Origin of the sequence: Allobosea sp. BK604 (assembly GCF_004341515.1) — a bacterium.
GTDB lineage: Bacteria > Pseudomonadota > Alphaproteobacteria > Rhizobiales > Beijerinckiaceae > Allobosea.
The window spans coordinates 897,133-950,563 of record NZ_SLZF01000001.1 but is presented as its reverse complement, the minus strand read 5'-3'; the positions used below and the strand labels follow the sequence as shown (position 1 = coordinate 950,563).

General features: G+C 65.1%; 65 protein-coding genes and 1 pseudogene (2 of these 66 running past the window's edge). 14 read left to right on the top strand and 52 right to left on the bottom strand.

The window, feature by feature from the left end; all coding sequences use genetic code 11:
• The 39 genes from EV560_RS04675 to EV560_RS04485 form a co-directional block, all read right to left on the bottom strand.
• On the bottom strand, window positions 1–1,437 hold the 5' portion of the coding sequence (locus tag EV560_RS04675; RefSeq protein WP_131854434.1) for a phage tail-collar fiber domain-containing protein. It extends 162 nt beyond the left edge of the window; only the first 1,437 of its 1,599 coding nucleotides appear in the window; it begins with the start codon at window positions 1,435–1,437; its stop codon lies beyond the left edge, outside the window.
• The gene (locus EV560_RS04670; protein WP_131854432.1) at window positions 1,434–2,051 is read right to left on the bottom strand and encodes a phage tail protein I; all 618 of its coding nucleotides are present in this window, start codon (window positions 2,049–2,051) and stop codon (window positions 1,434–1,436) included. The genes EV560_RS04675 and EV560_RS04670 overlap by 4 nt, the downstream gene beginning before the upstream one ends.
• Entirely contained in the window at window positions 2,048–3,118 is a 1,071-nt protein-coding gene (locus EV560_RS04665) for a baseplate assembly protein (RefSeq protein ID WP_131854430.1), read from the bottom strand. The genes EV560_RS04670 and EV560_RS04665 overlap by 4 nt, the downstream gene beginning before the upstream one ends.
• A complete protein-coding gene (locus EV560_RS04660; RefSeq protein WP_131854428.1) occupies window positions 3,115–3,507 on the bottom strand; it encodes a GPW/gp25 family protein in 393 nt (130 codons plus the stop codon). Before EV560_RS04660 ends, EV560_RS04665 begins: the two co-directional genes overlap by 4 nt.
• Before the next feature lie 4 nt (window positions 3,508–3,511).
• Entirely contained in the window at window positions 3,512–3,763 is a 252-nt protein-coding gene (locus EV560_RS04655; RefSeq protein ID WP_131854426.1) for a hypothetical protein, read from the bottom strand.
• Between the two features lie 27 nt (window positions 3,764–3,790).
• Entirely contained in the window at window positions 3,791–4,060 is a 270-nt protein-coding gene (locus EV560_RS04650; RefSeq protein WP_131854424.1) for a PAAR domain-containing protein, read from the bottom strand.
• Window positions 4,060–4,536 (bottom strand): hypothetical protein, encoded by a 477-nt coding sequence (locus EV560_RS04645; protein ID WP_131854423.1) that lies wholly within the window; start codon window positions 4,534–4,536, stop codon window positions 4,060–4,062. The genes EV560_RS04650 and EV560_RS04645 overlap by 1 nt, the downstream gene beginning before the upstream one ends.
• Window positions 4,533–5,120, bottom strand: coding sequence for a hypothetical protein (locus EV560_RS04640; protein ID WP_131854421.1), 588 nt, complete (start codon window positions 5,118–5,120; stop codon window positions 4,533–4,535). Before EV560_RS04640 ends, EV560_RS04645 begins: the two co-directional genes overlap by 4 nt.
• Complete coding sequence (locus EV560_RS04635) at window positions 5,117–5,599, bottom strand: phage virion morphogenesis protein (protein WP_131854419.1); 483 nt, start codon at window positions 5,597–5,599, stop codon at window positions 5,117–5,119. Before EV560_RS04635 ends, EV560_RS04640 begins: the two co-directional genes overlap by 4 nt.
• Window positions 5,596–6,024, bottom strand: coding sequence for a DUF1320 domain-containing protein (locus EV560_RS04630; protein WP_131854418.1), 429 nt, complete (start codon window positions 6,022–6,024; stop codon window positions 5,596–5,598). Before EV560_RS04630 ends, EV560_RS04635 begins: the two co-directional genes overlap by 4 nt.
• Window positions 6,025–6,190: 166 nt before the next feature.
• Window positions 6,191–6,475: a hypothetical protein gene (locus EV560_RS04625; RefSeq protein ID WP_131854416.1), complete on the bottom strand. Its 285-nt coding sequence runs from the start codon at window positions 6,473–6,475 to the stop codon at window positions 6,191–6,193.
• A 62-nt stretch (window positions 6,476–6,537) separates the two neighbouring features.
• Window positions 6,538–7,431, bottom strand: coding sequence for a Mu-like prophage major head subunit gpT family protein (locus EV560_RS04620; RefSeq protein WP_131854414.1), 894 nt, complete (start codon window positions 7,429–7,431; stop codon window positions 6,538–6,540).
• 93 nt (window positions 7,432–7,524) lie between these two features.
• On the bottom strand, window positions 7,525–7,929 hold the full coding sequence (locus EV560_RS04610; protein ID WP_131854412.1) for a hypothetical protein: 405 nt from the start codon (window positions 7,927–7,929) through the stop codon (window positions 7,525–7,527).
• A gap of 30 nt (window positions 7,930–7,959) precedes the next feature.
• A complete protein-coding gene (locus tag EV560_RS04605; protein ID WP_131854410.1) occupies window positions 7,960–8,943 on the bottom strand; it encodes a phage protease in 984 nt (327 codons plus the stop codon).
• A gap of 137 nt (window positions 8,944–9,080) precedes the next feature.
• Window positions 9,081–10,292 carry a phage head morphogenesis protein gene (locus EV560_RS04600; RefSeq protein WP_131854408.1) on the bottom strand — a complete coding sequence of 404 codons (1,212 nt, stop codon included), beginning with the start codon at window positions 10,290–10,292 and terminating at the stop codon, window positions 9,081–9,083.
• A 134-nt stretch (window positions 10,293–10,426) separates the two neighbouring features.
• A complete protein-coding gene (locus tag EV560_RS04595; RefSeq protein WP_131854406.1) occupies window positions 10,427–12,034 on the bottom strand; it encodes a DUF935 domain-containing protein in 1,608 nt (535 codons plus the stop codon).
• An 8-nt stretch (window positions 12,035–12,042) separates the two neighbouring features.
• Window positions 12,043–13,569: a hypothetical protein gene (locus EV560_RS04590; RefSeq protein WP_131854404.1), complete on the bottom strand. Its 1,527-nt coding sequence runs from the start codon at window positions 13,567–13,569 to the stop codon at window positions 12,043–12,045.
• 184 nt (window positions 13,570–13,753) lie between these two features.
• Window positions 13,754–14,317: a phage protein Gp27 family protein gene (locus EV560_RS04585; RefSeq protein ID WP_131854401.1), complete on the bottom strand. Its 564-nt coding sequence runs from the start codon at window positions 14,315–14,317 to the stop codon at window positions 13,754–13,756.
• A gap of 2 nt (window positions 14,318–14,319) precedes the next feature.
• Complete coding sequence (locus EV560_RS04580; RefSeq protein ID WP_131854399.1) at window positions 14,320–14,616, bottom strand: VpaChn25_0724 family phage protein; 297 nt, start codon at window positions 14,614–14,616, stop codon at window positions 14,320–14,322.
• Window positions 14,613–14,957: a DUF2730 family protein gene (locus EV560_RS04575; RefSeq protein ID WP_131854397.1), complete on the bottom strand. Its 345-nt coding sequence runs from the start codon at window positions 14,955–14,957 to the stop codon at window positions 14,613–14,615. Before EV560_RS04575 ends, EV560_RS04580 begins: the two co-directional genes overlap by 4 nt.
• Before the next feature lie 48 nt (window positions 14,958–15,005).
• The gene (locus tag EV560_RS04570; RefSeq protein ID WP_131854395.1) at window positions 15,006–15,485 is read right to left on the bottom strand and encodes a hypothetical protein; all 480 of its coding nucleotides are present in this window, start codon (window positions 15,483–15,485) and stop codon (window positions 15,006–15,008) included.
• A gap of 116 nt (window positions 15,486–15,601) precedes the next feature.
• Window positions 15,602–16,399: a peptidoglycan-binding protein gene (locus EV560_RS36160; RefSeq protein WP_131854393.1), complete on the bottom strand. Its 798-nt coding sequence runs from the start codon at window positions 16,397–16,399 to the stop codon at window positions 15,602–15,604.
• Between the two features lie 111 nt (window positions 16,400–16,510).
• Window positions 16,511–17,686 carry a hypothetical protein gene (locus tag EV560_RS04560; RefSeq protein ID WP_131854391.1) on the bottom strand — a complete coding sequence of 392 codons (1,176 nt, stop codon included), beginning with the start codon at window positions 17,684–17,686 and terminating at the stop codon, window positions 16,511–16,513.
• A 65-nt stretch (window positions 17,687–17,751) separates the two neighbouring features.
• Window positions 17,752–18,165, bottom strand: a complete 414-nt coding sequence (locus EV560_RS04555) for a helix-turn-helix domain-containing protein (protein ID WP_131854389.1) — start codon at window positions 18,163–18,165, stop codon at window positions 17,752–17,754.
• Complete coding sequence (locus tag EV560_RS04550; RefSeq protein WP_131854387.1) at window positions 18,162–18,557, bottom strand: regulatory protein GemA; 396 nt, start codon at window positions 18,555–18,557, stop codon at window positions 18,162–18,164. Before EV560_RS04550 ends, EV560_RS04555 begins: the two co-directional genes overlap by 4 nt.
• Window positions 18,554–18,778 (bottom strand): hypothetical protein, encoded by a 225-nt coding sequence (locus tag EV560_RS04545; protein ID WP_131854385.1) that lies wholly within the window; start codon window positions 18,776–18,778, stop codon window positions 18,554–18,556. Before EV560_RS04545 ends, EV560_RS04550 begins: the two co-directional genes overlap by 4 nt.
• Window positions 18,775–18,957 (bottom strand): hypothetical protein, encoded by a 183-nt coding sequence (locus EV560_RS35680; RefSeq protein ID WP_207907940.1) that lies wholly within the window; start codon window positions 18,955–18,957, stop codon window positions 18,775–18,777. Before EV560_RS35680 ends, EV560_RS04545 begins: the two co-directional genes overlap by 4 nt.
• 2 nt (window positions 18,958–18,959) lie before the next feature.
• On the bottom strand, window positions 18,960–19,187 hold the full coding sequence (locus EV560_RS04540) for a hypothetical protein (protein WP_131854383.1): 228 nt from the start codon (window positions 19,185–19,187) through the stop codon (window positions 18,960–18,962).
• Window positions 19,184–19,459 (bottom strand): hypothetical protein, encoded by a 276-nt coding sequence (locus tag EV560_RS04535; protein ID WP_131854381.1) that lies wholly within the window; start codon window positions 19,457–19,459, stop codon window positions 19,184–19,186. The genes EV560_RS04540 and EV560_RS04535 overlap by 4 nt, the downstream gene beginning before the upstream one ends.
• 8 nt (window positions 19,460–19,467) lie before the next feature.
• Window positions 19,468–20,178: a DUF3164 family protein gene (locus tag EV560_RS04530; RefSeq protein WP_465246971.1), complete on the bottom strand. Its 711-nt coding sequence runs from the start codon at window positions 20,176–20,178 to the stop codon at window positions 19,468–19,470.
• Between the two features lies 1 nt (window position 20,179).
• A complete protein-coding gene (locus EV560_RS04525; RefSeq protein WP_131854379.1) occupies window positions 20,180–20,464 on the bottom strand; it encodes a hypothetical protein in 285 nt (94 codons plus the stop codon).
• On the bottom strand, window positions 20,461–20,862 hold the full coding sequence (locus EV560_RS04520) for a hypothetical protein (protein ID WP_131854377.1): 402 nt from the start codon (window positions 20,860–20,862) through the stop codon (window positions 20,461–20,463). The genes EV560_RS04525 and EV560_RS04520 overlap by 4 nt, the downstream gene beginning before the upstream one ends.
• 2 nt (window positions 20,863–20,864) lie before the next feature.
• On the bottom strand, window positions 20,865–21,086 hold the full coding sequence (locus EV560_RS04515; protein WP_131854375.1) for a hypothetical protein: 222 nt from the start codon (window positions 21,084–21,086) through the stop codon (window positions 20,865–20,867).
• A complete protein-coding gene (locus EV560_RS04510) occupies window positions 21,086–21,484 on the bottom strand; it encodes a transcriptional regulator (RefSeq protein ID WP_131854373.1) in 399 nt (132 codons plus the stop codon). The genes EV560_RS04515 and EV560_RS04510 overlap by 1 nt, the downstream gene beginning before the upstream one ends.
• Window positions 21,481–22,083 (bottom strand): hypothetical protein, encoded by a 603-nt coding sequence (locus tag EV560_RS04505; protein ID WP_131854371.1) that lies wholly within the window; start codon window positions 22,081–22,083, stop codon window positions 21,481–21,483. Before EV560_RS04505 ends, EV560_RS04510 begins: the two co-directional genes overlap by 4 nt.
• Window positions 22,083–22,850 (bottom strand): AAA family ATPase, encoded by a 768-nt coding sequence (locus tag EV560_RS04500; RefSeq protein WP_131854369.1) that lies wholly within the window; start codon window positions 22,848–22,850, stop codon window positions 22,083–22,085. The genes EV560_RS04505 and EV560_RS04500 overlap by 1 nt, the downstream gene beginning before the upstream one ends.
• Window positions 22,851–22,906: 56 nt before the next feature.
• Window positions 22,907–25,090, bottom strand: coding sequence for a DNA-binding protein (locus EV560_RS04495; RefSeq protein WP_165923315.1), 2,184 nt, complete (start codon window positions 25,088–25,090; stop codon window positions 22,907–22,909).
• On the bottom strand, window positions 25,087–26,007 hold the full coding sequence (locus EV560_RS04490; protein ID WP_131854365.1) for a ParB/RepB/Spo0J family partition protein: 921 nt from the start codon (window positions 26,005–26,007) through the stop codon (window positions 25,087–25,089). The genes EV560_RS04495 and EV560_RS04490 overlap by 4 nt, the downstream gene beginning before the upstream one ends.
• Window positions 26,007–26,258: a helix-turn-helix domain-containing protein gene (locus EV560_RS04485; protein WP_131854363.1), complete on the bottom strand. Its 252-nt coding sequence runs from the start codon at window positions 26,256–26,258 to the stop codon at window positions 26,007–26,009. Before EV560_RS04485 ends, EV560_RS04490 begins: the two co-directional genes overlap by 1 nt.
• Window positions 26,259–26,352: 94 nt before the next feature.
• Here EV560_RS04485 and EV560_RS04480 point away from each other — a divergent pair, with 94 nt between their 5' ends.
• Complete coding sequence (locus tag EV560_RS04480; protein ID WP_131854361.1) at window positions 26,353–27,057, top strand: S24 family peptidase; 705 nt, start codon at window positions 26,353–26,355, stop codon at window positions 27,055–27,057.
• Window positions 27,054–27,419, top strand: coding sequence for a hypothetical protein (locus tag EV560_RS04475; protein ID WP_131854359.1), 366 nt, complete (start codon window positions 27,054–27,056; stop codon window positions 27,417–27,419). Before EV560_RS04480 ends, EV560_RS04475 begins: the two co-directional genes overlap by 4 nt.
• 26 nt (window positions 27,420–27,445) lie before the next feature.
• On the opposite strand, the gene EV560_RS04470 is transcribed toward EV560_RS04475, so the two are convergent.
• The gene (locus EV560_RS04470) at window positions 27,446–27,799 is read right to left on the bottom strand and encodes a hypothetical protein (protein ID WP_131854357.1); all 354 of its coding nucleotides are present in this window, start codon (window positions 27,797–27,799) and stop codon (window positions 27,446–27,448) included.
• Window positions 27,800–27,969: 170 nt separating this feature from the next.
• Here EV560_RS04470 and EV560_RS04465 point away from each other — a divergent pair, with 170 nt between their 5' ends.
• Window positions 27,970–28,332 carry a hypothetical protein gene (locus tag EV560_RS04465; RefSeq protein ID WP_131854355.1) on the top strand — a complete coding sequence of 121 codons (363 nt, stop codon included), beginning with the start codon at window positions 27,970–27,972 and terminating at the stop codon, window positions 28,330–28,332.
• A gap of 152 nt (window positions 28,333–28,484) precedes the next feature.
• Window positions 28,485–29,783 carry an urease accessory protein UreH domain-containing protein gene (locus tag EV560_RS04460; RefSeq protein ID WP_165923314.1) on the top strand — a complete coding sequence of 433 codons (1,299 nt, stop codon included), beginning with the start codon at window positions 28,485–28,487 and terminating at the stop codon, window positions 29,781–29,783.
• Here EV560_RS04460 and ligD read toward each other — a convergent pair.
• The gene (gene ligD, locus EV560_RS04455; RefSeq protein ID WP_465246970.1) at window positions 29,780–30,877 is read right to left on the bottom strand and encodes a non-homologous end-joining DNA ligase; all 1,098 of its coding nucleotides are present in this window, start codon (window positions 30,875–30,877) and stop codon (window positions 29,780–29,782) included. The genes EV560_RS04460 and ligD overlap by 4 nt on opposite strands.
• Window positions 30,878–31,001: 124 nt before the next feature.
• On the opposite strand from ligD, the gene EV560_RS04450 reads away from it, so the two are divergent.
• Together EV560_RS04450 and EV560_RS04445 are read left to right on the top strand one after the other, a co-directional pair.
• A complete protein-coding gene (locus EV560_RS04450) occupies window positions 31,002–31,208 on the top strand; it encodes a hypothetical protein (RefSeq protein ID WP_131854351.1) in 207 nt (68 codons plus the stop codon).
• A 147-nt stretch (window positions 31,209–31,355) separates the two neighbouring features.
• A complete protein-coding gene (locus tag EV560_RS04445) occupies window positions 31,356–31,703 on the top strand; it encodes a hypothetical protein (RefSeq protein ID WP_131854349.1) in 348 nt (115 codons plus the stop codon).
• Between the two features lie 2,105 nt (window positions 31,704–33,808).
• Here the strand turns inward: EV560_RS04445 and EV560_RS04440 are convergent.
• The 4 genes from EV560_RS04440 to EV560_RS36820 all read right to left on the bottom strand — a co-directional run bounded on the left by EV560_RS04440 (window position 33,809) and on the right by EV560_RS36820 (window position 36,031).
• Window positions 33,809–34,057: a hypothetical protein gene (locus tag EV560_RS04440; RefSeq protein ID WP_131854347.1), complete on the bottom strand. Its 249-nt coding sequence runs from the start codon at window positions 34,055–34,057 to the stop codon at window positions 33,809–33,811.
• 464 nt (window positions 34,058–34,521) lie between these two features.
• Entirely contained in the window at window positions 34,522–34,800 is a 279-nt protein-coding gene (locus tag EV560_RS04435) for a hypothetical protein (protein WP_131854345.1), read from the bottom strand.
• Window positions 34,801–35,052: 252 nt separating this feature from the next.
• Entirely contained in the window at window positions 35,053–35,676 is a 624-nt protein-coding gene (locus tag EV560_RS04430) for a TetR/AcrR family transcriptional regulator (RefSeq protein ID WP_131854343.1), read from the bottom strand.
• A 109-nt stretch (window positions 35,677–35,785) separates the two neighbouring features.
• Entirely contained in the window at window positions 35,786–36,031 is a 246-nt protein-coding gene (locus EV560_RS36820; protein WP_465246975.1) for a helix-turn-helix domain-containing protein, read from the bottom strand.
• Between the two features lie 408 nt (window positions 36,032–36,439).
• Here EV560_RS36820 and EV560_RS04420 point away from each other — a divergent pair, with 408 nt between their 5' ends.
• A complete protein-coding gene (locus EV560_RS04420) occupies window positions 36,440–37,747 on the top strand; it encodes a TAXI family TRAP transporter solute-binding subunit (protein WP_248311883.1) in 1,308 nt (435 codons plus the stop codon).
• Between the two features lie 20 nt (window positions 37,748–37,767).
• On the opposite strand, the gene EV560_RS04415 is transcribed toward EV560_RS04420, so the two are convergent.
• Window positions 37,768–38,658 carry a LysR substrate-binding domain-containing protein gene (locus tag EV560_RS04415; RefSeq protein ID WP_131854337.1) on the bottom strand — a complete coding sequence of 297 codons (891 nt, stop codon included), beginning with the start codon at window positions 38,656–38,658 and terminating at the stop codon, window positions 37,768–37,770.
• Window positions 38,659–38,752: 94 nt separating this feature from the next.
• Here EV560_RS04415 and EV560_RS04410 point away from each other — a divergent pair, with 94 nt between their 5' ends.
• The 5 genes from EV560_RS04410 (at window position 38,753) to EV560_RS04390 (ending at window position 45,695) form a co-directional block, all read left to right on the top strand.
• Window positions 38,753–39,718, top strand: a complete 966-nt coding sequence (locus tag EV560_RS04410; RefSeq protein ID WP_131854335.1) for an extracellular solute-binding protein — start codon at window positions 38,753–38,755, stop codon at window positions 39,716–39,718.
• A gap of 13 nt (window positions 39,719–39,731) precedes the next feature.
• Window positions 39,732–40,865: an ABC transporter ATP-binding protein gene (locus tag EV560_RS36775; RefSeq protein WP_348982186.1), complete on the top strand. Its 1,134-nt coding sequence runs from the start codon at window positions 39,732–39,734 to the stop codon at window positions 40,863–40,865.
• Window positions 40,862–42,979 (top strand): ABC transporter permease, encoded by a 2,118-nt coding sequence (locus EV560_RS04400; RefSeq protein ID WP_131854333.1) that lies wholly within the window; start codon window positions 40,862–40,864, stop codon window positions 42,977–42,979. Before EV560_RS36775 ends, EV560_RS04400 begins: the two co-directional genes overlap by 4 nt.
• A 7-nt stretch (window positions 42,980–42,986) precedes the next feature.
• Window positions 42,987–44,228, top strand: coding sequence for an aminotransferase class III-fold pyridoxal phosphate-dependent enzyme (locus tag EV560_RS04395; protein ID WP_131854331.1), 1,242 nt, complete (start codon window positions 42,987–42,989; stop codon window positions 44,226–44,228).
• A 186-nt stretch (window positions 44,229–44,414) separates the two neighbouring features.
• Window positions 44,415–45,695, top strand: a complete 1,281-nt coding sequence (locus tag EV560_RS04390) for an MFS transporter (protein WP_131854329.1) — start codon at window positions 44,415–44,417, stop codon at window positions 45,693–45,695.
• Between the two features lie 136 nt (window positions 45,696–45,831).
• On the opposite strand, the pseudogene EV560_RS04385 reads toward EV560_RS04390, so the two are convergent.
• Window positions 45,832–47,473: pseudogene (locus EV560_RS04385) on the bottom strand (MFS transporter).
• A 204-nt stretch (window positions 47,474–47,677) separates the two neighbouring features.
• On the opposite strand from EV560_RS04385, the gene EV560_RS35990 reads away from it, so the two are divergent.
• Window positions 47,678–47,875, top strand: coding sequence for a hypothetical protein (locus tag EV560_RS35990; RefSeq protein WP_207907939.1), 198 nt, complete (start codon window positions 47,678–47,680; stop codon window positions 47,873–47,875).
• Here EV560_RS35990 and EV560_RS04375 read toward each other — a convergent pair.
• The 5 genes from EV560_RS04375 to EV560_RS04355 are packed head-to-tail and all read right to left on the bottom strand — an operon-like array spanning window position 47,872 to window position 53,061.
• A complete protein-coding gene (locus EV560_RS04375; protein WP_165923313.1) occupies window positions 47,872–49,971 on the bottom strand; it encodes a xanthine dehydrogenase family protein molybdopterin-binding subunit in 2,100 nt (699 codons plus the stop codon). The genes EV560_RS35990 and EV560_RS04375 overlap by 4 nt on opposite strands.
• A 1-nt stretch (window position 49,972) precedes the next feature.
• A complete protein-coding gene (locus EV560_RS04370; protein WP_131854325.1) occupies window positions 49,973–50,443 on the bottom strand; it encodes a (2Fe-2S)-binding protein in 471 nt (156 codons plus the stop codon).
• Between the two features lie 27 nt (window positions 50,444–50,470).
• Window positions 50,471–51,352 carry a beta-keto acid cleavage family enzyme gene (locus EV560_RS04365; protein ID WP_131854324.1) on the bottom strand — a complete coding sequence of 294 codons (882 nt, stop codon included), beginning with the start codon at window positions 51,350–51,352 and terminating at the stop codon, window positions 50,471–50,473.
• A gap of 43 nt (window positions 51,353–51,395) precedes the next feature.
• Window positions 51,396–52,160 (bottom strand): SDR family NAD(P)-dependent oxidoreductase, encoded by a 765-nt coding sequence (locus EV560_RS04360; RefSeq protein ID WP_131854322.1) that lies wholly within the window; start codon window positions 52,158–52,160, stop codon window positions 51,396–51,398.
• Between the two features lie 7 nt (window positions 52,161–52,167).
• Window positions 52,168–53,061, bottom strand: coding sequence for a dioxygenase family protein (locus EV560_RS04355; RefSeq protein ID WP_131854730.1), 894 nt, complete (start codon window positions 53,059–53,061; stop codon window positions 52,168–52,170).
• Window positions 53,062–53,389: 328 nt separating this feature from the next.
• Between EV560_RS04355 and EV560_RS04350 the strand changes: the two genes are divergently transcribed.
• Window positions 53,390–53,431 carry the 5' portion of a quinone oxidoreductase family protein gene (locus tag EV560_RS04350; protein ID WP_131854320.1) on the top strand. The gene runs 990 nt beyond the window's last position, so the window shows 42 of its 1,032 coding nt (coding positions 1–42); its start codon is at window positions 53,390–53,392; its stop codon lies off the right edge, out of view.

Below are 53,431 nucleotides of genomic sequence, written 5' to 3'. Positions count from 1 at the left end.
GGATGCAACGGCGAACGCGCTCGAAAAGTTGGGAGTGGTCAGAAACGTGACCGTCTTGCCGTCGAGAGTTGTCCCACCGCCCTTGACCGAAGAGATATGGATCGCCGCGCCGCCTGAGATCGTGTAGTTGCCCGACGCCTGGATGAAGCCTCCGGAAGCAGCAAGGACGTGCGCCAGGACACAACTGAAAAAATCGACGTTCTCGAATGCAATGATGCCACCGACCGAGGTGACTAGGCCGGAGGTGTTCGCGCCGGCGGTCTGCAACCGGCAACCCTTCACACTGAATTGCGCGCCGCCCTGGGCGTAGAAGCAGTTTGCATTCGTCAGGGCGACGACGACGTTCGTCGGGGTCGCCGGGTCCCCTTCGAACGTCACCGCGCCCGTTCCTCGAGCCGTTCCGATGGGAGCAGATGTGGCGGCGAAAGCGTCGGTATAGGTGCCGTTCAGCAGTTTGATCGTGCCGGCGTAGCCGTTCAGATCAAGCTCGTTGGCGAAGCGGTTCCAGGCGCGCTGCCGGGTCTGATACGGCTGCCCGATGGTCCCCGGATTGGCATCGTTGCCGAGGGTTGGGCTGACATACAGCGTTGTGTCCGCCTGCAGGCGGATGCGAGCGGCGAATTTCAGAACCGCCGGGGAAACCACCTTGCTCGCTTCGGCGCCAGCCGCCGTTTCGGCCAGGGTGGCAAGCCTGACCAGGCCGATTTCCGTGGCGCTGGCGATGGCAGGAGCCCAGCCCGCGGCGGTCCTACGCAGGAAGCGGCCGCTATCACCCACGTCGGCCGCGTTGTTGCAGACCATGTGCCCGATCGGTGCGGTCGATAGCGACCAAACCCCGACCCACTGGGCGATCCGGTGGGCAAAGCCGACCCAGGCGCCGGTTGGCGCCGCGCCGACGATGTAGGTGTCGCCCTGGTTGGGGGCGCCGGGAGGCGCATTCACCACGCCGTCGATGGTGAGCCAAGGCGCGCGGATATGCCTTCCGAGCGCGATCTGGGCCTGAGGGTCGACCACGACCGAGATCGCGCTCGGATTGGCTACGGCGAGTTTCAACCGATAGGTCGCGATGCTCGCCTGGCCGGACGAGGGTGGCGGCTTGTAGCCATTGCCCAGACGCGCAACGCCGATCAGCGTGCCGGCATTGTTGAACAGGCCGACCTCGGCGACGTTGAAGCTGTGCGACGGCCGGGCCGAGCCGTCGTTCGTGTCCGCCGGAATGACGGCGTCGACGACGATCGCGCCGTCGACCACCGCGACGCTGGCGATGGTCGCACGGTATTTCTCATTGACCAGCGCGACCTGTGCTTCGTTCGGGTTGTAGGGCACGCCGGCCGCATCGCCCCAGGCGACATGCGTCAGCACCAAGTTCGTGCCACCGCCCAGATCGGCGATGATCGCGGCCTGGCCGGACGCGGTGATCAAGAGTCCCGTGGTCATGCGTAAGGCTCCAGCGTGACAAGTTCTTCGGTGAAGAGCCCAGCGCCGACGACGAGAAGTGCGTCGGCGTCTTCGCCGAGGAAGGCGTAAGGCTCGATGATGACCAGCTCCTCGGCGACCAATCCGGCGCCGAGCACGAAGCTGCCCGCTGCCATCTCGCCGGCGCCAAACACGATCGGGCGCGATTTCGGCTTTGCCGACATGACGAGGGGCCGGACCGATTTGAGGATGCGCCCGACATCGTCGAGCGTCGTCTCGACGAAGATCCGCGCCGTGCCCCGCCGACCAGGCGGCACCTGGTCGAACCATTCCGTCAGCTCGGTCGGCCGCTGTGCCAGTGCGAGCGCGGCATTGACCGCCTGAACCGTGCCCTTGATCCGGTGGTAGTCGGGGCTGTCGGCGATCGCCTGGCGCTTCACAGGCTCGGCCCAGCCATCGTCCCAGACATCGACGCTGACCGCCCAGGCGAGCCAGGGCAGCAGCGGCGACGGGCAGCGCCAGGCGTCCCAGATCGTCTCGATGACCTCGGGGTCGATATCGTCGAGAGCAGAGGACAGCCCGGCGAGCTCGCGCTCGAATGGAGTCGCACTATCGGGAAGCAGGTCGAGGCTCATGACCAGCTCTCCGCCACGATCTCATGCGTCACCGTGACGGTGCCGAGCCGCGGCGCGGTGAACAGATGGGCGGTGACCGGCGCCGCCAGTGGCTCGAATGCGAACGAGCCAACGCCGGCCAGAGCCGCCTCGGTGTAGCCGACATGAGGCGGATTGACGTCGCCGGCGGGATCCGGGATCTCGACCTCGACGACGTTCGCATCGGTGCCGAGAGCGGCGGCCGCGATCGTCGCCTGCCGCATGCGCCGGCCGATCAGCCAGACCGGTCCCTCGATGTCGTCGCCAATCCAGCGGAGGCGGCCGGAGCAATATTGCAGGATCCGCTTTTCGGCCTGGGCCTTGACGATCTCCGCCGAGGCGCCCTGGCGGATCTTGAGATGGGCGGTGACGTCGAAATCGAGCGCGGTCGCAAACTCCACGGTGACGAGGTCGCCCATCGGCCGCAGGCGCACCCGGCTCAAAGCCTCCCGAACGGTCGCGGCAAGTGCCGTCTTCTCGTCTTCGGTCAGGCCGTCGCGCGGCAGGATGACGACCCGGATCCGGGGAGCCAGGGTGACGCCCTCGTCTTCGGAATAGGCGGCGACGTCCAGGACATCGCCCGAGGCCGAGAGCGCCCAGAACAGGTAGGCGCCAACCGGCCCCGCCGTCGACCATGATTCCGGCGCGAGCGCCAGGCGCTGGCGATAGGTCTCGTCATCCTCCATCACGGCCGGCGCTGTTTCGGTCGCCGGCGTGATGACGCGCCGCGGGGTGCGGTAATAGGTGATGCCGATATGGTCGAGGGCGCGGTCGAGCGCGCCGGCAAGGGTGAGCGCGCGAATGCGGTCGTTGATGCGGCCGCGCAGAAGGGTCTCGCGATACACTCCGACTTCGAGGACGGCCGCCGAAGGGTCCGACTCGAGCAGCAGCGTATCGACCGCCGGCAGCGACGGGTTCGTGAGGCGCCGCAGCTCCCAGCGCTCGGCGAAGGTGGCGCGATCGCGTGCCAGGTAGCTCTCGAAGTCGAGCGCCTCGACGACGTCCGAGATCGGATAGAGCGAGAGGTCGACGGGCGTGAAGCGGCTCATGCCAGGACGATCCCCGAGGTGGTATCGCTCAGCCCGATCTGCGTCGCGCGGTCCTCACTCGCCGAGTAGTCGCCGAGATGGCCGCGCGGAAAGAAGGTGCCGGCGATATCGAAGACGAAGACGCCGTCCGGGCCGCCCTGGGTCAGCTGCACGGTCTTCAGGCGAAAGCCCGGCTCCCAACGTTTCAAGGCGGCGGCGACAGCGGCGTAGATCTGCATGATGCGCTTGGGCGTCGCGTTGCGGTCCTGCAGCTCGAGCGCGGCGGAACCGAAGGCGCGGCGCATCACGCGCGTGGAGACCCGCGTGGTCAGGATGACGCCGATCGACTGGGCGCAATGGTCCCAGCCGGTCAGCAGCTTCCCCGTCGCTCGATCGATGCCGCTGCGCATGACGTCAGGCGGCCTTGCCGCGCTTGGCCTTGGTCGCCGGCGTCGGTGGCGCCAGCGGAGTCGGTTCGACGGCCTGGTCGGCCGGCTCGATCGACTGCTGCAGCAGCTCGTATTTCGCCTCCTCGTCCGTCAGGTAGAGGATGTGCCCGACCTTCGGGATCCGGACGCCGTCCTCATCGCTGAGCGAGGGCACGCGCTGGCCGGCGACGAAGAAGCCGGCGGAGGCAGTCGTCTTGTATGGCTTCTTCTCAGACATGAAAGGCTCCTTCAAAGCCGTTTGAATTCAGCCGATGACCTGGACCCAGGGCCGGCCGGTGGTGGCATGGCCGCAACTGGCCGCATGGCCCTCGCGGCAAACCGGGATGCCGTTGATCGTCAGCCAGTCGCAGCCCTCGGCCATGACCGGCAGGGGCGAGTGCGGTGGCGGGCCGTGCGGCGTGATGGGATCGCCGAGCACGACGACGAGCTGGCCGCCGACCGTGACGAAAGACTGCCCGCCGGCGAGCTGGGCGCCGCCGGCGGCATCGAGGGCCTTGACCGTGATCCCCGGCATCAGCCTTGCACCAGCTTGATGGCGGCCGTTTTCAGCTCGATCTGGCCTTCCGTGATCGTGATGCTGCTGCCGCCGACCGAGATCTTCGCCTCGCCGTCCTTCACCGCGACCGTGGCGTTGCCGATCGTCAGGACATGGCCGTTCGCCTCCGCCGTGCCTGGCGAGGGATGGTCCTCGACCGGGCCGGCCGGCATGACGCGGGAATGCTGGCCGAGCTCGCCGCCGGGCGAGAAGACGAGCACCGGCTCGCCTTGGCCGATCTTGCTGAAGCTGGAGACGCCCTGGCCGTTCTTGCCCGAGCTCGATGCCTGCGGCAGGTAGGGCGAGCTGAATGGCTGCCCGCCGGCGCCAGCGTCATCGAAGCGGACCTTCGTCTTGCCGCCCTGATTGGCCTCGGCCGTGCCCACCATGATCAGGGTGTTCATCCGCCGCTCGAGCGCGGCCAGGCGCTTGCGGAGATCGCGCTCGCCGCTCATGGCGCCGTCTCTGGCAGCGGTGGCGGCTCCGGCTCGCCATCATTGATCGCGACCTGTGTCGCCGGCGACGGGACGCGGCCGGTTTCGAGCGCGGCCTGGATGACGGGGCGTCCGATCGCGACGTCGAGCAGCCGCCACTTCACCTCCATCAGCGCGATAGCGATGCCATGCTTGTTCGACTGCTCCGAGACGGCGACGAGCTGGTCGCCGAGCTCGGCCGCCTGGAGCTGACCGAGGCCGACATAGGGATCGAGCATGATCGAGAGCGAGCAGGCGTCGAGCAGCTGGAGCGCGTGCAGATCCGCGGAGGAGAAGTCCGGGTTCGGCCGACCCGTCCGTCCGGCGACGACGACGATCGCGACCGAGACGTCCAGGTCGTAGCCGGCATCACTGCGGGCCACCGGCTTGGCTCGCATGAAGCAGACGCGTGCGGTGGGGGCGCGCGTCGAGTCGCTCAACAGGTCCGACAGATCGAACCGATCAAGCTCGGCCCTGACCTCGGTGAAGACCGGCTTGTTGGCCTCGTCTCTCAGTGCCCGCAACTGGCCGCCGGCGGCGATCAGGAGTTCGGAGAGGCGGCTCATCCGAACAGCCTCCGCAGATAGGCAACGGCCGTATGGATCAGCTCACTGCGGTCTTCGCTGGAGAGCCCGATATAGGGCCTGGCCGGCATCGTGACCTTTTTCACCCGGAAGAGCCGGTTGCCGACAGAGAAGACGAGCGAGGAGGCGCTCTTCGGCACGATCGTGCCGCCTTCCTGATGAATGCGGGCATAGACCAGGCCCGAGCCGATGATCGCCTGCATGCCGCTGACGGCGTAGTCGATCGAGCGGGCAAGCGCGCCGGACTTGTGCAGGATCGGCGTGCGGCCCTCCCGGTTCGGCTGCCAGGCCGAACCATCCGGGGCGGGGCCGCCGGCGATCAAGCGCTCGCGCGTGGACTCGCGGATGAGCCGGGCCAGCGCCTCCAGCAGCGTCTCGGCCTCGAACGGATTGAGCCGGGCGAGGAATTGCTCGACCTGGGCGAAGCCGGCGACATCGATCTCAATGGCGAGCGTGCTCATTCGCCCGATCCCGACCAACGCCGCGGCTCGGCAGAGAAGGCCGCGCCACCGCCCGAGGTGACATCCCCGCCGCCTCCCGATCCGGGAACGGGCGTGAGCTCGACGATCTCGGCATTGCCCTGGGCGACGTCCTTCAGGAACGCGAGGCGCAGCTTGGCCCGTTTCTCGATCTCTTCGGACAAGCGGTCAGCCGCCGGCGCGAGCTGCCAGCAGGCGATATCGATCGCGCATTGCTTGAGGATCGCCGGCGTCGGCACCGTGATCGGCAGGACGTAGCGCTTGCGGAGATAGGGGTCGATCATCGCCTGCGCCGACACGATCGCGTTGGCGACGGCGACGTCCATGTCGACGTCGGCGGGCACCAGCGTCTCAAGGTGACGCGCGCCGTAGATCGCCTCGATGTCCGCGCGGGTGGCGTAGCTCATGATGGCCCTATGAAAGGAGCGGCCACCGTGGCGACGGTGGCCGCGTTCGTGGCGGGCGGCGGACTATCGTCCCTGCACCGGAGCGGATCGCCATCCGCTAGCCGGGCTCCCATCGGGTGCTGGGGGCCTTGCGAGCCGTACCAGACCGCCCTCTCGGGGAATTTCGTCAGGCGCTCGGCTCGTCCTGATCCTTGGCGGGTCGCTCTTCCTTCGCCGGGCGAAGCGTGAGCTGCGGATCGTCGAGGATCAGCTCCCACTGCTCCTGCGTGATCTCGGCAAAATCGATCACGGTGCCGGCCTGGCTGAATTCGATGTCGGCTCGGCGCCGGCCTTCCTTCGCGGTCGCGGACACCAGGACCAGGCCGGAACCCGGCTTCTGGCGGATGCCTTCGATTTCCTTCGCGACAGCGGCGGCCATGCCGGCTGCCTTGGACTTGCTGGGCTCTTTCATGCCGATCTCCTACGGGCTTGCCAAAGCCCTCCGGCCGGAGGGCTCGGCGCAAACCCGGCCGATCAGCCGAGCCAGGGCGCGACGACGAGCTCTACGCGGCCGTAGTCGAGGTTGGATTCGCCGCCGGCCAGGTTCGCCTTCTTGACGATCGTCTCGCCGGCGCTGCGGTTGGTCGGGCCAACCAGGAGGACGTTGGGCGTGATCGCCAGCGGCGCGCCATAGTCCTTCTTGAAGAGCGACATCGCGTCGAAGGCAGCCTTGAAATTGGGGGCATCGAGCGCGGCCTTCGAGCCGAAAGCGGTCTGCCAGAAGGCAAAACCCGAGGTGTTGCGACTGTCGGCGCCGTAGACGAACTCCTTCCGCATGAACACCGACTCGTCGTCGGGATTGTCCATGGCAGCGAAGACGGGCTTCCGCCGGTTCTGGAAGATGATGGGCTTCACGGCCTTCGTCAGATCGAGCAGATACCAGCCCGGACCGCCGCCGGCCTGCATGTTCGAGACCGAGGTTGCCGAGCCGTCGGCATCGAGCACAGGGTGGTCGGTGTCGAAGAAGAACTGGCCATCGAAGCAGTTCGTGTTGAAGCCTCTGGCGAAGGTCGGGAAGACAAGTTCGTCCGGCTGGCGGGCAGCCGCGTCGCCGAGCATGGTCATCAGCGGCGAGTAGATCCCGTAGCGATCGTCCTCGATCGCGTTGCGGGTCACCTTGATGGTGTCCTCCCAGTCCTCGTTGACCAGGCGATATTCCCCGGTGCTGACGTTCTTCAGCTGGCGCTCGCCGATCCACTTCCGCATGCCAGGGATCTGGTTGAGGAAGGGGTAGAGCTCGTCCGACGTGGTCGAGGGAACCTCGGTGGCAAAGCGCGCCCACGAAGAGGTGACCGCGGCAAGGCCGAGTTGGAAGTTGGCGCGGTAGCCGGTCGTCAGCATCCGCAAATTGGGGGAATTGATGATCATGGACCGTCCTCGCGATCAGGTTTCTGGTTGCAGGGGGCGGCCGATCTCCGGGTTATGAGCCCGGCGCTCGGCCGCTGCGCCACCCCGCCGATGTCAGGTGAATTCGACCCAGACGCCGGTCGCCTCGACTTCGAGGATCTTGCCGGCCTTGGAGCGCGTGTTGGCGCCGTTCGTCTTCGCGACCGTCTCGTCGTCAACGATGTAGCAATCGGCCAGGGTGTCGCCCTGGACGCAGGCGTCGGCGCCGTGGTTCTTGAACCTGAACACGCCGCGATGGACGGTGACCGATTTGTCGCCGGCCGATCCGGCCGAGTTGTCGATCGTCTCCTCGGCGCGGCCAGCCCCCTTCAGGGTGGTCGCCACCGACCCCGGCACGGCGTAGCCGGCCGCATTCACAGCGACGAGCCCGCCCTGCCAGATGGTCGTTGCCGCAGCGACGGGCAGGACAAGCAGGTCGCGGCCTCGCTCGCGGGTGTCTCGGGCTTTCGTCAGCGCCATGGTGGCGGCTCCTATCGGTGATGAAGGGTTTCAGGCCGCGCGGGCGGCGAGGAAGGCCTCCTCGGAGACGCCGGTGGCCTTCGCCATCGCCCTCTCCGCCTCGGAAAGCGTGCCAGCCGCGCCCTTGTCGGGGTCGGCCTGAGCGACGGCCACATCCGTGCCCGCCTTCAGCACCACCGGCATGGCGTCGATAGCCGCCTTGGTGCCGTCGAAGTTGGACTTGGCGAGCGCGAGGTACTGGTCCTTCGCGGCCGGAGCGATCTTGCCGCCCTTGACCGCATCGTCGACGAGCGTGCCGCAGCGCGCGACATGAGCAGCATCGGCAGCGTCCTGGATCGTCTTCTCGGCGGTAGCCAAGGCCGTGACGGTCGCATCGTGCTGCGCCTTCGGCACGAACTTGGCGGGATCGCCCGCCTTGAGCAGCGCAATCGCCGAGACGGCATCGCCGGCGGACGCGGTCTCGGGCAGTCCGAGCGCGATGAGCAAGTCCTTGAGCATGGTGGCTCCGTTGTGATGGGTGGCGGAAGCGAGCGCCGGCATGCCGAGCGCGGGCGCCGAGACGAGCGCGGCCGCCTTGATCAGGCGGGCGGTGACTTCATCGTCGTCGCGGTAGAAGGTCGGCGAGATGTAGCGGTAGGCCTTGGCCTTCAGCGCCGCGACGGCGTCGGGCAGCCAGTCGACCCGACCGAACAGACCTTGCGGGCGGGCCTCGACTTCGACGATCCAGGCGCGCGCCGGCTTGGCGCCGAGCGTGATCGTGAACTCGCTCTCGTGCTCGAAATCGATCGGCAGCTTCAGGCCGCCTTGCGAGAAGGCCGCGGCAAGGCGCTCGGGGTCGAAACGGAATGGTCGCCCGTCGCGGGCGATGACGTCGCCGCGCGGCGTCAACTGCACCCACTCGGGCGGCTGAAGCTCACCCCCGACCTGCGCGGCCGCCATCACCACCTCGAAGGCGGCGACGCCGGCGATAAGGCCAGCGGGCAAAGAGCTGCAGAGGGCGAGGCGCTTGTGCATGCCCGCACCATGGCGAGCCCGGAAACGCAAAAGGCCCCTGACGCGTGTCAGGGGCCAATGATTTGGCTTCGACGGGATGATGGCCTATATTGGGGGTGCGGTCGAGACAGTACCTCCGTCCCTGTGACGCGCGGGAGTTATGCCCCGCCGGCCGCGTCTTTCCCCTTCATCCGATCGGCCTGCCATTCCTCGACGCGGTGCACGCTGTTGAGGAGGATTTCGTCGGCCGCGGTTCGTTTCAGGACTGCGACATAGGGCTTTCCCTCAACGCGCATCAGCAGGCGCAGCTTTCCGTCGCTCGTCACGGCCTCGGGCTCGTCGATGCCGGCTTGCAGGCTCTCCCAGAAGCCTGGCCCGATTTCAGAATGCTTGACGCGGATCTTCGCTGCGTCGGCAACCGACAAGGCGACTACCCTGCTGGTCGAACCGATCTGTGCCGCCAGCGGATCCGGCAGGACGGCGACTGGCCAGCGCAAGCGGCCGGCGCCCGCCTGGGCCGGATCGAGGCGGCGATGATGAACGAACCCGGCGCCGTTCTCCGTGACGTAGGTCATCACCGGATCCTGACGCAGCCGCGTGACCGCCTCACGCCGCGCCTCGCGGCCCATCTGGTCGATACGATCGGCCAGGCGCTTGCCCGCCAACTTCTCCCGCACCTTGCCGGGATTGTTGTCCCAGCCCGGATCGATGCCGGCCGGGACCATGCGGCTTTCGCCCGTGGTGCCGTTCGTCCAGGAGCGCAGGTTCAGCGGCGGACGCTCCGTCGGGGCGCCCTCGCGCGGCATCGAGCGCGACCGCACCCGGCATTTGCAGCGCCAGCCGTTCGGCGGGTAATGCGTCGACCACCAGCCATCGTCGACCGGCAATGTGGTGCCGACCCATGACAGATGCAGCGGCCGCTTTCGCTCCGAGGTCGAGGTCCGATACTCGAGATAGGGCAGCACGTCCTTGACGCGCTGGATCCGCGACCAGTCGCCGGCAGCCTCGGCCGAGCGGATATTGGCGTCGTAGATGAGATCCAGCCGGCGCAGCGAACCGAGCTGCACCTTGGCGACCTCACCAGTGCGCGGATCCGTGACGCGTCTCTCGCCCCACCATCCTTTCTGCCGCAGCAGCGGGACGAGCTCGTCGCGGAACTGGGAAAAGGGAATGCGGTCGACGACGGCCTTGCGCGTTGCTGCACGGATATCCTCTAGCACGTCGAAGCCGGCCGTTCGGGCCACGGTGAAGGCGAGCGCATGCTCGCGCGGGGCGACCTCGTCCCAGCGGAAGGAAGGCCGCGACGGCCGCCGGTCGAAATACTCCACGACCGGCTTGGGCGCGGTGGAAAAGAGGTCTTCAACGGCCATTGAAGCGCGAGCCCCACAAATGGCTCAGGACGGCCGCGGGCTGTTTCCGCTCCCGAGCGAGCCAGATTTTTTTGAAACCGGAATTGAACGTCCTGTGGCCCGGCGCGGGGCCTTCCGGCGGACGGGGTGCCGTCTCACTCCAGTCCAGCATCACCACGGCCTCGACCGATCATCGCGCCGATGCCGAGCCGGCGCGCCAGCCGATCGACTGGAAGGTCGGGCGCCAGGCGCGCGAGGGCGGCCTGGAACTCCTCATATGAAGAGGCATCGTCCGCTGCGGCGCGGATCGCGCCGACGATCGGACCGAGGTCGGGCTGCCAGCCGTCAAGCGCCTCGCTGACGAGCTCGTCGACTTCGTCCGGCTCCGGGTTATCGGCCGCAAGGCGAGCGGGACCACAGGACGGGCAGATGCGTGGATCGAGGCGATATGCCGAGGCGGCCGCAGCCTTCTCGACCGGAGTGACTTGCGCAGGCTTCGGCTGCGGCCCGCCCTTGTCAGGCGTCTTCAGAAGAGTGGCGCCGGCGGCCGGCTCCTTCAGCCCGAGCTGGTCATAGATCTGGCTGGCTTCGACTGCGAGGCCGCGATCGACGAACTTGCCGACCGCATCCGACCAGACCTGCAGATCCTTCCGCTCCGCGATCGGGAAATGAACCTTCGGATAGGCTTTCTGCGGGCCGAAGTTCAGGTCGACGATCGGCCGGATCAGCTGCTCCATCAAGGTCAGATGAAGGTCGCGGGCATCTGCCTTCCTGATATCGCCGCGAACCTTGTCGAGCACTTCCTCGCCGGCCTTGCTCGACGCGGTTCCATCGCCCGGCTTGCCGATGACGAGCTTGGAAACCTGCTCGTCGATGAAGCGGGCATTGCTCTCGAACGGCTTGTCGGAAAATCCCTTCGCCTCGACGAAGTCGATCTCCATGCCGATCGGAATGATCGCGGCCGCGTCGCGTCCGAGATTGCGCACGGCGTTGAGCAGGACAGCGCGATCGTCGTTCGAGCTGCCGGGCGAATATTTCCCCAGGCGCAGAGGCATGCCGTAGATTTCGAGGAACTGGGCCCAGTCGCGCATGCTGAAGCTCTTCAGCATGAACGACCAGGCGCCGACTCGCGCCAGGCCGTTGCGGGCCGGCAGGCCCATCTTCAGCAGAGGCACATGGACGATGAACTTCAGCGGATCGAGTGCGACGCCGTCCGGCTCGCCCTGGATGCGCAGCCGGAACCTGGTCCTGGTCTCGCGATCGAACTGGAAGAGTCGCGGATCACGCCAGACGTAGCGCTGCGGGAGCCAGGCCGAGCCCGTCGCCCAAACCGTCTCGACAATCGAATAGCCCTTGGACAGGCCATCGACGAGCATGTCGGGCAAGGTCTGGAAGGCCGGCGTCTCGACGACATTGTTTCGCAGGAAGTCGGCGATCTCGACATCACGTCCGCTCTCCGATGCCGGATCGACCTGGGCATTCAGAGAGGTGATTGCGTTCTTCCTGGTCTCCAGGACGTAGCGATAATGCGGCTCGCGCTCCTCGATCTCCTCGGCCAGGGTCAGGAAATCGTAGTCCTCGCCGAGCGCCGCGTCGCGGAGGGTGCGAGCCAGTCGGGCGGGATTGAGGCCCGGCGCCACCATCTCGTCGAACTGGTGGCGAATGCCGGTGAGTTCCGGCACTGCCCGCTCCTGGGACAGCGCCGAGCGCCGGATCTGGAGCGGAACGCCGTAGGCATCCAACAGGCGGAATGTGTCAGCCATTGCTACCCTCACCACAAGCCGTCATGACGGCCCGGCATCATCGCATCGCGAACCTCGTCGACCGGCCGCATGTTGCGCCTGCCAGGGCGGGCTTCGTCCGCGCCGGCTCGCGCCGACTGATATCCGTAAGCCTCGACCGGATTCCGGGTGGCGGAATAGGCGAGCACGATCGCCATGCCGGCGTCGCCATGGCGCGTGCCGCCGGCGCTGCTCGCAACGCGCAGGTCCGGCAGGCAGGCAATGCCCTTTATGACCTTGAAGGCGCGCAGATCCGCCGCGACCTCGGCGTCGCGTGGAACCGCGATCACGTCGTCTTCGAACGCCGCCTTCACCGGCGGCATCTCGACCCGGTACCATTCGGTCGAGAATTTCACCTCGACCATCTGCGGCCCGAATTTCTGCATTCCGGATTCGGCCAGGCTGGCGCCGATGCCGGTGGCGTCGGTACGTCCGCCGATGAAGCGGGGCAGGCCGCGGACGATCGCGTCGCGGATCTGCTCCTGCTGCTGGAAGGGCACCTTCGACAGCTCGACCAGGAAGGGCACCACGCGGCGCATGAGTCGCGTGATCTGCATCGGGCACATCACAGAGAGGTCGCGCAGACGACCGACGTCCATGCCGAAGCCGGTCATCAGATTGGTGTCGAGCGTTGCCAGCATGACCGGCCGCAGCTCCTCCTCGATCCAACGGTCCACCTCGGCGCGGCGCCGGTTCTCCGGCTCAAGGTTGAAGCTGTCCGGGAACGACAGACGCAGGACAGGCGCGTCCACCATGCGCGCCTCGATCAGCGGCCCGGAAAGCCAGGCGCCAGAGCCTTGCGAGGGGACGCAGTAAAGCTCCTCGTCGGCGCCGGAGCCGTACTTTCCGATCAGCTCCTCTCGCCAGTCCGCCTCCTTCGCCGGCGTCCATTCGCCGTGCTTGTGGGCGTTCATCAGGCAGATGCGCTCGAACAGCCCATCCTTCAGCGCATCGTCGAGGTCGAAGCGGATGAGACCATAGCGCAGCCGACCGGCGCGGATGTCGGTGATCAACTGGTTGAACGGGTTGTCGACGCCGTTATGCGTCGAGATGATCAGCACCTTGCCGCCCCAGATCAGGAAGGCCATGGCGGCCTTGATCAGTTCGGCGAGGTTGTCGACGAAGGCGGCCTCATCGAGGATGGCGAAGCCCTGGCGGCCGCGCAGGCTGCGCGGCTTCGACGAGAGCGCCACGATCGAGAAGCCCGAGGCGAAGTCGATCTTCAGTGCCTTGACGCCGTTCTCCGAACCATCGTCGAAGATGGTCTCGCCGATTTCGCTGCAGACGTGCTCGAACAGCCGCGCCCAGTTGGCCGCCGCATCGATGAACTCTTTCGCCATGTCATGGGAGGTGCCCATGTAGAGCGTATCCATGCCGCCGATGTTGCGAGCGCTGGCCGAGCGCAGCACAGCATCTGCGGCGGCGCCCCAGGTGGCGCCGGTGCGGCGCGACTTCTCGACGACAACGACGTCGTAGCATTCGCAGGCGACCGCGATCGCACTTTGGTAGGCGAGCAATGGCGCGGTCTCGCGCCATCCGACCGCTGTGGCTCGGCCCTGTTGCGACCGGACGGAGATCCACTGATCGCGGGTCGGACGGTCCGTGACGCCAGCGGCCGCAGCGGTCATGGCCATGGTGGCAGCGACGGCTGCTGGCGCGCCCTTGCGGGGGGCCTCTCCAGCCGCTTTGAGGACGTCGGATTCAGCCATTGGACTGGCCGAACAGCATGGCCTTGAAAGCTTCCTTCGCCTCGGCCGAGATGCCCTTGACCGCGCCGACCTTCTCGATCGCGGCCTCGGCCTTTTCCTTGAACTCCGCTTCGAGCTTGGTCCTGCGAACGGCGGACATGGCCTGGCCCTTCACCGTGTCATGGTAGGCGCGCGCAAGTTCCATCGCCTCCTTCGGCGAGCGCTGGGCTGCGTCTGTCTGGGTCAGCTCGAAGACGAGCATCTTGATGAACTCGCCCAGGACGATCGAGTTGTCGTCGACCTTCTCAGGCGTGAACTGGTCGGCGATGCCGGTGAAGATGTAGCGGGCTTCGTCGAGACGGATCTGCACCGCTCGCAGCTTCAGCGCTTTGCGATTGAAGGCCTGCCAGGAGATCGGCTCGACATCCTTCGCGGCCAGCCGCTCGTTGAGTTCGGCCAGGATCTCGATCTGGGTACGCTGACGCTGGTTGAGTTCGCCGATCGCCCAGACGATATCGTCCTGGGCGTGTTCGGGCACCAGGTCGAGAGAGGACAGCCGGTTCTTCGTCCCGGCCATCGTCACAACTCCCGCGACGGCCGCTTGACGCCCTCGATGACGACGCGGCGATTGACATGGTCGCTGCCCTTGGCGGTCAGCGTCGCGACCCGGACGCTGCCGGCCTCGACGACACGAACGGCGCCCATTTCCTGCAGCCAGTTGAGTTCGTCATGAACCCAGTCACGCGACTTGGTGATGCCGAAGGCTTCCAGATTGACGCGCAGTAGCTCGCTGTTGAGCCGGCCGTCCGGTTGCTCCTCGAGGGTGCGCAGCACGATGAGGCGCGCCTCGGTGCGGATGAGAAGATCCATGCTCATCGCTTGGCTTGCTCCAACAAGAATTCCTGCAACCGGTCGGAGATCTTGGCGACGGGCTGCAGCTGGGCGCCAAGCGCCTTCAGCTCGCCTTTCATCTGCTCCAGCGAGACATTGATGCTGTGCACGCTGTCCCGATCCGGAAGGTGGCGGAACTCGCCCTCGAGCTTGGCGATGCGGTCCTCGGCCTTGTCGATCTTGTCGATCGCGAGCGTGAATTTCGCATCGAGCGTCGAAACGGCGTGTTCATGGTCCGCCCGAGTGACGAACTTGGAGGCGAGCATGATAACGGCCACCTGGCTCGCCAGAACGAGCACGGTTCCGTATTGCTGCAGGAAGGCCATCACGTCGTTCACGGCAAGTCCTCAGGTGCCGCCGCAGCGGGCCAGGCATCAGGCGGCGGCGGGCACTGCCGGCGGCAAAGCCACCAGCGGCGAAGAGACGAACTGGATCTGAGCCAGCTTGGAGCGGAGCATGGTCTGGAGCTGCGCTTCGTCGAGGCCGAAGAACTTCACGGCATCGGGCACGGCGCGCGTGACGTAGTTCACCCCCTCAGCCAGGGCGGCGGACTGGACCTCGATCTTCGACAGCTTCTGACTGGCAAGGTCGGTGGCCATCGACAGCCCCCAGCCCGCGGCGGTCATCAGTGCGGAGTGCAGGGCGTCGCGATGGCTTTTCTCCATCTGCACGCCGAAGACGCGTTGAACGAGCCTGCCGAGGAAGCCGATCGCCGCGAGGGCGACAGCGGACAGCGTGGTCTCGAGATACGGCTTGATCCCGAGCACGAGCGGCGACGCGTCGATGGTGGCCGCTGTGGTGGGGGCGGCAAGGGCGATGGCGAATGCCGCCGCCAGGAAGACTTTGGGGTACATGACAACCTTTCACGAGAAGCGGGGGCAGATGCCCAAAGACGGGGCTTGCGCCCCGATGGCTCGATCACGGCGCCGGTGACGACACCCGCGCGGCGACAGACGTGGATGCGGCCAGGTCAGGCCGCCACGGCGACGTAAAGGGCAGCCCAGGTTTTCGGGCCGACGATGCCGTCGTCCTTCAGTCCAGCACGCTGCTGGAAGGTGCGGACTGCAAGCTCGGTTGCGGCGCCGAAGTCGCCGTCGAGAGTGAGCGCCAAGCCGAACTTGCGCAGACGCGCCTGCAGGATCTCGACGGCGTCATTATCCGAGCCGCGGCGCAGCACCGGGTTATCGGCATTGTCGTTGGCGATGTCGCCGGCTGCGAGCGCGGCCACCTCGCGCTTGGCGATCGCCAAGAGAGCGCGTCGATCGGCGAGGCCGTTCTTGCCACCGTTGATGAGGCGCGTGACGCCGATGATGTCGTCGTTGTCCGCGGCTTGGTTGATCTTGCGCTCACGCCAGTAGAGACCGGCGATCCGTAACGAAATTACTGGGTCGGCCGCGATCTCGGGATTGCGCTCCAGGTCGAGCCCGAGCATGGGGCCGTATTGTCGGTAGTTCGCCCGGCCGGTGAGCTGAAATACTCCGCGGCCATGAAAAAGAGCGCCGTCGCCCGGCCTAATATTGCCGAGATCGGCACGGCCATCATAGCGTTCAAAATGGGCCGCCCCACCATACTCCTCTAAGGTGCGAAAGCGGTCCGTCTCGTGCGCCGCCTGGGGGAGAAAGTGCTCAATCCGACGAGGCGTATTGATCTCAAACTCGGCGAGGACCGCCGGTAGCGCACGGCCGACCGGCTCCATTATCGCGAGCTTCCCCCCCGGCGCGAGAGCACGCAAGACTTTCGGGCCGAGCTTCTCGACAATGGCCACCATGAAGGCCTCCGTTAGGAGGCCGCTTGAGGGATCAGGCCGACCTCGAGATGAACAGGTGGTCCTGATAATCTCGAGTTCTGAGGGCCGCGCGGCCCCTGACGTGTGTCAGGGCTACTTGAGGTAGTCCCGCGCCATGTTGGGCTCAGGCAGCTGGCCTCGGCTTATGCGTTTCAAATGCTCAGCATGACGATCAATCGGTTCGGACAGGGGAGGAAATAACTCGTGAAAGCCCGCAACTAGGGCCTGTGCCATTTTATTGAGTCCGCTCAGCAGCCGATGAAGGTCTTCCACGCGCTCTCTAATGTGCTGCTTTAGTCGTACCGAGTCATCTCCGGAAGCTTCAAGATAAACTTGGTCCACCTCGCCGCCATTGTGCTCATAGACGTGGCGTCGCAGAAACATACGACGCAAGAAGGCTTTCTCTCCCTCAGCCATATCGGCGGTCAGATCAATATCGAACCACATCAATACACTAAGCGTCGCCTCCAAATCGTGGAAACGCCCCCTTCGGAGCCGCTCAGCGCGCCTTCTGGAGAGCGGAACCAAGCGGAGAAGCTCGCGTCCAATCTGCCCCACCAGAGTGTCGAAGGCCGATATCGCATCTCTTACAACAATGTGAGAATTTTCGACTGTTACTAGCTGGCGAAGCTTCGCGATTCGCTGACGAAAAGCGTCAAGATCGTTTCGTGTTCCACAACACGAGCAGTACGCAAACTGGCCGAGAACATCATTAAACTCACCACACGCGTCGCATGTGAACTTGTTCTGCTGTGAGGTTTCCGAGACGTAAAACGCTGGCTTCTCGCCTTCTCGTCCAACAGCGTCGGCGATTTCATCAAAATCGATCTGAAACTCCCGATCGAGATTGTCTTCTCCGAGCTTGACGATCAGCTCGCAGTACCGCCTCACATATTTACGCTGAGCGTCCGACAAGAAGAACTGCGGACCGTCTTGGTGGCGGCAGTAAGGGCACAGATTCGGAAGCGCACCGCTACGCCAGTATCCCCGGCAAGCCTGACAGGTGTGACCGAATCTTCCTTCGCTATCTGACGCGATCATAACTAAAGTACATCCGCCCATGGGGGGAGGATCCGCGTCACCGCCTAACCGGCCCGGCGCCACGGCGAGGCCTGCCGTAAGCAGAACCCAATATGTCACCATCTCAGCAGGTACAGGGCGTGTGAAGACAAACTGCCAGAATGACTGCTTCATTCCATCTTCGCCGGTTTGAATACGAAGTATAAACCGTCCGCCACAGTGGCCTATTTCCTGGAATTCGTCGCCCATCAGAATGCTCGGCCCCTAAGGTTGGTTCCTCGCATTTTAGTCAGCGGTAGAGAGGAGGACACTAATCAAAACAGCTTAAGCTGCCCGCTGTTATGCTCGCGCTGCCTCTTACGGAAGCGTCTGGCAGTGCGCTCGGTGACACCGGCCGCAGCTGCCATTTGGTTAGCCGAGGCGCCGCGCGAAGCGGCTTCCGCCAGCGCCCTCGCGGTGCGCTGCCGCCAAGCATTGAAGCTCCCAGCGGGACCAAGCGGTATCGTGAGTTTCTGACGCGACCGGCCCGAGCAGAAATGATCACTCAGAAGCTGAGCCTTTCCGGCTCCGACAGTTTGGACGAGCCAGTTGTCCGGCGTCAGCCGTGCGACGACGAACACCTCCTGACCGCCCTTTGCCTCGGCGATCGCCAGAGCCGCGTCGATGCCGGCGACCTCGGCGATCTCGGCGAGCAGCGCCGGCAGTTCTGGCCAGCCCAGCCGTGTCATTCCTGCCCCCGCAGTCGCTTCTGCCAGGCCTTGAGCTGCTCGATCGCCTCGCGCGCCTGCGGCGGCTTGAGGAATTCTGGCGCTGAAATCTTGAAGCGGGTCTCGACCCAGCTCCGCAGCGCCTCGCGGTCGAGCGGACCCGAATGCAGCGCGCCCCACAGGGCGTAGATCATGCGGATCTCGGCGCGCTTAGCCGCCGGCCTGGTCGAGACCTTCGGCTTCCAGCCGAGCCGCTGCATCGCGGCGAGGACCGCCTCGGCCTGCCGATCGGATAGGAGCTTGGCGCTATTAACGCCGGAGACCCGTACGAGGAGCGCGCGGTATTCGCCGTCCTCGAGGCGTAGGTCTTTCTTGGCGATATGGATCTTCGCCAGCATATCGCGATGGGTCACCGTTCCGCCCTCGCGATCGCGGCCTGCAGCTCGACCGCCTTTCGGGTTAGCTGCTTCAAGCGGGTTTCAAGGATGGTCGAGCGCCTGGGCTTCACGGTCTCGATGACCGCGATCAGCCGCGCGCGCTCGGCGTTGAGCTTCGCCAGATCGTGCCTCGCCAGCAGCGCCATCAGCGGCGCAGTATCGGATGGTGCGGGCGGGATCGGGCGGGCCATCATCATGACCTCGGGCTCGACACCGAAAGCGTGATAGTAAGGCCTGCGACGAGAGCAGCGGCGCCGAAGAGGCCGAGCAGAAGGCCGATGCGGCGACTGAAGCGGTCCTTGTCCTCTTGGCCATAGCTGACGAGCCTGGAGCCCAGGAGAAGGCAGACACAGCCGGCGATGAGAAGGATGACCATGATCACGGAGCCTTTCTGGCTGCGACGAGCGTGGCGAAGTACCGACCGGTGGCCGTGAGACGGGCGCGCTTCTGGCGCTTGTGGAGCATGACCGTGGTCAGCCCCTTGTCGGCCAGACGCTCGTAGATCGACGGGCGGTCGCGGGTGATGTCGAGGAAGGTCTCGCCGGTGAGGGCGTGCAGCTTCACCAGCGCCCTTTCCTCCGGCGGCGTGAACGCGCGCATGCTCACCGACCTTCCTCCGGGATCAGCTTGCAGTCCGACGCCGGCACGGCGAAGACCAGGCCGTCATCGACGCGGATGCGCAGATGGCTTTCCGAGCTCGGCCCGACGACGCGGGCCTTGAAAACGAGCTCGCCCTTCGCATGATCGAAGGTGTCGACCTGGACCAGGGCACCTGCTGGGAAGTCGGCCGGCGACTTGCACAGGCGGTCGAAGGCGTCGAGCACGAGCGCGGCGTAAGGGTCGCGCTCCTCGATCGGCTTGAGCTTGCGGAGAGCCATCGGGAGCCTCACGCCGCCGCGAGGTCGATGGTGACCGGTTCGAAGCGGTCCCGCGGGCTCTTGCGCTGGTAGAAGCGGACATACTCCTTCGTGCCGTTGGGCTTGATGGCGCTGCGGACAGCGTCCATCGCCCGCTTCCAGCGATCGTCCCCGATGTCGAGCCGCATCAACGAGAACAGCTCGGCCTTGTTGATCTGACCTTCCTTCTCGACGTTGAAGACGCGGGTGACGATGGCGCGGATCTCGGCGCGGCTGTCCGCGCCCCACTCGACCAGGCACTCGTCGATGAGTGACTTGGCCTGCTGCAGCTGCGGACCGAACTCGATCACATCGGCGATCTGGATCTGCACCTTCATCAGCCCGTCATGGGTCTGGAAGGTGACGTTGCCCTTGGCACCGCCCTTCGTGGCGCCGTACTCCTGATCGAGCAGCGCCTGAAAACCACTGAGGTCGGCGAAGGTGTGCGCTTTGAAGCGGGCGATCTGCGCCGAGAGGTCGAGGGCGAAGGCCATGACCTTGCGCACTGTCTCGTCTTCCAGCTTGTCCTCAGCGTTGACCAGAGAGAGCGGGACGAGGTGCCCCTTGACGTCCCGCATATAGGGCTGGCCGTCGACGGTGGTGATGCCGGTCGAGAGCGCCGGGACGGGGCGGCTAGGCGCGAACTCGATATCTGCGGCCGCAGACAGGATGGGCATGGTTTCAGGCTGGGCGGTCTGCATCTTAGGTCCTCTGGCTGGGTTCGGTGGTGGCGCCATGCAGCGCGAGGAGCGCGAGTGACATGGCTGTGATTTCGAGGGTGGAGACGCGCACCGCCTCGCGCTCGGGCGAAGCGATGACGCGCTCGGCGACCGCGATCGGGTCGATCGGCGCCGTGACGCGCAGGCGTCCGCTGGAGACCAGCCATTGGAGCTGGCCCATGACCTGGTCGAGCACGAGCTGGCCGGCGAGGTCCGCCGGGCCAATCTCGCGGGCAACGCCGGCGGCGAGATGGGAGAGCGCGTTCATGCCGGCTCTCCGCTGCCGAGCGGGAAGGTGACAACGTTACTGTCGCCGATCGGCGTGGCGAGCGAGGCGATCCCGGCCCGACGCGGGACACGAACGGGGCCGGGATCGCCATCCAGCCGCGCCTGGATGACGCGCTGCTGGTCTTTCAACGCCGCTTGATAAGAGCGCGAGCCCGTCTCGCCGATGCCGGCGAGATCCTGCGCCATGGCGTGCAGCTCGTCGTCGAGCTCCTCGGCCTCGCGGGCGCGGGCCTCTAGCTCATCTGCGCGGCGGGCTGCCTTCGAGAGCAGGCCGGCCAGCCGGCGGCAGGCGCCGGGCGAAAGCATGGTCTCGTGCTTGGCGTGACTGCGCAGCAGCTTGGCGCAGGCGCGCAGATCGAGAGAGACGATCTCCACCATCGTCACGCTCCCCGCACCAGGTTGCGGGCGCGGGCATGGGCGCGTCGCTCGCCGCGGTCGATCGAGGCGAAGACGAGCAGGCCGGCGATGCCGATGCCGCTACCAGCCAGCGCGAAGAACCAGCTGGCCTCAACGACGATGGTGTGCGCGGTGACATAGCCGCCGATGAAAGGGCCGAGCACGGCGGCCGCGAGCGCGAGCAATTTCACGATGGAGGAAACCATCAGGCGACATCCTTCTGCTGGCGGTTGGGGCAGGTTTTGCAGGCGTGGAAAAGGCGCGCGCGGGTGGAGTTCGTCGCGACGAAGGGGCGCGCCTGTTCGTCCAGGCAGCGGTCGCGGCCGATCTCGTCGAGGATCGGGCAGAGCACCGTCTCCCCGATCAGGGCGCCGCGGATTGTGGCAAAGAGCTTGGGCAGATCGCCGGGATACTTGTTGGCGAGCACGTAACTAATCGTGGCGTCCGAGTAGCCGAGACGCTTCGCGACAGCGCGCGAGGTCTGCGCCTTGCACGCTGCTGCAAGCGCCGCGACCTCGCGCGGGATACTCTCCCCCCAGGCGGCCTGCGCCTTGGCCAGCGCGTCGAGCTTGCCGGCCGAGCCGGAAATCGGGCCGCGGTTCATGCCGCCCTCCCGATCAGTGCCGGCTCGTTAAGGTTAACGACCCGCATCAAATTGAGATCGAAGCAGGCCTTCTCGGGTCGCATCACGATCGGCGCGCGCGGACCGCTGTTGCGGATAAGCCGGTAGATCTGCGTTTGCCGACGCTCTGGAGCGTGGCCCGCAACTGCCAGATATCCGGTGCGGAGGAGGTCTTGGACGTACCCCGAGGCCGTTTCGCGAGCGATGACGAGCGTGTCGGTGGAAGCGGCGTCAGCTAGCTCGCTCGACCGGAACTGCCCGAGTGAGCGGATCGCGGTCCAGAGCGCCTGCTGGCGCTGCCCGAGAGTGCTATCGCCTCGGCGCAAAGGCGGAGCGTCGCCCAGATTGACGATCTTGTAGCGGTGCGTGGCGGTGGCTCCGCGTTGGCCGGCCGAGACGACGCGGACAACGTTCTCGGCCAAGAGGAAGGCGAGGTAGTTCTCGATCGTCTTGCGGTGGCCGACGCCCGCGATATCGACGACGATGCGCGAGGTGAACTCGCCATAGTGTTTCTGCAGGCCGGTCATGATCCGCCAGTAGGCAAGGCGGCCTTGGTCGGGATTAGGGATCGAGCTGGCCATCAGCCGAACCTCTTCACGCGCGGCGGGTGCTTGCCGTTGATGAAATCCGGCACCGGCCCGGCCACCGTCAGGCTGGCGAGCCCTTGGGCGGCCATAAACTGCCGGCAGAGATTGAGATTGGAGACGACGATGCGCGCACGGCCCTCAGAGGCCTTCCGGATGGCTTCCAGCACCTCGTCGTCGATCAGAGCCGCGCCAAAAGCGCGCTGGACCAGCTTGCGGCAATCTTCGAGGTCGACGGGCTGCGCCGGGGTCCAGGAGATGACGCGGCCATAGACGCGTTCGACCTTGGCCAGCTTGTCCGGCAAGGCTTCCTCACCGATCAGGATGATGGGCGCCTGGGATTTGTCCGCGATCTCACGGATGTTCTCGATCATGCCGCGGTCGACCAGCTTATCGGCCTCGTCGATGAACAGCGGCGGGTGCTCGGGCATCGAGAGGAGCTCGATCACCTGCCGGGTCAGCTCCGAGAGCGTGCCCTTGGGCTTGAGCACGCCGAGCTCGAACAGGATGTTCGAGATCAGATCCTTCTTGGTCCAGCTGACGCCAATCTCGACGCGCGGGCCGCCCGTCTTGATCTGAGCGAAGCGGGTCGCCTCGGTCTTGCCGTAGCCGGAATAACCGTAGAAGCAGCCGAACTGGTCATCATCGGGGCTGCGGTCCCGCATGGTCTGAACCAGCCCCATCATCGCCACGACATTCTTCAGCAGCGCCGGCGGCCGGCGAAGCTTCGAAACGTCCTGGCTGATATCCGCATGTGCATTCATGTTTGTTTCCTGACGACGTGGTTGGCTCCGGTTCTGGAGCCGGTTTTTGGCTCGGCTCACCGCAACGCCGCTTCGCCGAATTCCTGGTAGAGGGGGTCGAGGGACCGCTTTTCCGAGCTGCCAGCGAAGCCGCCGTAGAAAGCAGCCTCATCCGGTGTGATCGGCTGACCGGCCTCCATGCGCTCGTGCAGCTCGAGCCAGCGCCGATAGCGCTGCTGGGCGGTTTCGTGCTGACGCAGGCGTCGAACATTTGAAGGGGCGGGAGCCGCGGTGACGGACGCAGCCTCAAGCTCGGCCATGATGCGCTGCTCGGCCTCCGAGAGTGGCCGGGCTTTGGGCGCGTCGCCCCGACGCATCGCCGCGACTTCGATGCCGGCATCGAGCGCAGGCGTGGCGTGGATCTCGGACCGTGGCGGGAAAGGCACGAGATTGCCGGCCTGCGCGGCGGCCTGCGCCATGCGGTGTTCGAGCACGGTGCGATCGGTGACCCGCTTCGAACGCAGCATGGCCTTGGCCTCGGCCATCTGCTCGTCGACGATCCGCGTCTGCAGGGCCTTGCGCTGGGCGAGAAGCTCGGCTGGGTCGATACCGGCTAGCTCGCCATTCACGGCACGGCCGAGCGGACGGTCCAGGCTCTCGTCCGCGAACAACCAGATCGTGCCCTTGTCGGCGGGGTCGAGCATGACGAAGACACGCTCGCCGGGCAGAATGCCCATGGGCTGGTAGTGGAAGCCGCCGATCTTGATGCCGTTCTTCCCGACCGTGCGGTAGCCTTGGCTGTCAGGAGCCTGCATCAGGAGAACCGCGAGCGCGTCGGCATCGACGGTGCGAATTGGCCGTGTCGACGAGGCCGCCTTGGCAAAAGGCGTCATCCTGCCGATGCCGCCGTGCTCATGATGGGCGTAAATGTCAGCCGCCCAATGGTCGCAAATCGTCTGCAGCGCCTCACCTGTCAGGGTGACGTTGAAGGTGTCGTTCTCCTGTCCCAGCCTTTGCGAGAACGCCTTGCGGCCCTCGATCTTCTTGCGCTGGGCCACGTTGTGACCGACGAAGCCCGGCAACATGCGGGCGCAATCCGTCTGGAAGGTCCGAATATTCCGCTCGACGACACCCTTCTGCCAGGGCGAGAAGGCATCCGAGCGGATCGGCTCGATCTGCATGCGGGCGAAGAGCCGAACGGTGGCGCGAGCGACGAAATCGCTGCCGTTATCCGTCTTCACCGCATCGGGCACGCCCCAGGCCAGGATGGCCTTGCGCATCAGCAATTGAACCGCCTCGGAGCGCGGCGTCTTCGAGGCAAACAGGATGATCCGACGAGACCAGTAGTCGATGCAGACATAGATCGAATGGCGCCCGTCCACGCACATCGCGTCGACCGGAGAGGCGTCGATCTGCCAGAGCGCGTTGAGATGCGGAGCCAGATGGGCATAGGAGCCGGAAGCCCGCATCTTCGAGCGGTATCCGTCCGGGTCCATCATCTTCAGAAGGCCGGCGGCGTGCTCCGCTTTCCACGCGTTCAAGCGCTTTTCAAAGCCGCGCAGGCCCGGCAATTCCAGCCCGGCGGCCGCGACGCGAGCGTCGAATTCGCCCTTCACCGCATCGTAGATGTGGCGGGACGTATAGAGGTCATTGAGAGAATGGACCGCGATTGCGAAATGCTTGATCTCGCCATCAAAGGCGGCATCGAGCACGCCCTGGCCGCGCCGGCCGGCGCCGCGATCGACCGCGAGCCGATTCACTTCGCCCTCGCGATCGGCGGAGAACCACCGATGCAGCGTGCGCGGCGAAAGGCGACCGACGACAGCGCGAGCCCAGGCGGGAACCTCAACCTTCCCAAGGTTGTAGAGGCCGGCAAAGGTCGAGATCGCCAACGTCTGCTTCATCCCGCCGCCGCGCATGAAGGCGCGAAGCGCACCGAGTATGGCGAGGCGCGCATCGAGCTGTAGCGTAGCCGCGCGTGTCGAGCTCGGCGCAGGCGGCGGCGCCGCCTGCATCTCCGCGGCGGGCGCCGAGGCCTCCCCCTGTCCGGCTTGCGGGCCGAGATAGGCGTTCCGCGCCACCACCGGCAGCAGGCGAACATGATACTCCTGCCCGCCGCCGCGGCCCTCGCGCGGACGGCAGAGTTCCGAGAAGCGTGACCAATCCTCGCGCTCGGCGAGGTCGATGACGCCTTTTCTGCTCGTCGGCATTCCAGGCAAGGCCAGATCCGCGATTTCGGAGGAGGTCAGCCAGAGCTTCACGCTGCGCCGCCCTTCTTGGCTTTGGCGGCCTTGGTCGGCGCGGTCCTGACAGCGATCTCTGCCGCCACCATCGCGGCGAGTGTCTGCAGGTCGGCCAAGGATAGGCGCGGAAGCATCGGCTCGAACCTGACGAGCGGGCGATCGGCTTCGCGGACGGCGCCGCCCGCCGGGACCATGCCCGCCGAGACGCGCGCCTTGGCGAAATTGGCGGCTCGGCCCTCGGCGATCTCCCGTGCCGCCTTGACCTGATCGGGCGCCTTCAGCTCGGCAAGCGCCTGCAGCTGAGACTGGTTGTCGGCAAGTTTGCTGCCTCGGATCAGGGCAACAGCGTCCGGCGATAGCTTCCCGGACAGTTCGCGGGCTCGGTCGATGGAACGTGTAGACAGGCCGGTGCGACGAGCCGCCTCTTTTGAGAAGGCAGACCAATTCGCCAAGTTGGCGAATTGATTTTTCTCCCGCCATTTCTTGGACTTGCGATCGCCGCCGTGCCGGGCGTCGGTCTCGGCCTCATGAATCTCGGCAAGCTTGCCGATGAAGAGGTTGCGATCGAGGATCGTCAGTTCGGCTCGGATGAGGTTCGCATGGATCTCGTGCTTGCGCCGTTCGGCCTGTGTCTGGCGGCGGACAATCGCCTTGATCTGTGTCCAGCCGAGCAGCTTGGCGGCCTCCAGACGATGCTCCCCATCGACGAGGACGTAGGCGTTGGAAAGTTCGTCGCTGAGCGAGACAGCGATCGGCTGGTGCTGGCCGGCAAGCGGGTGTGCTTGGCTGCCCTCGGCCATGGAGGCGGCGATTGCCTCGACGACTGACCGATCGACGAGGCGCAGCCGATCTTCGACGCCGATCGCAGCGATATCGACCACGATGGAGTCCTCGAGATGGCCCGGCGCAAGGTTGAGGACGTCACGCTCCGACATCACGCAGCCCTCTGCCTGCGTTGCCAGCCGCCACGGAAGACCAAGCGCTCGCCCTCGGGCGACCACCGTTCCGGCCACAGAATATGCAGCGGAATCTCGGTAGCGCGAGATATCGCCTTTTCCGCCCGCAGCTGGGGACGACGAAGGGCGGCCCGCAGCGAAACGTCGGACACGCCAAATTGCTGGGCAATCGCCGGTAAAAAGCGGTATTTCGACTTTCTGACAGCGGCGAGAATGTCAGCTTCGTGCATGTAGGACCACCGATTCGCGGGAAATCCCGCTTTCTGTTAACCTTCAGAGTAACGAACGATACCGTAACTCGATTTTTAGCGATACGCAACCGCCATGGCCGACCAAATATCGACTGATCCCACCGAAGGGCCGGACGCTGCGTTCTATGAGCGGCTTAAGGGGCTTCTTGATCGGTTTCCGACGCTACAAAAGGCGGCGGACCTCACGGGCTATTCGTCCGAACAAGTCGCCAAATGGCGGGACGGGAAGGCTCGCCCCCCGTTTTGGCCGCTCGCGATTCTGTGCCGGCAGGCAGGTCGGTCGATGGATTGGCTGGCTGGCGGCCAGGCCGGTGCGCCTGGTGCGCAGGAGTTGGCTGCACCAGGATCGGATGACGATTCCGGCAATGTTGCTTTCGTGCCGCTGCTCGATGTCGTGGCGAGTGCTGGACCGGGACACGAGAACGCCAGGCCGTACGAGATTGACCAGCTGCCTTTTCCGCGCAGCTGGCTCCAGCGGCTCGGGCTGCCGGAGCAACACGCGCGCTTCGTCGACTCTCGCGGAGATTCGATGGAACCGACGATCGCTGACGGGTCGATTTGCCTTGTCGATACACGCTTCTCACACGCACGGAAGGACGGGATCTACGTCCTGGTCGACGGGCCAAATGTCCGGATCAAGCGGATCGCTATCGGGTGGCAAAACTCGATCGTGCTGATCAGCGACAATGAAAGATATGCTTCTGAGACGCTCGCTCCGCCCGATGCTGAGGCGCTGCGCGTCGCTGGAAGGGTCGTTTGGGCAGGGGGAGAATTATGAGAACGAGCATTGCCGCCGTGTTGGTTGCAGGGGCGCGTATCGTCAGCGCTGCCGGCGCATCGGCTCAGTCCGATCAAGTCGTGGGGGTCATCAAGATCGGCGCCTGGGCGCAGGTGCTTGCGGAAAAATGCCCTGAGCTGCAGGTCGACTGGAGCCGCTATGGCACGATGATGACAATGGCCGGACTTCGCCCCGGCGATATCGAGCCTGGCGGCAAGCACGGCCAGCTGCATGGCGCCTTCATTCGCGAAGCGATCAACGAGACCGAGCGCTCGTCGAAAACCGTTGCCTGTGCCTCCGGGCGCTCTCTCTACGGCCCAAAGGGCCGCAATATGCCAAACCTTCTCGTTCCTAAAAGCTGAGCCCCGCTCTCGCGGGGCCCAGTCTCTTAAGCGACCTTCAAATCGACTGCGCTCAGCGCCCAGTTATCCGCCTCGAGGTCGTTCGCATCGGCCATGTTGTCGACCTCGGCCGGCAATCTGCCGTGGCGGTGAATGATCACCGCATCCTCCCAGTCGCCCGTGGTCGGATCTCCGGTGCGCCGGAAGGCGACCACGCCGGCGCGTATGGGCAGGTAACGCTCGAACAGCCGTTTAGCGTGAGCTTCGTCCTGCGCCGGAATAGGATCATCGGCGGTGATTTTTCCCTTTGCTCCTTTTACCTCCCTGAATGCTTGCACGACAAAATAAGTCAGGTGCCTGACGGTCTCCCTGACCAACTTCTTGTTCCCAGCCTTACTCATGACACTCTCCTGATTGCCCGAGCTCTCTCCCGGCCGGGCTGACCATAGGAAAGCTTGATAACGAGAACGAAACAAGAACAGACTGGCTGCGGCTTTGGGCGTTGTGGAATGTGTTGACCGCATGGGCATTGCTGACAAACCCGAACAGCTGGGTGTGCAGTCGAGTTTCGATGAGGCGGCCGATCGAGGTGACGGGTGGAGCACGAGAACACAGTTACGCATTGCGCCCCACCTGGCCGGGAGAGCCCAGCGCGGAGGATGACTATCTCGTCATTGACGAGGATGGCGAGCAGATCGCCCGCATCAGTCGGGACACGTCGTCGACCACGGGCCGCTGGTTGGTGAATATCCAGGGCACGGGCGGGCTGCCGATCTATGACGGCGTGTTCAATACGCTGGTACCGAGCTTCGAAGCCGCCAAGGCGAAGGTGTGTGAGCTCTGGCCGATCTTCCGCGCCCATTTGACAGACGAGGAGTATGAGAGGTCGCGCCGGATGCGCCGCGAGATGGAGGAGGCCGAGCGGAATGTATAGGCAGCATCTAATCGCCCAGTTGTGTGCGACTGCCGATCCATTTCGGACCTGGATTCTGCGGCCTTGACCTTACCACGGGGGGAAGGTGCAGAGTTCCTAGAGAAAGCCTGTTGCGAGGTTCTATGACTACACCCTCCCATACGACACTCAGCGTGAGCGGGATGACCTGCCTTCACTGCGAGATCGCCGTTGAGCGTGCGCTGCGCGCCGTTCCGGGCGTACATGAGGCGAAGGCGGAATTTTCTGCGAACCGCGTCAGCATTGAGCACGACGGCCCCTTAGACGAGCAGGCTGTGGCCACCGCGCTGCTGAGCGAGGGCTATGCTCTGGGTACGCCCGGAACCCCAAGCCGCCGCCGTTATGCCGAGGCCGGGGCCGCTGTCATCCTCGTTCTGGCCGTACTTCTCGCGGCGCGGCAGTTCGACTGGCCAAAAGGCATCAGCGTCAGCGAAAACATGAGTCTCGGCTTCGTCTTCGTCATTGGACTGCTCGCTTCGGTGTCCAGCTGCATGGCGGTCACGGGCGGCCTGCTGGTTGCCCTTGCCGCCAAGTACAACGAGACGACCATTGGCTTGAGCCCCGGCCGGCGTTTGATCCCGCATCTCTGGTTCAATGCCGGACGCCTTGTGTCCTATACCGGCTTCGGTGCTGTGATCGGCGCCGCCGGGTCCGCATTTGCGCTATCCCCGTCCCTGAGCGGGGCGCTCACCATCACCATCAGCACCCTGATGATGATCATCGGCTTGCAGATGCTGGGCCTGTTCCCGCGCTTCAGCCGCGCGCTGCCTATCGTCCCCAAATCGCTGCTGCACAGCATCCACGATCTCAGACTGCGGACTTCGCGCACCGCTGCGCTCATTCTTGGGGCGGCCACATTCTTTCTGCCCTGCGGCTTTACGCTTGCCCTTCAGCTTTACGTCCTTGGCAAGGGAGAGGCCGGGCTCGGCGCAGCCACGATGCTTGTGTTCGCACTTGGCACCTTGCCGGCTCTGCTGGGGCTCTCGATCCTGTCCAGTTTCACCGGAGGAGCACTGCAAGCGCGCTTCCTGACGATCGCGGGTGCGTTCGTCCTAGTGCTCGGACTCATGAACATGCAATACGGGTTCGTTCAGCTCGATCAAAGCCTTCCAAATGTCGGGCTGATCTCGTCGGCTGCCGCGCCCCAGGAAACCCCGGCCCGGCAAGTCATCGACATGACCGTCAGCGGCTTTGATTACATCCCTAACCGTTTTGTCGTGAAGGCGGGGCTCCCGGTTGAATGGCGCATCGATGCACGGGAGGCGGAAGGCTGCGGGCGCATCCTCATCTCCCGCTCGCTAGGCCTGCGGAAACTGCTCTCGGACACCGAAACGACCGTCATCACCTTTACTCCGCAGCAGGCGGGTGAATACGCTTTCAATTGCAGCATGGGCATGATGACCCCGAATTCAGGCTTCCGCGTCATCAATTAACGACGTCGGGCGGAGTGCGGCCCCTGAATAGACCGGTTCATAGCCCGAGGCGGGCCCTGGGGCAGCTGATGGATTTCGCCCGTCTCAGCTTCCTCGCGCAGGCCTTTGAACGAGGCGTGGCGGAGCTTCGGCTCATCGGTCCAGCCGCGGAATTCGATCTCGGCCGCAAGCGCCGGCGTGAGCCATTTCGCGCCCTTGCGCTTTAGTGGGATCACGGGCTTCTCGATCACCAGCTTGTCCATCATCCGCTTCAGAGCCCGCCCGCTGACCTCGCCGAAGCCGGTGCCGACGCCGCCGACGTACGCTAGGCCGTCGCCCTTGCGCGCAGCCAGGAGCAGCCGCCCGATGCCGCCCAGCGCCACGCTCGAGGGCTCATAGCCGATGATCACGAACGTCTCACTCTGGACGCACTTGATCTTGACCCATTCGCCGAACCGTCCGGAGCGATAACGAGCGTTGCGCTTCTTTGCGATGATGCCTTCAAGGCCGAGCGCGCAGGCCTGTTCGAGTAGCTCGGCGCCCGGTCGATCGATATCCTCGCTGAAGCCTATGCCCTGGACCTTGGCCTCGCCGAGCACGCCCTCCAGGAGGGCGCGCCGCTCGTCGAGCCGCAACTGGCGCAGGTCGTGGCCATTGAGATAGAGCAGATCAAAGGCATAAAGCGTTGCGGCGCCGGCCCGCAGCTTGCCGCCGCGGCCGCCAAGGGCCTTCTGCAGGGCGGAGAAGTCAGCACGGCCCTGGGCATCGAGCACGACAGCCTCGCCATCGATGATCGCGCTGTCGACGCCGAGCAGGCTGGCGGCCTTTGCAACGGTCGGGAAGCGCTCGGTCCAGTCATGGCCGCCGCGGGTGATGATGCGCACCTTGCCGCCGGGCTCAATGTGGACGGCGAGGCGATAGCCGTCCCATTTGACTTCATAGGACCAGTCCGGTCCTTCCGGCACCTGCGAGACCAGGAGCGCCAGGCTGGGCTCGATGCGCTCCGGCATCGCATCGAAGATCAGCGCGCGCTGGCCGGTCGCAGAGCGGCGCGCGGCCGGCCCCTTCAAGGTCTCGGCGACAGGCCCCGACCGCAACACGCGACGCGCGCACACTGACTGAAACTCCGCAACCCGACGGACCGGGAACAGCCGGCGAGGAGATTCGTTCCAAGGATCAGCGAAAGGTCAGCCTATGCGGTCAAGTTCAGTTCAGCGCGCGCGTGCCGCCGTAAAGCAGATGATCCGCAGTATTGAAGAAGCGTGCGCTGCACTGGCGCGTGTCGAACACCTGTCGGGCTGCACCGAGGCTTCGGCCGAGGAAACCGAACTGATTGCTCTCGTCTTCGCTTTGGAGGTCTGGGAGGCCAAAGAATACTGGCGCGCCTCCTACCGCCACGGGCCGCAAACGAAAAAGGCCCCGCCAGCCGAAGCTGACGGGGCCTGACAGTTCCGAAGGTAGTTTGGGGTACCTTCGGTGAGGCGGCGCCGTCGGCTCCGGCAGCGCCACGTTTATGCTCCGCGACACCTATTGTCGGGTCAATGTCTTTTGACATCCTCCCCGGAAACGCCAGAAGGAGGCGGAGATTTGGGCTTGGCCCTGAGCGCCATCCTGCTGATGATGGGCTATGAGCAGGACACCATTCACGATCCGCGACGACACCAAACTTGTGCCGCGCTCAAGCGTGCTGACGCGCTGCTCGATGATAGCGCGGAGGAGAGTGAGCTCGCCGAGATCGTCGCGGCGATCGATGCCTATATAGAGGCCACAAGGGTGCAGCCGGTGCCTTCGGACGATCTTCACGAGTTCAGCAACGAAGAGGCCGGCCGCGTGAAAGGAGGAATAGTTGATAGTCAGCCGGAGGCCAAGGCAGGAACTAAAGGTGCCGCCTCTCTCCAGGTTGAGGGACTGGCGGGAGGCGGCGAGACGCTTGACCTATAACCGCTCTGTTGGGCGATTTGAGCGCGTCATGGCCGAGTCTCCAACGCAAAACAATGCATCGTCACGGGCATGGCCGCGCACTCTTCGCCAGCTGCGAGTATGCCGCGATCTGCGCATCGATCTATTGCTACGAAGGATGAGCCTCACACGTGGAGAAGCTTGTGAAAGTGGCTCGCTTGGGCTCGGGCCAGGCAGCGGGTGCGTCCACGCGCCGGGCACGGCCCCTGCTAGCACCCGCCTTCGTAACCACCGGGTTTGAGACCATGTGCCCAGCCTCTTTCTATAATATCTATATTATTGTTCGGGGTAGCAAATTCGAAGCGGAAAGGCTCTTCCCCATTGTAGCTGCAATGTCCGCGAGTCAAACTGAATTGGAAGCGTTCCAGTTCGACTCTTCCGGCATTACGAAGAGAGATAGTCCAAATGGATGACGTGTGGTTCCTGTCGTCCTGTGTCTGATTAAAGTACGTACCACTTGCAATAAAGCGCGTCGATACTCGCGGTGAAGTTTGCTCAACGATAGTGACCGTAAGATTAGAGACTCTCGTGGAAAACTGCCAGGGTCCGTTAAGTCCTGGTGGTATAGCAATTGGGTCCCAATACAGGGTTTTTTCTCGGGATGTCTCGCTTGTTGTTAATTCAGGCGCGGCACGTGATTCGATTCTATCGGATTCCGCGCTATTGGTTAAGATGAACTCCACTTTCCCCTCCATCTGGTTCGATAGCTCGAACACTATTCGTTAGCGTGGCGTAACTTCGTATTGTGAAATAGAGAGAAGGTTAGTTGCGGCCACAACAACATCGCCGGGATTCAGTCGTGAAGCTGCGACATACGGGCATTCGGCTCGCGAGATGCATCGCAGCGCCTATCCCTTCCCGTGACGCCGTGGGTGTAAAAGGGGGCGCCCCGAATACCACCACAGGTTAACGTCAGCCTTTGCAGTATACCATAAGGAGAGCTTGGCCACCCCCAGGCGCTAGCCTCTCTCTAAATCGTTACCGCAACCGGCGAGCCGGTACACACACGACGCCGCGGCGCTCGCGGTAGGCTCGCGCTTGGATGAGTGCCGGGGGCGAGCAGGCGACGCCAGGATGTGCAGATCAGACCTCACGACAGAAAAAGCCCCGCCAGCATGACCTAGCGGGGCATAGTCTCATGACGGTGGGACTGGCATCCCGCTCACGTAACGTTCGCCAACTGAGCAGGTTCCAACATAAAAAGCCCGGCCCCCTTTCGGAGTGCCGGGCTTTGTGACCGTCGTCGCACGGATGCGAACGGTCGCTTTCGATTTCGGTGCTACCTCCGACCAGCGCGGCCGGTACATCCGCGGCTCGCGTCCTGGTCGGTTGTAGGCTGGCGCTTGGATGAGTGCCGCCGGGTAAACGCGAGTTGGCGCAAAAGGTTCAGGTCACGCCTCTCTCGCGCCGAAATAAAAAATGCCCGGCACCCGGAGCGATAGCCCCCCGGTTCCTGCTCGAGCGGGTAACAGTTCGATGGTCCGCGTTTTAGAGGCGAGTCGAGATAGGCCTTTGAAACTACAACCGTTCCTCTAACTGTTACCTGCAGGCAGCTATTGGAGAAAACGGTAACACTTTCCGAGGCCGCACCCATGATATTTCAAACTCTTAGCGGCGGCTCGATTGCCGGCCATGTAGCTTGCCCTCTCCGCATCCTTTCGGATCGACGAACAATCAAATGGCAAAGAAATCCGGCGCGGCCCCAGCGGGCCGTCCGCTAAGCCATTGCGAACACGCCAGTATCTGGGTGTGCCCGGCTATGATCGCCTATGATCGGGTACGCCCCAGGAATTGCCATGTGATCGTTCGTTACACAGCTGGTGCGGCAGATATGTGTAGCTGTCTCACCCGACTTGGAGACTTGACGATTCATGCCTGTCGCGGCTGGCTTGAATGAGCCTCGCCGTCATTGCGAGCGTAGCGAAGCAATCCAGGGGGATTGCGCTCTACGCCCCCTAGATTGCTTCGTCGCTGCGCTCCTCGCAATGACGGCGAGGCTCGTTCAAGCTTTCAGATGCAGCGTCACCAGCAAGGCGCGACGAACTGTATCCTCAATGTCAGCGTTTGCGCGTCGAGAAAGTCACGACTCAATCACCCGTCACCGTCATCTCTGCGTCCATCACCTTCATCTTCGGGTTCGCGGCGCAGAAGGCCCTGACCTTGGCCTCGACGGCGGCGTCGGCCCGGTTCGCGGCGTGATGGGCCTTGGCGTTGTGGGCGCCGGCCTTGAGCCAGTCGGCGCAGCTCAGCTCCGGGTCGGTGATGGCGGCCGAGGCAGCCGCGGCGGTCAGCAGGCAGGCGAAGGCGGCGGCGAGCGCGCGGGCGGCAAAGCGCATGATGGGTCGTCCTGAAACAGTCGAGCCGCGCCAGGCGGCCGGTCAGCGCCGCTCCTGCCCTGCTTCGCCGCCATGCGCAAATGCGATTGGCGGCGGGCAGCTTTGCGGAGGAGGCATTGCGGGACTTTCCTTCTCCCCCTGCGGGAGAAGGTGGCTCGGCGAAGCCGAGACGGATGAGGGGTCGCGCAATGATTTCCGTGCGACGCTTCGGCCAAGCTCAACGATGGGGGACGGCGCGACCCCTCATCCGGCGCTCCGCGCCACCTTCTCCCATCCGGGAGAAGGGAAGAGCGCGGTGCGGCCAGCCGAAGCGGGGATAGTCGCCGCTGCGCTGCTCCTCCAACGAAAAACGCCCCCGCAGCGATGCGAGGGCGGGGCTTGTCTTGACGCATTTTCTTCACGCGAACCGGTACCCACTTCGCTCGAAAATGCTCCAGCCTGCGCGGCAGGCGGTGGCTGCGGCGTCAGTTCGCGGCGGCGCCGTTGGCCTTGGGCGGCAGCGTCACGCCGGAGGAGGGCAGGCCGCGGCCCTGGGAGCGGCGGCGCAGGTTGCTCAGGCCACGCTCGATCATGGCGAGTCGCTCGTCCTGGCTCTCCTGACGGGCCAGCATCTCCTCGAGCATCATCGCCATTTGCGCCATGGCGACATGGATATTGTAGTTCAGCGGGTCGGGCTTGCCCTCGCCGAGTCGATCAAGATTCTCGTTGAGCGCGCGTTCGGCCAGTCCCTTCGTATATGGCATTGCTCTGTCCCCTTATTCTCGCGTCCGTTTGCAGCGCGAGGCCCTGTCACAATTATATTGCCCTGTTCTCCGGACTCGCCGCCGCCGACCCGAGATGAACGGTGAAATTCTACCGTTCGACGAACAAGAACTACGAATTGGGGTTGCGGGTTCCGTAACTGGAGCAACCCCGTCCTCCCGGACGGCTCGGCATAGCCGAGCGCGCAACGGAGTTCTGTGATGTGGATCACAGTCGAGCGGCACGAAGCCGGCTCAGGACATCCGCGCCGGCGAGGAGAAAAGCAGCTTGACGAAGCTGCGGAAGGCGAGGACCTGGCGGGTCAGGCGGCTGGGATCGCCGAGCGTCTTCGACATGATGATGCCGCCGTCGACGACGCAGGAGAACATGTCGGCGAGATCGTCGAGATCGACCGGCTCGCGCGGTGGGTGGATCGCGGCGATATCAGTGAAGACGGCGCGGAAGCGGGCGTTCCAGCTCCTGACCGATTGCGCGGTGAGCTCGCGCACCTCGCGGTCATAGAGACGCTCCTGATAGCAGATGCTGGCGATCAGACAGCCGGGATGGCCGTTGGGCAGATCGGACATCACCTCGGCCAGGAGCTTGAGCGAGATCAGGAAGGCCTGCAGCGGATCGTCGGAGAGCTCGCGGCCGCGGGCGAAGATCTCGTCGAAGAGCTGGTCGTTGCTGGCGACGTAGCGCTTCAGCATTTCGCGGGCGAGTTCGTTCTTGTCGCGGAAATGATAGAAGAAGCCGCTCTTGGTGATGCCGGCCTCGGCGATGACCTCCTCGATCGAGGTCGCGCCAAAGCCCTTGGCTAGCACGCCGGCTTCGGCAACGGCGAGGATACGGTCGCGGGTCGCTGTGCGAGGTCGCAAAAGTCGGCCCTCCTCTAACGAGAACACCGGCTCAAATGACAGTTGATCTAGCCCGCTTTACACGAAAACTGTCCTGTATCTCGCAAGTCTGCCACATGAGGCCGGCCGGTCAAGTACTCCGCGACAAGCTCAGCGTGCCCGTTGCTGGGACACGGAACTGGCGTGGTGTGGTCCCGGAAATCCGCTGGAACGCGCGGGTGAAGTGAGCGGGATCGGTAGAGCCGGACGAGAAGGCGACATCGATGATCCTGACGTCCGCGTCGGAGAGGGGCCTGGTGGCATTCCAGATAGGTTGGCGGGAGCAGCTTTGAGTGGCATCGCCAGAGTCATTTTGGCGCGAAATGGTAAGACCCATCGCCCCGGATTGGCGCGAAATGACCATGCGAAAGGCGTTGTTGTCGATGCAATGCGGGAGATGTTCACCGGCATTGCAAGACTTCGCAGGGGGCGAAGAGGCGCAGACATGAAGCAAGTGGATAGTCATGATCTCGGCCTCGCCGCTGCGACTGCACGCTGCCGTGCCGGCCGCGCGGCCTTCTCCTGCACCGCCGCGTGACGACGCATACCAGGTCCGGCGGTGATGCACGGGCGGGCCTGTCCGTGGTTGGCGTTTTCATCAGGGCATGTGGACGTGTAAAATGACGAGCATTCGTCGATCCGCTACGCTCGCAGGCATGGGGCTGCTTGCCAGTGCGGCCATGGGACGATCAGTGCTGGCGGAGGAGGGACTGATACCCTCCGGCCGATCACGGAAAGCGGGATGATGCGATTTGCCTTGTGGACGGGCGCACTCCTCGTGATCGCCGCAATCGCGGCCGCGCTGCATTACTGGTCCCCACACGCGACCCTGCGTATCACCACCGGCCCCTTCGGCACGGACGCCCAGCGCTTCATGGGCGCGCTGATCACGGAAGTCGCCAAGGATCACCCCCGGGTCAGGCTTCAGCCGGTTCAGGTCGACAGTCTGGCTGCCAGCTCGAAGGCGATCGAATCCGGCGACGCCGAACTCGCCCTGGTCCGCAGCGACGTATCGCCACCGAGCAATGGCCAGACCATCGCGATCCTGCGCCGGGACGTCGTCGCCTTTGTGCTGCCGCCGAAATCCCCGATCGACAGCATCGGCAAGCTCTCGGGCAAGACGATCGCAATCCCGCAAGGGCGTTTGCAGGATGTCAACGCTGCGCTGCTCGACACCATCCTGAGTTACTACAATGTCGCGCCTCATGACGTGAAGCGGGTCTTCCTGTCCGCGGACGAGATGATCGCGGCAGTTCATGGGCGGCATGTCGCCGCCATCCTTGCCGTCGGCCCGGTCGGGCCCGGAGACGTGGTCGGCGCCGTGACGGCCATGGCCAAGGGAACCGCGGGAACGCCGACGATCCTCGCTTTCTCCGATGCGGATGCGTTCAACAAGCGCTTTCCGGCTTTCGAGTCGTATGATGTGCCGGAAGGTGCCTTCAGGTCGCGCCCGGCGACGCCCGACGACAGCGTCACCACGCTCTCGGTGACATATCGGCTCGTCGCGCCCGATACGATGCTCAGCCTGGTCGCCGGCGCGATCGGAAGAACCCTGTTCACGTCGAAGGCGAAGCTCGTCGCGCTCACCCCGCTGGCAAGCCAGATCGAAGCGCCTGATCCCGATGCGAAGAATCCGATCCTGCCGGTCCATCCCGGCGTCGCCAGCTATCTCAACAATGGCGAACAGAGCTTTTTCGATGAGCTGCAAGGCTATTTCTATCTCGGCGCGGCTGCCCTGAGCATCCTGGGCTCGCTTGCCACGATCATCATGGGCCGGGTGAAGACTGGACGGATGCGCGAGGAGCAGAAGCGGATCGGGCAGTTGATCCAGATCGCCGATCAAGCCCAGGGCGCCGACGCCGACACGCTGGAGGCCCTCGAACACGCGCTTCACCAGGTCATTGGCGAGGCCGTTACATCCGCTGGCCGTTCAGGCAGCGATTCCACGACGGTCCTGGCGATCAATCACGCGCGCTATGCCCTGGCGGCGCGCCGCACGTTCCTTCGCTCACAGGGCGGGCGGAGTTCGGTACAGGCAGCCATGTCGGCGTGACTGCCCCGCAGTCGGATCTGTCAGACGCAATGATCTGCGGCCTTGGGCTTGGCGACCTCACCGGCAATGGCAAGGAAGGCAGCGACGCCGCCGAGACTGCGGTTCTCCCGGCGCGTCACGAGATACTCGCCAGCCGCGATCTCGAAATCCGAGACGGTGATCGCTCTGAGGCGAGGGTCGAAGCCGCGTTCCTGATCGAGCACGATGCCGATGCCGATGCCGGCTGCGACCGCCTCCTTCACCGCTTCACGGCTGCCGAGGATCAAATGCGGCGGAAGCTCGAGGCCGTGCTCCGCCAAAGCGGCCTCGAAGAGGTGACGCGTCATCGAGCCGGCCTCGCGCGTCACGAGGCGCTGACCCGGCAATTCCCGCGCCTCGACCTGCCGGCGCTCCCACCAGGGGTGGCCGGCATGGACCAGGATCTCGACCCGCTGATCGATCAGGAAATCGCAGGCGAAGTCGGGGTGAGGCTCCCGGAGCGTCGCGACGGCGATGTCCACGCGGTGCTGTGCGACGAGCTCCAGAAGGCTGCTCGAATTCTCCAGCCGAACCTCGAGCTGGATACCGGGATGCTCTGTGGTGAAACGCTCCAGGATCGGCATCGCGACATAGGGCGCGCATAGACCGATCGCGAGATGCCCGGTTGCGAGGCTGCGGCCGTCGCTCATCCGCGCCGAGATGTCGTCGAGCATGAGGATGGCCTGCCGCACCTTCGGGAGCAGGTCGAGCGCGTCGGCCGTGAGCTCGACGCCTCCCGCCGTGCGCAGGAAGAGGCGCGTCCCGACGGCGTCCTCCAGGGATTTCACATGCTGGGTGATCGCCGGCTGGCTGACGCCGAGCGCCTGTGCGGCGGCTGAAAACGTGCGGTGGTTCGCGACAGCGTGGAAGGCGCGGAGCTGGGCAAGGTTCATCGAGCGGCCGGAAATAAGTGGAGCTTCATTTCAATGTCACAAGCTTTAGCAACACTTATATCACGACGGACAGCCAGAAGGCACGGAGACTTTCATGCTCAGCCTCTCCACCAAGATGATCGCGCGTCTCGCCGCCACGGCGACCTTCGCGCTCACGAGCGCCGCTGCTCTCGCCAAGGAGGTCGTGATCTACAACGCCTCGGATAGCGTCAACAGCGCGCTTGTCGGGGCCTTCAAGCAGAAGCACCCGGATATCGAGGTGAAGTTCGTGTCCGGCTCCACCGGTCCGATCGCCGAGCGAGCCATTGCCGAAAAGGGCAAGCCCCAGGCGGACGTCGTCTATCTCGTCAACAATGTCGCCCTCGATCAGCTCAAGCAGGCCGGCGTGTTCGAGCCTTACGAGCCGAAGGGATCGAAGATCCTGCCGGCCTTCCGCGATGATGACGGCTTCTACAGCAAGTATTTCGCCACCACGATGTGCATGGTCGTCAACAAGGAGCGGCTGGCGCAGAAGGGTCTGCCCATGCCCGCGACCTGGGAAGACCTGATCAAGCCGGTCTACCGCAAGGAGATCTCGCTGCCTTCGCCGCTCAAGTCCGGAACGGGCGGCGCGATCCTGACGACTTTCGTCGACGCGTTCGGCTGGCCCTTCGTCGAGAACCTGAACGAGAACGTCTATCAATATTCGGATGGCGGCTCGGGCGGGGCGCAACTGGCTGGTGCCGGCGAGGTCGCGATCGGCCTGACCTTCGACACCACCTGTTTCGAGACCAAGGCCGCGGGCAAGCCGGTGGAGATCGTCTACGGCCGGATCACCCCCAATGTCACCGAAGGCGGCGGCCTCGTCGCCGGCGGCCCGAACCCGGTCGAGGCGAAGATCTTCCTCGACTTCATGGCAAGCGACGAGGCCGCTGCCGTGCTCGGCAAGGTGGTCGGCGCCACGGCGGTGCCGGGGCACGGCCTGGTCGACCTCAGGCAGATCACGCTCTGGCAGATGCGCCGCCCGGTCGACATGACCGCGTTCCGGCGCGATTTCGCCAGCCGCATCCTCAAGCAGTGACGGGTCCGGACCGGTGATCGAACTGGCGGTCCCTGCCGCCGCCGCCGAGCGGCCGCCCCTGGCAATGACAGGGCGGCCGCATCTGGCCGTGCGCGACATCGTCAAATCCTATGGCGGCAAATCCTATGGCGGCGCGTCGCGCGCCGTCGATGGGGTCACGCTCGCCCTGGCCAAGGGCGAGTTCGTCACGCTGCTCGGCGATTCCGGTTGCGGCAAGACGACCCTGCTCCGGATCATCGCCGGTTTCGTGCGGCCCGATAGCGGGCAGGTCACGCGCGGCGGGCAGGATGTCACGGAGACGGCGCCGGCGCGGCGGCGGATGGGCTTCGTCTTCCAGTCCTACGCGCTGTTTCCGACGAAGACGGTCGCGGACAATATCGGCTTTGCGCTCGCCATCGCCGCGCGGGGCCGCGCCGAGCGGGAACAGCGCATCGGCGAGCTCGCCCGGCTGGTCGAGATGGAGCGCCTGCTGGAACGCCACCCGCACGAGCTTTCCGGTGGTCAGCAGCAGCGCGTCGCATTGGCGCGCGCGCTCGCCTCCGATCCCGAGGTGCTGCTGCTGGACGAGCCGATGTCGGCCCTGGATGCCCGTATCAGGGTCAAGCTGCGCAACGAGCTGCGCATGATCATCGACCGGCTCGGCATCACCACCCTCTATGTGACGCATGATCAGGAGGAGGCGCTCGCCCTGTCCGACAGGGTCGCGGTCATGCGCAATGGCCGCATCGAGCAGATCGGCACGCCGACCGAGATCTATCATCGGCCCTGCTCCGCCTTCGTCGCTCAATTCGTGGGCACCTCCAATCTTGTCGAGGGCCATGCCGCCGCCGGCGGCGTCGATGCCTATGGCGAGCTCTGGCCGATGGCGTTCCCGACCGACATCCGGCCGAGACAACCCGTGATGGCCGTCTACCGGCCAGAGCACATCGCGGTGGCTTGCGAGGGGCAGGGGCTGGCCGGGCGGGTCGTCAGCTCGGCCTTCCTCGGCGCGGTCGTCCGGCTGACGGTGACGCTCGACTCGGGGCGCACGGTGATCGTCGATTGCCCGTCGCACCAGGCCGAGCGGTTCGGCGCGCGCGGGGCGTCGGTGACGCTCATTCCGGATGCAGAGCGCGCGGTCCTGGTTCCCGCCCAAGCGCTGTCGTGACGCGGCTGCTGCGAGAATTGCCGCGCGCGCTCGTCAGCGGCGTCGTCGCGCTCCTGCTGATCGTCTTCATCGGCGTGCCGATCGGAGCCGTGCTGGTCGAGAGCGTCGTGATCTCCGGGCCGATGCCGCCGGTGCGCCTCAAAGCCATCACGGCCGATGCGCTCGGCCGGTTGCCGGAGGAGGAGCGGGCGGCCCTGATCCGGCGCTGGGTCGAAACGGCGACGGAGGCCGAGCGCGTCGAAGCGGCCGCCACCGCATTCCAGCTCGCCGGGCTCGTGCCCTCCTGGGATCGCAAGGCGCCCTATTCAGACCAGGCGCGCGCGATGGAGGCCGCCCTCGCGACGCTGCCGCCGCAAGACCGGGAGCAGGTGGCCCAGAACCGGTCGATCGCCCATGTGATGCTGCACAAGCGGACCGCGCTCGCCTTCAGGGTCAAGGCCCAGCTCGGCCAGCAGGGCTTCGACACATTGCGCAATGGCAGCGAGGCGCGCTGGGGACTGGATCATTATCTCAAGGTCTTCCAGGACTCGTACCTGCGCAACGCGGCGCTCAACAGCCTGTCGCTGGCGGCCTTGTCGGTCATGCTCACGGTGCCGCTCGCCTTCGCGCTCGCCTATGGCATCAATTGCGGCGGCATACCCTGGCCCGCGGCGATGCGGGGCGTTTTCCTGATGCCGCTGGTCGCGCCGCCCGTGCTGATCGCGACGGCCACGGTCATGCTGTTCGGCCGGCGCGGCCTGGTGACCTATGCGCTGCTGGACCGGGGTTTCGGCCTGATCGACGCCGACGAGACCAACCTTTACGGCCTGTTCGGGGTCGTGCTGGCGCAGATGCTGTCCTTCATGCCGGCGACACTGATCATCCTCGACAATGTCCTGCGCCGGCAGGACGGCCGGGTCGACGAGGCAGCCGCCGGCCTGGGCGCCGGCCATTTCACCACCTTCCGGCACGTCACGCTGCCGCTGGCATGGCCGGCGCTCAAGCGCGCCATCGTGCTCGTCTTTATCATGAGCCTGACCGATTTCGGCAACCCGCTGATCCTCGGCCGCGATACGCCCGTGCTTGCCGGCATCATCTATGACGAGATCACGGCCTATCGGAACACGCCGCTGGCAGCGGCGCTCTGCGTCTGGCTGATCATTCCCTCGCTGCTGCTCTATCTTGGCCTCGAGCTGCTCGGGCGGCGCAAGGGCTATGCGAGCGCCAGTATCGCGGCACGGTCCGAACTGCCGATGCCGCGCAGTTGGCGCATCGGGCTGACCGTGATCGCCGGCATCGTCGCCGCCCTGATCTTCGCGGTCTACGGCACGATGGCGCTGGGCGCCGTGACAAGGGTCTGGGGCACCGATTGGAGCCTGACGCTCGGCTACTTCAGCGGGGAGGGCGTCAATATCGGCCTTGCCGGGACCGGCTATGGCAGCTCGGAGCGCGGGCTCGGGCTCGTCTGGGAGAGCCTGCGGATCGGCCTGATCGCGGGGCCGATCGGCGGGCTGCTTGCCGTGGTGATCGCCTATGTCGTCGAGCGCCTGCGGCCGCCCGGCGCCAATCTCATCGTCTTCCTGGTGCTGGTGCCCGCCATCCTGCCGGGTATCATCTTCGGCATCGGCTATATCGTCGCCTTCAACGTCCCCCTCGGCATTCCCGCGTTGTCGCTGACCGGCACCTCGGCGATCCTGGTCATCAACATCCTGTTCTCCAACATTTTCGTCGGCGTGCTCGCCGCCCGCGCGGCGCTCCAGCGGGTCGACCGCTCGATCGACGAAGCGGCCGAAGGCCTTGGCGCGGGGCTGGTCTCGCGCTTCGTCAACGTCACCTTGCCGATCCTGCTGCCGGCCCTGCTGCTCGGGACGCTCTATGTCTTCATCGACGGGCTGACGACCCTCTCCTCGGTGATCTTCCTCGTGTCGGGCAATCACAAGCTGGCCTCGGTCGCAATCTTCAATCACGCGAATTCCGGCGAATACGGCTACGCAGCCGCCAAGAGCCTCGTCCTGCTTGCCTTCGCGCTTACAGCCATCGGCCTGGCGAGGCTGATCGAGCGGCAGCGGGAGGCCGGAAGGCAGCGACGCTCGCCGGCCGCTCTGCCCGGCCTCCCTTCCGCAATCTCCCGGTGAATGCCGAATGACCCTGGATCTCGTCTCGCGCGACGCCGCCGCCTTCTTCCATCAGGATGGGTCGAGCCCCTGTCTGTCGGCCCTGCGCGCCGTCGAGGGAATCTGGCTGGAAGATGTCGACGGACGGCGCTTCATCGACCTCCACGGCAACACCGCCCATCATGTCGGGCATCGCCATCCGGAGATCGTCACGGCGCTAAAGCGCCAGCTCGACACCTTGCCGTTCTCGCCACGGCGATACACCAACGAGCCCGCGGTCGCGCTTGCCGAAAAGCTGCTCGCCCGCTGGCCAGGTGCACCCGCCAAGCTCCTCTTTGCCACCGGCGGCTCGGACGCGATCGAGATCGCCCTGAAACTGGCGCGCGTCGCGACCGGCCGGCATGAGACGATCTCGCTCGAGGGCTCATATCATGGCCATGGCTTCGGCAGCTTCGGCCTGTCGAAGGCGATTCCCGATCCGCGTCTGGGCCCGTTCCTGCCGGGGCGTCGGCATGTCTCGCCCTATTGGGCGCCGGATGGTGCGCGGCGCATGCTCGCAGAGATGCGCGAGGCCTTCGCGCAGTCGCAGACCGGCATCGCCGCCGTCATGGCCGAGCCGATCCGCTCGAACTGTCATTTGCCGCCAGAGGGACTCTGGTCCGAAGTCCGTGGGCTCTGCGACCGGCACGGCGCGCTCCTGATCTTCGACGAGATCCCGTCAGGCCTCGGCAAGACCGGCCGCTTCTTCGCCTTCGAGCATGTCGGGGCGGTGCCCGACGCGGTCGTGCTCGGCAAGGCGCTTGGCGGAGGCGTGCTGCCGATTGCCGCCGTGATCGCGGACGCACGGCTCGATATCGCGCCCGAGCTGAATCTCGGCCACTACACCCACGAGAAGAACCCGCTGACGACGCTCGCCGCCCTGACGACGCTCGAGATCATCGAGCGCGACCGGCTGGTGGAGCGCGCGGCGGAGCTGGAGCAGCGGATCAGAGCGCGGATCTCCGAACTCGCCGGCACGGCCCCGGCAATCCGTGGCGTGCGCGGCGCCGGGCTGCTGCTTGCGATCGAATTCGATCCCGCGGCCTGTGGGGCGGCTCCCGGGCCCGGATTTGCAGCAGAGCTCGTCGGGGCCTGCATGGCTGCCGGTCTCTCGACCACCTCAAAGGGCGATGCCAGCATCGGGTTTTCCCTGCCCATGACCGTGAGCGACGCGGAGCTCGCTCTGGTCTTGGATTCAGTCCGGAAGGTTGCCGAGGCGCTCCAGCGCTAGACGCGCCCGTCCTGCAACGGATAATCCGACTTTCGAGCGCCATCCCCCAAGGCGAACGGGCCTTCCAAGCTCAGCAGCCATGTTCAAACTGGGCTATCGTCAGGGAAGCGGGCGACCCATACCATCGTCGCGCTCAAGCCGGCGAGTGATGAGCTTCACCCGAGACAAGACGACGATCGCGACGCCATGACTTCCATTGCAGAGACCCGCGACCAGGCTGCGAAGCATGGCGCCCTGAGAAATGCGCTCCTGTTCGGCGTGCCGCTGCTCGTGCTCGCCCTGGGGCATATGCTGTCAAACCTGCTGCGGACCTTGCCGGGCATCGCGGCCGATGTGATCGCGACCGATCTCGCCGTCTCGCCCGACACCCTGGCAGGCCTGACCGGGGCTTATCATTTTGCTTTCGCCGCAGGTCAGATACCCGTCGGCGTCGCGCTCGACCGCTTCGGCGTGCGCGCGGTATCGCTGACCCTCTTCGCGATCGTGACCGCGGGCGCGGTCCTGGCCATGATCGCGGGCGGCCCCGGCGGGTTCCTGCTGGCTCAGATCACCCTCGGCATCGGCTGTTGCGGCATGCTGCTTTGCCCGATGACCTTGGCTGCGAAGACGCTGAGCGCCGACAAGTTCGGCCTGTGGTCGGGCCTGATCCAGGGCGTGGGCAATTCGGGCATGCTGCTTTCGGCCAGCCCGATGGCCTGGCTGGTCGAACATCAGGGCTGGCGCACCGGTTTCGGGCTGGCAGCCTGCCTGGCCGTCGTGGTTGCCGTGCTGGTGATGCTGACGGTGCCCAGGACTATCCCCGGGCAGGGCAGCGGCCGGGCGGGCCTGCGTTCCGAAGCCAGGCAGGTGATCAGGATCGGCGCCTCGCCGGCCTTGCGCGGGGTCGTCATCCTGGCCTTCGCATCCTTTGCGGCCGGCATCGCGGTGAGGGGGCTCTGGGGCGGCGTCTGGCTGATGGAGATCAAGCACCTGTCCCGGCTGGAGGTCGGGAATGCGCTTCTTCCGCTGACGCTCGCGCTCGTGGCAGGGCCGATGCTCTACGGCATTGCCGACCGGCGCTTCGGCCACCGCCGCTTCGTCCTGACGGCGACGCATGTGATTGCCGCCATGACGCTGTTCGCAGTCGCGGCCGGCGGTCCCGGGGGATTCCTGGCGAAGGCCGCTGGCCTGCCAATGCTCTCGCCGGCATTCGACGTCTTCGCCTTCCTGCTGCTCGGGGCGGCGCTGTCGTCGCAACCGCTCCTGTTCGCCATGGCGCGAGACGCGGTCTCCCCTGAACATGCCGGCAAAGCGCTCGCCGCGGTCAACCTGTCGTTCTTCGCAGGGGCGGCCATCCTGCAATCCTGCACCGGCCCGATCGCAGCCAGCCTGGGTCTGGGCGCGGTGATGCTCTTCCTGGCCGCGGTCCTGATTGTCACCGCGACCGCTTTTGCCCTTCTGACGAAGCGCTCTCGCGCGCAGGACTGAGGCTGGGGCGCACCAGCGCCCAGCCGGCATTCGCACTTATCTCCTGCATGTCGAGGGGCGACCGACGGCCTGCCCGGACTTTCGGGATCAGGACAGTGGTCTGACAGAGCCGAACCTTTGCCAGCCTTTGGGGCGTTCAGGTATGGGGTGTGTCAGACCCGAAAATATCGGCCTTTCGCGGTGTGGCGGTGGGCCGCTCGATCGAGAGGGTTATTGCGGGCGGCTCGTGTCCCATGTGCAGGTCGATCAAGCTGGCATCCAGCGCCCGGTCGGCGGCGGTCTGGCGGTAGTTGAAACGCAGATAGTCGTTCCAGGTGGGCGTGCGGAACGTCTCGGTCCAAACGGCGGTATCGTGCAGATTGCGCGTCAGGATCCATCGGCGCGCACCGTTGCGCGCTTGGACGCGCCGCCGCTGCAGCATCAAGGCGAGAAAGGCTTCGATCTGTTCGGTTGGAATCCGGTACGATCTTGACCGCGATCGGCCCGCTTCGCGGCTTCACGTCCAGGCTGATCGCGGGCGCCTCGAAATGATCAGGCGTCGAAACATCCGCGTCCTTGCGCTGATGGATTGGCAGGATCAAGCCAAGAATAGCGACGCCAAGAGACGCTGCGGTCGATGCCTGCAAGGCGAAACTCAGGGAATAGCTCTCGGTCACCATGCCCCAGAGCCAGCTCCCTGCGGCAAGCCCGCATGAGGTGAGAGCGTAGTAGAGCGAAATTGTCCGGCCGACGACCCAGCGGGGGCTCGCCCATTGCACGCTGATACTCAGGCCCGACCACCCCAGGACCCATCCGGCCCCGCCGAGCATGAGCGCGACGGCGGCGACAGCAGCGGTTTGCGTCATCGAGAGGGTGATCGTGCAAATCGCGCAGGCGACGCAAGCCAGCTTCAAGAGCTGCTCATCCGACAGCCTGACCCGGAGTGCCGTGGACGTCAGGCCTGCCAGCAGCGCTCCTGCGCCGAAGCCGGCCATCAGGACACCATAGGCAACGGCTCCCTGTTTCAGCTGGTCACGAACGACCAGTGGCAGAAGGGCGAGGATGGCGATGCCAGCGAGCCCAAACAGGAAGCCACGTGCGAGCGCCGTCTTGATCTCGGATGACAGGGAGGTGAAGCGAATTCCGTCGGAGATCGCCGTCAGCATCGCTTCGGGTGGCAGCCTGGAGACAGGAACTTTCCATTTCGACCGCCAGACCACAATCAGTGGCGCAAAATGGCCGAGGGTATAGAGACAGAAGGCTGTCAGCGGGCCGAAGGTCGCGAGAATGATGCCGCCCAGGGCCGGTCCGACGCTGCGAACAGTGTTGAAACCGACAGATGTCAGTGTCACGGCAGCGGCCAGATCCTTGCGATCGACGATATCGCCTACGGATGCCTGCCAAGCCGGGTCATTGAAGGCGATGCAGCACCCCGCCAGGAAGCTGAAGAACAGGATGATCCAGGGGTTGATCAGTCCGACTGCAACCAGGACCGTTAGTGTGGCCGCGGTCAGCGCCATCAGGGACCGCGCAATCAGCATCACCTTGCGGCGATTGAAATTGTCGACGATGGCGCCGGCGAAGATCGACAGGATGAAGGCCGGCAGGTTCGTCGCGGCCTGAACCGACGCGACCATCACGCTCGATGGCGTGATCGTCGCCATCAGCCAACTCATCGCGATGGTCTGGATGAGCCATCCTAGTGCCGAGATCAGCCCGGCGAGCCAAATGGCGCGGAACGTCGTGTTTCTGAGCGGCGCAAACGGCCCCGCGCCTGCTGCAGGCCTTGGCACATCCATAACTTGACTCATTTTCGGCTTTTGGTCCGAACGCGCTACCGTAGTGTCACGTCACAGTTCTGTTTGGAAAGACGCGTCGAAAGCCGTCTGTGGAATAAGTTTCGTGGCAATGGGCTTCGTCGAGGTCATTTCGCCCCGGGCGATAGCGTGCTTGGCCAGTAGCGGATACCAGCTGCCCAGACCACTCCCGATTCGGACAGTGCGATGTACATCCGCGTTGTCGTCACCGCGGGCGAGCCCGGCCACGTCGTCAAGCTGAGCATCCACGTGCCCAGCTTAGACGCGCTATATCGGATGGTGCAGAGCGGTCTCGGCGTGGCCCTGATCCCCAATCGCGCCTTCGAGGCGCCCGGGTTTCTCGAACGGGATGTCGTTGTCGAGCCGTGCCGAAGCGAGAACTAGCCCATCAACGTCGCGATCACGCGATCGCGCGTTATCGGCAGGTCGTAGATTCTGGCTCCGAGCGCGGCGGCGACAGCATTGCCGATCGCGCCGGCGGTAGGACCAAGTGAGATTTCACCCACGCCCGCCGGCTCGTGGCTCGGGTCGGAAAGGATCTCGACCTGAATGTCCGGGATCTCGGCGAAGCTCAGGATCGGGTAGTCGCGCCAGCTTTCGGCGGTGAGGAATGGGCCCTCCGTCGGCACTGCCTCCTTGAGGGTCCAGCTCGCTGCCTGGATCATGCCCCCTTCAACCTGCGCGATGATCCCGTCGGGATTGATCGCCAGGCCGGGGTCCACGACGCCCCATAGCCCACGGAGTGAAATCTGCTCGTCGACCTCCACGATAGCGGCCACGGCGCAATAGCTGCCGCTGTTCTTGAAGCGCGCGAAGCCCACGCCGCGGCCACGACCATCGTGCAGCGGCTCGTGCCAGCCGGATATCGCAGCGACGCGTTCGACGACTGCACGCGCACGCGGATCGGAAAGATGCGCCAGACGAAACGCGATGGGGTCTGTGCCGGCAACCTCGGCGAGCTGGTCCATCATGCTCTCGACGGCGAAGACATTGGCGAAGGCGCCGAGCGAGCGCAGCGCCGATAGCCTGAACGGCATGGCCGGGACGAACTGATGAACGACGCGCTGCGGAAAATCATAGAGTGCGACCGCGTTCTTGGTCCCGCCATTATGGCTCGGCAGGTCACGCTGGGCGGCGGGCTTCCAGGCGTCGGCGATGGCGGCGGGACCGAGCAGGTTGACGCCGCCATTCCAGCCCGGACGCTGGATGTGCGAGCCCGAGCGCGTTTCCAGCTCCCAATGGACGATCCGCTCGCCGGCAACGGCGGCCGCGATCCGCACGCTCATCGGCGAACCGAGCGGCTCGGCGGTCAGTTCGTCCTGGCGCGACCATTGGACCCGCACCGGGCGGCCGGGTACGGCGCGGGCGAGAAGCAGCGCGTCCATTGCCGCGTCGTCGGCGCCATTATGCCCGTAGCAGCCCGCGCCCTGCGAATGGCGGACCCTGACCTGCTCGATATCGCAGCCCAAGATCCGCGCGGCCTGATCACGCAAGGCGAAGACCGTCTGGGAATGACTCCACAATTCCGCACCGTCTGGTCGGATGACGGCGAGTCCGCAGGAGGGCCCGATCGAACCATGACCGACCAGTGGCTTGGTGAAGGTGGCCTCCACGAGCTCGTTCGGCGCTGGTTCGTTCGCCGCGAGGTCGTCGCGAATGGCGGTATCGACGCTCGGCAGCCTGTGCAGGATATCGAGCGCTGTCTCATGGCGCCCGGCCTCGGGCAAGAGCCACTTGGCAGCAGCCGTGACGAGCTCCATGGCCTTGTCGAGATCGTGCTCCGTCTCGGCCAGCACGCCAATGAAATCCTGCTCGAGGACGACCGCGGAGACACCTTTGCGGCCGCGGATGCGGTCCACGTCGACATGCTGGAGGCGGGCGTCCGGATGCGGCTTCCGCAGGACTCGTCCATGCAGCATGCCGGGAAGGTTGATGTCGTGGATGAAGGCCGCTCCTGCGAGTTTCTCCTGTGATCCGACGGCAGGTGCGCTCGTGCCGACGAGTCTGTAGCTGCCGCGTGGCTTGAGCGGCGCGCTGCGGTCGACCGGCACATCGAGGTCGACATCCGCAGCGACGCTCCAGATCGTATCCGCCAGCAGTTCTCCGTCGCGCCGAAATCGGCCGTTGCGGGCCGTGACCTGACCGGGCGGAACCTGAGCGCGCATCGTGGCGGCGTCGAGGAGGCGTCGCCCCAGGTCTGCCGCGGCATGCCGGACGATGACCCCCGACGTTTCGATGGACATGCTGCCGACCGTGCCGGCCTCGAGCGGGGAGAGGCCGGTGTCCCCGGAGAGCACGTCCATCTGGTCGAGTTCGAGATCGAGCTCCTCGGCAGCGATCTGGAGCAGCGCTGTCAAAATGCCTTGGCCGAGCTCGACCTTGCCGGTCTTCAGCAGCACCTTGCCGGGGAGGGAGAGATCGAACCAGTCGCCGAGACTTGTATTCGCGGGAGATGGTGGGGCAAGGGCTGGCGAAGCCATGTCACCGGTCCATGTCAGCGAGCAAGGTTGCGGCCTTCTCCACTCCGCGCAAGATGCTGCCATGGGCGCCGCAGCGGCAGAGATTGCGCGACAGCGCGGCGCGTATCTCCGCGCGGGCCGGCTGCCGATTGCGCATGAGCAGGTCGTGAGCGGTGACGAAGATGCCACTCAGGCAATATCTGCATTGACCTGCCCCGGCTTCGAAAAACGCCGTTCTCAGCGCATCGGCGATCGGCCCTCGCAGGCCCTCGACCGTCTCGACATGCTTGCCGGCGGTATCCTCCACGAATTGACCGCAGGAATAGTGGAGGTGGCCGTCGATGAGAACGGTGCAGGCTCCGCAATCCTCGGCGCCGCAGCCGAAGCGCGTGCCCTGAAGGCCGAGCTCGTTCCGCAGCGCCAATAACAGCGTGGAGTTTCCGTCGGCTGCGACGGTGACCGGCTCGCCGTTGAGTGTGAAGCTTGTGCCCATCGCGTTTTGCCCCCTTGAGCAGCGGCCTCAAGCTCCCGCCAGCTTGAGGGCGGCCCGGGCCTCGCGGGCGGTCATGATACCCGCGCCGATCGCTTCGACGATGCCGCAGGCTTTCTCGACCAGCACAGCATTGGACGGCGCCAGCTTGCCGCGCGCCAGGTAGACGGCATCCTCCATGCCCACACGGATATGGCCGCCGGCGATGAGCGCTTGAGCAGCCATCGGAAAGCTCCAGCGACCGATGCCGAAGGCCGTCCAGGTCGCGCCGGCCGGGAGCAGGCCGCGCGCATACAAGACCGTCTCCGCCGAGGGCTGAAAGCCGTATTGCACACCCATCACGATCGAGCATAGCGGAGCGGCATCGACGGTGCCGTCCTTCACCAGATCCTGCAGCAGTGCGATATCGCCGGAATCGAACAGCTCGATTTCCGGCTTGACGCCGCTCTGGCGAATGATCTGCGCCATCTTGCGGACATTGCCGGGCGTGTTGATCACGACCTGGGCGCCCGAATTCATCGTATTCAGGTCGAGCGTGCAGATATCCGGCTTCAACGCGGCGATGTGCTCGACGCGCAGTTCCGGACGCATCAGGGTGGTTCCCGGCCCGAAGATCTTGGGATCTTCCTCCGACGGGACGAAACGCCCGCCTGGTCCCGTCGTGATGTTGAGGATCAGCTCCTCGTCCTTCTCACGAATTCGATCGACGACCTCCTTGTAGAGATCAAATGCAGTCGAAGGCTTGCCGGTCCTGGGATCGCGGACATGGATATGGGCGATAGCTGCACCCGCTCGCGCCGCTTCGAGTGCGGATGTCGCAATCTGTTCGGGCGTGATCGGCAGGTGCGGCGTCTGTTCCGGCATTGTCAGGTTGCCTGTCACGGCGCAGGTGACGAAGACCTTGTTTTGCATGTTGGCTTCCTCCTGGCTCGGGCCGGATCGGCGGCGGCGCGCTTTACAGTGCCCGCCCGCCGTCGACCTGGATGATATGGCCGGTCGAAAAGCCGAGATGAGTTGCGCAGGCCGTGATTGCGGCTGCGATATCGTCGACGGCGCCGATGCGCTTCAGGGGCGTGGAACTGGCGACCTTGTCGTTGAAATCGGCGCCGCGCCCGGGCACGAACTGCGTGTCGACCACGCCTGGTGATACAGCCAGCACCCGGACCTCCGGCGCCATCACGCGGGCCAATGCCTTGGTCATCACATCGATCCCGGCCTTCGCCGCGCAATAGGCGATGCTCGAGCCGACGGCGGTGAACGCGGCGATCGACGAAATCGAGACGACGAGCCCGTCGCCCGACGCCTTGAGCATGGGGGCGAAGGTTCTGATTGCGGCGAACTGGCCGCGCCAATTGACCTGGAACATCCTGTCGATGAGCTCATCGTCGAGGCTGTCGAGATCGGCATGTGCGACCGGCTTGGTGAAGCCGGCGGCATTCACCAGAATATCCAGGCGGCCGTAACGGGCGGTGATCTCCTGCCGCAGGGCGAGCAGGGACGGGGTGTCGACGATATCGGCAACGAAATGGCCGTGGTCCCGATCTTGCGGCAGCTGTGCAATGACGTCTTTCGCCATGCGCTCCGGGTCGGCGCCGGGCATGTGCGTCACGACGATCGTCGCGCCCGCAGCGGCGAGCATCTGAGCGGTCGCGGCGCCGATCGCTCCGGCCCCGCCGACGATCAGCGCCACCGTTCCGGAGAGGTTCTTCGGATAGCTCATGTCGGCCTCACTTGATCGGGGGAACGGGCAGTTTTGCTTCGCCGGGCTCCATGACGAAGCCGTAGTCGAGCGTGTACCGGGGGGGCGAGACGCCCTCCGCGGGCGGCGCGCCGTCCTCGTGCCGCACATAGGTGCCGATCAGATGGCGCGTCACACCGAAGACGACATCGGTCTGGAGACGATCGTCTTCGGCCACGAAGACCTGAGTGATCAGCGTCTTGTAGCCCTGCTTGAAGCCGAGAAAATGCAGATGCGCCGGCCGATAGGGATGGCGGTGCTGCGCCCGCAGCAGGTCGCCGACGGGGCCATGCGTGGGGACGGGATAGCCGGCGGGTCGGACGGAGCGGAAGCTGAAACGACCTTCGGAGTCGGTCCGGAACTTCCCGCGCAGGTTCATGTCGGCCTGATCGTCATCCTGGTTTTCATAAAGCCCGACAGGCGATGCCTGCCAGACATCGACCTCGACGCCGGCGATGGGAGCCCCATCGACATCGACGATCCGGCAATTCACGAAAAGCGCGGGCCCCGGCGTCGGCGAACGAAGGATGGAGCCGCCATTGGCCGTCGCGGGAGAGTTCATCCGCCAGAACGGGCCGAGCAGCGCAGCCGCCGTCTCGGTCGCGCCGGCATTGCCGTTATTGAGCAGGCACACGAGCGTGGAAAAGCCGAGGACGTCCGAGAAGAGCACGGCTTCGTTGTGGGAGTCATTCGTCGCCTGGCCGATGGCGTTGAGGAAGGCGAGGCCCTGCTCGAACTCCTCCTCGGTCAGCTTGACCTCGCGCGCAAAAGCGTGGGCATGCCGGACGAGGGCCGCCATGATCTCTCGCAGCCGGGGATTCTCCGCATTCGACATCGCGTCGATGACGGCGCCCGTGACCATTTGCTGGTTTTCGATGATCATTCGCCTTCTCCCTGCGCTTGAGGTATTACAATCGATTGCAGATAGCAAGGCGAAATCGAGTCGATGTCATTTGATGGCGGCTTGCGGCAAACCGCCGCCGTCCGTAGCGCCCGGGCGTCATGGTTGGGCGCAGGCCGCTTCCCTATCGGGAATATCCGTGGCTTTGAGGGCGAGAAGGCCCAAGGCCCAACCTATGATCCCTCGTGCGGCCTCTCGATGGGCGCAATGTGGGGATGCGCGAGCGTGGTTCGAAAATAGGCATCTCTCTTGACCGAGATCTGCAATCGATTGTAAAAGATTTGCCGCTGAGGGCTTCCTGGAGACCGAGATGAATGCGATCGAGGCGGCTGCCGCCCCGCCGGCTTTTTCC

Excerpts from the sequence above, each read along its gene's own strand:
- EV560_RS04670 (WP_131854432.1), bottom strand. The coding sequence starts at position 2,051 with ATGAGCCTCGACCTGCTTCCCGATAGTGCGACTCCATTCGAGCGCGAG.
- EV560_RS04665 (WP_131854430.1), bottom strand. The coding sequence starts at position 3,118 with ATGAGCCGCTTCACGCCCGTCGACCTCTCGCTCTATCCGATCTCGGAC.
- EV560_RS04660 (WP_131854428.1), bottom strand. The coding sequence starts at position 3,507 with ATGCGCAGCGGCATCGATCGAGCGACGGGGAAGCTGCTGACCGGCTGG.
- EV560_RS04655 (WP_131854426.1), bottom strand. The coding sequence starts at position 3,763 with ATGTCTGAGAAGAAGCCATACAAGACGACTGCCTCCGCCGGCTTCTTC.
- EV560_RS04650 (WP_131854424.1), bottom strand. The coding sequence starts at position 4,060 with ATGCCGGGGATCACGGTCAAGGCCCTCGATGCCGCCGGCGGCGCCCAG.
- EV560_RS04645 (WP_131854423.1), bottom strand. The coding sequence starts at position 4,536 with ATGAGCGGCGAGCGCGATCTCCGCAAGCGCCTGGCCGCGCTCGAGCGG.
- EV560_RS04640 (WP_131854421.1), bottom strand. The coding sequence starts at position 5,120 with ATGAGCCGCCTCTCCGAACTCCTGATCGCCGCCGGCGGCCAGTTGCGG.
- EV560_RS04635 (WP_131854419.1), bottom strand. The coding sequence starts at position 5,599 with ATGAGCACGCTCGCCATTGAGATCGATGTCGCCGGCTTCGCCCAGGTC.
- EV560_RS04630 (WP_131854418.1), bottom strand. The coding sequence starts at position 6,024 with ATGAGCTACGCCACCCGCGCGGACATCGAGGCGATCTACGGCGCGCGT.
- EV560_RS04625 (WP_131854416.1), bottom strand. The coding sequence starts at position 6,475 with ATGAAAGAGCCCAGCAAGTCCAAGGCAGCCGGCATGGCCGCCGCTGTC.
- EV560_RS04620 (WP_131854414.1), bottom strand. The coding sequence starts at position 7,431 with ATGATCATCAATTCCCCCAATTTGCGGATGCTGACGACCGGCTACCGC.
- EV560_RS04610 (WP_131854412.1), bottom strand. The coding sequence starts at position 7,929 with ATGGCGCTGACGAAAGCCCGAGACACCCGCGAGCGAGGCCGCGACCTG.
- EV560_RS04605 (WP_131854410.1), bottom strand. The coding sequence starts at position 8,943 with ATGCACAAGCGCCTCGCCCTCTGCAGCTCTTTGCCCGCTGGCCTTATC.
- EV560_RS04600 (WP_131854408.1), bottom strand. The coding sequence starts at position 10,292 with ATGGCCGTTGAAGACCTCTTTTCCACCGCGCCCAAGCCGGTCGTGGAG.
- EV560_RS04595 (WP_131854406.1), bottom strand. The coding sequence starts at position 12,034 with ATGGCTGACACATTCCGCCTGTTGGATGCCTACGGCGTTCCGCTCCAG.
- EV560_RS04585 (WP_131854401.1), bottom strand. The coding sequence starts at position 14,317 with ATGGCCGGGACGAAGAACCGGCTGTCCTCTCTCGACCTGGTGCCCGAA.
- EV560_RS04580 (WP_131854399.1), bottom strand. The coding sequence starts at position 14,616 with ATGAGCATGGATCTTCTCATCCGCACCGAGGCGCGCCTCATCGTGCTG.
- EV560_RS04575 (WP_131854397.1), bottom strand. The coding sequence starts at position 14,957 with ATGGCCTTCCTGCAGCAATACGGAACCGTGCTCGTTCTGGCGAGCCAG.
- EV560_RS04570 (WP_131854395.1), bottom strand. The coding sequence starts at position 15,485 with ATGTACCCCAAAGTCTTCCTGGCGGCGGCATTCGCCATCGCCCTTGCC.
- EV560_RS36160 (WP_131854393.1), bottom strand. The coding sequence starts at position 16,399 with ATGGTGGCCATTGTCGAGAAGCTCGGCCCGAAAGTCTTGCGTGCTCTC.
- EV560_RS04560 (WP_131854391.1), bottom strand. The coding sequence starts at position 17,686 with ATGGGCGACGAATTCCAGGAAATAGGCCACTGTGGCGGACGGTTTATA.
- EV560_RS04555 (WP_131854389.1), bottom strand. The coding sequence starts at position 18,165 with ATGACACGGCTGGGCTGGCCAGAACTGCCGGCGCTGCTCGCCGAGATC.
- EV560_RS04545 (WP_131854385.1), bottom strand. The coding sequence starts at position 18,778 with ATGATGATGGCCCGCCCGATCCCGCCCGCACCATCCGATACTGCGCCG.
- EV560_RS35680 (WP_207907940.1), bottom strand. The coding sequence starts at position 18,957 with ATGGTCATCCTTCTCATCGCCGGCTGTGTCTGCCTTCTCCTGGGCTCC.
- EV560_RS04535 (WP_131854381.1), bottom strand. The coding sequence starts at position 19,459 with ATGGCTCTCCGCAAGCTCAAGCCGATCGAGGAGCGCGACCCTTACGCC.
- EV560_RS04530 (WP_465246971.1), bottom strand. The coding sequence starts at position 20,178 with ATGCAGACCGCCCAGCCTGAAACCATGCCCATCCTGTCTGCGGCCGCA.
- EV560_RS04525 (WP_131854379.1), bottom strand. The coding sequence starts at position 20,464 with ATGAACGCGCTCTCCCATCTCGCCGCCGGCGTTGCCCGCGAGATTGGC.
- EV560_RS04520 (WP_131854377.1), bottom strand. The coding sequence starts at position 20,862 with ATGGTGGAGATCGTCTCTCTCGATCTGCGCGCCTGCGCCAAGCTGCTG.
- EV560_RS04515 (WP_131854375.1), bottom strand. The coding sequence starts at position 21,086 with ATGGTTTCCTCCATCGTGAAATTGCTCGCGCTCGCGGCCGCCGTGCTC.
- EV560_RS04510 (WP_131854373.1), bottom strand. The coding sequence starts at position 21,484 with ATGAACCGCGGCCCGATTTCCGGCTCGGCCGGCAAGCTCGACGCGCTG.
- EV560_RS04505 (WP_131854371.1), bottom strand. The coding sequence starts at position 22,083 with ATGGCCAGCTCGATCCCTAATCCCGACCAAGGCCGCCTTGCCTACTGG.
- EV560_RS04500 (WP_131854369.1), bottom strand. The coding sequence starts at position 22,850 with ATGAATGCACATGCGGATATCAGCCAGGACGTTTCGAAGCTTCGCCGG.
- EV560_RS04490 (WP_131854365.1), bottom strand. The coding sequence starts at position 26,007 with ATGTCGGAGCGTGACGTCCTCAACCTTGCGCCGGGCCATCTCGAGGAC.
- EV560_RS04485 (WP_131854363.1), bottom strand. The coding sequence starts at position 26,258 with ATGCACGAAGCTGACATTCTCGCCGCTGTCAGAAAGTCGAAATACCGC.
- EV560_RS04480 (WP_131854361.1), top strand. The coding sequence starts at position 26,353 with ATGGCCGACCAAATATCGACTGATCCCACCGAAGGGCCGGACGCTGCG.
- EV560_RS04475 (WP_131854359.1), top strand. The coding sequence starts at position 27,054 with ATGAGAACGAGCATTGCCGCCGTGTTGGTTGCAGGGGCGCGTATCGTC.
- EV560_RS04470 (WP_131854357.1), bottom strand. The coding sequence starts at position 27,799 with ATGAGTAAGGCTGGGAACAAGAAGTTGGTCAGGGAGACCGTCAGGCAC.
- EV560_RS04465 (WP_131854355.1), top strand. The coding sequence starts at position 27,970 with ATGAGGCGGCCGATCGAGGTGACGGGTGGAGCACGAGAACACAGTTAC.
- EV560_RS04450 (WP_131854351.1), top strand. The coding sequence starts at position 31,002 with ATGATCCGCAGTATTGAAGAAGCGTGCGCTGCACTGGCGCGTGTCGAA.
- EV560_RS04440 (WP_131854347.1), bottom strand. The coding sequence starts at position 34,057 with ATGCGCTTTGCCGCCCGCGCGCTCGCCGCCGCCTTCGCCTGCCTGCTG.
- EV560_RS04435 (WP_131854345.1), bottom strand. The coding sequence starts at position 34,800 with ATGCCATATACGAAGGGACTGGCCGAACGCGCGCTCAACGAGAATCTT.
- EV560_RS36820 (WP_465246975.1), bottom strand. The coding sequence starts at position 36,031 with ATGGGTCTTACCATTTCGCGCCAAAATGACTCTGGCGATGCCACTCAA.
- EV560_RS04420 (WP_248311883.1), top strand. The coding sequence starts at position 36,440 with ATGCGATTTGCCTTGTGGACGGGCGCACTCCTCGTGATCGCCGCAATC.
- EV560_RS04415 (WP_131854337.1), bottom strand. The coding sequence starts at position 38,658 with ATGAACCTTGCCCAGCTCCGCGCCTTCCACGCTGTCGCGAACCACCGC.
- EV560_RS04410 (WP_131854335.1), top strand. The coding sequence starts at position 38,753 with ATGCTCAGCCTCTCCACCAAGATGATCGCGCGTCTCGCCGCCACGGCG.
- EV560_RS04395 (WP_131854331.1), top strand. The coding sequence starts at position 42,987 with ATGACCCTGGATCTCGTCTCGCGCGACGCCGCCGCCTTCTTCCATCAG.
- EV560_RS04390 (WP_131854329.1), top strand. The coding sequence starts at position 44,415 with ATGACTTCCATTGCAGAGACCCGCGACCAGGCTGCGAAGCATGGCGCC.
- EV560_RS35990 (WP_207907939.1), top strand. The coding sequence starts at position 47,678 with ATGTACATCCGCGTTGTCGTCACCGCGGGCGAGCCCGGCCACGTCGTC.
- EV560_RS04375 (WP_165923313.1), bottom strand. The coding sequence starts at position 49,971 with ATGGCTTCGCCAGCCCTTGCCCCACCATCTCCCGCGAATACAAGTCTC.
- EV560_RS04370 (WP_131854325.1), bottom strand. The coding sequence starts at position 50,443 with ATGGGCACAAGCTTCACACTCAACGGCGAGCCGGTCACCGTCGCAGCC.
- EV560_RS04365 (WP_131854324.1), bottom strand. The coding sequence starts at position 51,352 with ATGCAAAACAAGGTCTTCGTCACCTGCGCCGTGACAGGCAACCTGACA.
- EV560_RS04360 (WP_131854322.1), bottom strand. The coding sequence starts at position 52,160 with ATGAGCTATCCGAAGAACCTCTCCGGAACGGTGGCGCTGATCGTCGGC.
- EV560_RS04355 (WP_131854730.1), bottom strand. The coding sequence starts at position 53,061 with ATGATCATCGAAAACCAGCAAATGGTCACGGGCGCCGTCATCGACGCG.